Below are 56,718 nucleotides of genomic sequence, written 5' to 3'. Positions count from 1 at the left end.
TATCATGTCCGGGGGCAGGCCGATCATATGGGTCTGGTTTTGGATTGCCGAAATCGGCACACCAGCGGCGATGCGGCCCATGACCGGGATGCTGACGACCGTCGACGCGCTTATCTCGTCGGAGGAACGCGCTTGTGGCCGGGCGGGGGTGACATTTCGGCCAAGGCTTCCCTCGATGACACTCGGGGAGAATTTCCGTTGAGCGTTGAGGCCGGGAGCGATGGAGTCGGGCAGGCGCAAAACCTCCAGCGCTCTCGCACGGTTTGCAAGCCGACGAATGAAGCCCCGCTCTTCGAGAGCAGTGATCAGTCGGTGGATGCCGGATTTCGACGCAAGATCCAATGCATCCTTCATTTCGTCGAACGAAGGTGGGATGCCTGTCTCCTTCAAACGCTCGTGGATGAAGAGCAGAAGTTCATGTTGTTTACGCGTGAGCATCGGCGATCCTTTGCGTGGAATCGGAAAAAAACAAAACCAGAACAAACACTATCTGTTCCAGTTGTGTTCCACAAGGATTAATATGTGGTGTATGGAAGCCGAGAAACGCGGATCAGGTGTTACTTAGCCGGAATAACCGGCGGGCCGCTGGATTGGCGTAGAATGAGCTCAACCGGCCAAACTTCGTGGATGGTCTCCGGCGGTTCGCCATCAAGCAAGCGGACAAGCATTTCTGCAATCCGCGTACCGGCCGTTCTTATCGAAGAACGTGTCGTTGTCATCGCCGGAACCATGTTGCTGGCATTGAGGTAAGGAAAGACGTCATCGTGAGCAATGATCGAAACGTCCTTGCCAAGCTGGTAGCCCTTGGCGCGGATTGCCCGGGAAACGCCCAGGGCTGTCATCATCGACCCAGCGAGAATGGCGGTTGGATGAGGCTTCAGGGACAGGAAACGTTGTGTTTCACGGAAACCGATCTCGTCGGAAAAACAGTCGTGCACGATGAAATGCGGGTCGATCGAAATACCGCGTTCGTTAAGCGCATTACGATAGCCTTCCTCACGGTGCTCCGAGAAGGTGAAGCCCTTGAGACCATCGATCATGGCAATGTGCTTGTGGCCAAGATCGAGCAGATGCGACGTCGCTTGATAGAAGGCACCCTTATTGTCGATATCCAACCAGGCGTGCGGTGCATCTATGTTCGTCCGCCCGTGAAGCACAAAAGGAAATTGCGCTTCGGCAAGCATGGCAACGCGTTCATCGACGAGCGAGGGGTGCGAGACAATCATCGCGTCGACGCGCTTGCTGGAAATCAGACGCCTATAGGCCGAAATCTCATCATTGTTGATCAGGGGGGTGATGAGAAAATCGATTTCGTCACGCGAGAGGCGCTCTGCAAGGCCGGATAAGAATTCGCTGGTATGCGGGCCGAAACGCTCGCTGCTGTGAATAGGCACGACAATTCCAATCGCGCCGACACGTCCCATCGCCAGGCGCCGCGCATTGGCGTTGGCGCTATAACCGAACTTGAGGGCGGCCTTGTTGACCCGCTCCCTTGTTGCCTCGTTGACTTCCGGATAGCCATTGAGTGCGCGGCTAACGGTCGTTTGCGAGAGGCCAAGTTGTTCGGCCAGTTCCTTGAGTTTCATATCAGACGATCCAGGCATTTTTTTATCAGATGAGCTCAACTATAGCGCAGTTTCGAAGCGCTTTGGAAATAATTTCAACTCAAGATGGAAGCGGTTAGAAATTACACACCGCATTATTTGCTGGATCACGGCAGACGTTGCATATTCCAACTTGACAGCAGGGCCGGCCTTTGCCACCTTTTGCCCAAAGCGCTTTGGATTTTATTTTTGCGTTGATGCTCAAAGTGTTTGAGGAGGAGTTTTCATAAATTGGAACGGCGCACCGCCAACGCGCGTTGTTCCATCTTGGATCTACGGGAGGAAATCATGAGAGCGAAATTAATCCTTGCGGGCCTCTTGGCCACAACGTTGATCTGTTCGGGCGCGTTCGCCGCCGACCTTTCAATCGTCTCCGGTGATACGGGTAATGGGCGCGAGTTCCTGCGCAAGCAGCTCGATCGTTTCGAAAAGGAAACCGGCAACAAGGTCAAAATTGTCGCCATGCCTGCAAACAGCTCCGACCAGTTTGGCCAGTACAGGCTTTGGCTTGCCGCCGGGAACACGGACATCGATGTCTACCGCACTGATGTGATCTGGGCGCCGCAATTGGCCGACCAGTTTCTTGATCTGACAGAAGCCATGAAAGATGTCGTCGATCAACACTTTCCATCGATGATCCAAAGCCAGACGGTTGACGGCAAACTCGTTGCCATGCCGATGTATACTGACGCGCCCGCCTTCTACTACCGCAAGGATCTTCTGGAGAAATACAAGAAGCCGGTTCCCAAAACCTGGGACGAAATGGCTGCGACCGCCAAGGACATCCAGGAGGGTGAGCGCCAGGCTGGTAACAAGGCGATGTATGGCTTTGTTTTCCAAGGTAACGCTTACGAGGGCCTGACTTGTAACGCACTTGAATGGATCAAGTCTTCTGGCGGCGGCCAGATTATCGAGCCCGACGGTACGATCTCTATCAACAATCCAGAAGCAGTCGCCGCAGTCGACAGGGCAAAGGGGTGGATCGATACGATCTCTCCAAAGGGTGTCCTTGCCTACACCGAAGAGGAGAGCCGCGGTGTCTGGCAGACGGGGAATGCCGTCTTCATGCGCAACTGGCCTTATGCCTATGCATTGGGCAATGGTCCGGACAGCGCCATTAAAGGCAAGTTCGACGTGACGACCCTGCCAAGCTCGAAAGAGGGGCAGAGTTCTGCAGCGACGTTGGGCGGCTGGAACCTCGCCATCTCAAAATATACAAAATCACCCGAGGAAGCGATCAAACTGGTAAAATTCCTGGCCGCGCCTGAACAACAGAAGGAACGGGCGATCGAGATCGCCAACTTGCCGACGCTGAAGGCTCTCTATGACGATAAGGATATTGCTGCGGCTCAACCGGTAATCACGAACTGGAAGCCAGTATTCGAGACAGCCGTGCCTCGTCCATCCGCGCCCACGAAGGTCAAATACAACGAGGTGTCATCGATGTTCTGGAGCGCGGTCCACGACACGTTGTCCGGCAACGGAACTGCTGCAGACAATCTTGAGCTTCTGGAAGCCAAGCTGACGGAACTTCAGGGTGGTAGCTGGTAATCCCTGCCAGTCGACGGTGCGAATGGACTTATCATACATCATTCGCACGATTGTCTGATCAACCTGAATGTAACCTCCGCGGGCAGGAATTTGATGACAGCGTCTCCCACTGTACGTTCGGAACTCTTGCGTCAGCGCTCGCGCTCCGCACGATTGTTTCTTCTTCCAATGATTTTGGCTTTGGCGGTTGTTGCGGGTTGGCCGCTCTTTCGAACGATCTATTTTTCCTTCACTGATGCCTCGCTGACCAACATCGATGCGGCCAAATGGGTAGGCTTCAAGAATTATCTTTCGTGGATACAACTCAAAAGCGGGCGGACGATTTATTCCGGTCTGCTGGTCGATCCGGCATGGTGGAACGCTGTCTGGAACACGGTTCGCTTCAGCGTCATCTCGGTGGCGCTGGAGGCCGTTTTTGGAATGATCATAGCTCTCGTCCTTAATGCCGAATTCAAGGGCAGGGGCCTTGTGCGTGCGGCAATCCTCATCCCTTGGGCGATCCCGACCATCGTATCAGCGCGCATGTGGGGATGGATGCTGAATGATCAGTTCGGCATCCTCAACGATCTCTTCATGCGCGTCGGCCTCATCGACCATCCGATTGCCTGGACTGCAAGTTCCGATACCGCAATGATCGCCGTGCTGATCGTCGATGTGTGGAAGACCACGCCATTCATGGCGCTATTGATCCTCGCGGGTCTGCAGATGATCCCGGGTGACATCTATGAAGCGGCGCGCATCGATGGCGTTCATCCCGTCAAGCAGTTCTTTCGCATCACGTTGCCGCTGGTGAAACCAGCGCTGATAGTTGCGATCATTTTCCGGCTGCTCGATGCAATGCGAATCTTCGATTTGATCTATGTGCTGACGCCCAACAGCGCCCAGACCAAGACTATGTCGGTTCTGGCGCGCGAGAATCTCATTGACTTCGATAAGTTTGCCTACGGCTCGGCACAGTCGACGCTGTTGTTTCTGGTAATAGCGCTGATGACGATGCTGGCGATCTGGATCGGCCGTGTGAAGCTCGACGGAGGAGAGCGCTGATGCCCATTTCGATCGTCAAGAACACCGCATTTTATGCGCTTGTTGCTGTGATCGTTGTTTGCGCGGTTTTCCCGTTTTACTACGCGATCATTACGAGTTTCAGGACCGGCAGTGCGATTTTCACAATCGAATATTGGCCGACTTCGTTCTCTTTAGCGAATTATGTGAACGTTATCGCTTCGGGAAGTTTTGCCCGCAACCTGTTAAATTCCATTATTGTATCGGCATGCGTCGTGACTCTCTCCCTCCTGATGGCAGTTACGGCCGCCTTTGCCTTGTCCAGGGTCCGATTTCGCGGGCGTTCGTTGTTGCTTTTGACGATTCTGTCAGTTTCCATGTTCCCGCAGATAGCTGTCCTGGCCGGGCTGTTCGAAGTTATCCGGCTTCTCGGTCTCTATAACACGCTCGGCGGCCTGGTTTTTTCCTACATGATCTTCACCTTGCCATTTACCGTGTGGGTATTGACGACATTCATGCGTGATCTGCCCGTTGAGATTGAAGAGGCAGCCATCGTCGATGGCGCAACGCCCTGGGTGATCATAACACGGGTGTTCCTGCCCCTCATGTGGCCTGCGCTGGTAACGACCGGATTGCTTGCCTTCATCGCGGCCTGGAACGAATTCCTTTTCGCTTTGACTTTCACGTCCTCGACGGAAACCCGTACGGTGCCGGTCACCATCGCCCTCTTTACCGGCTCAAGCGCGCACGAGGTACCATGGGGGATCGTCATGGCAGCCTCGGTGATCGTCACGGTGCCCTTGGTTGTCCTCGTCCTCATCTTTCAACGCAAGATTATTTCCGGCCTTACAGCCGGCGGTGTCAAAGGCTAAGGGGTTTCAAATGACGACTATTCGTATGCAAGATCTCCGAAAATCCTTCGGCACGTTCGAGGTTATCAAAGGTGTGGACCTCGAAATCGAGCCCGGCGAGTTCATGGTTTTCGTTGGCCCGTCGGGTTGCGGAAAATCGACGCTGCTGCGGCTTGTCGCCGGGCTTGAAGACATCACGTCCGGAACGCTCGCGTTCGATGAGAAGATCGTCAACAGTCTGACGCCGTCCCAGCGCGGTATCGCCATGGTGTTTCAATCCTATGCGCTGTATCCGCATATGACCGTCTATGACAACATGGCATTCGGCCTGAAGCTGGCCAAGGGTAGCGCGGAGGATGTCAAGCGGCGGGTGCACAAGGCAGCGGAAATGTTGCAGATTGCGGATTACCTCGACCGACTGCCCAAGCAGCTTTCTGGCGGCCAGCGACAACGGGTTGCCATCGGCCGAGCAATTGTGCGCGATCCCAAGGTCTTTCTCTTCGATGAGCCGCTGTCCAATCTCGATGCCGCGCTGAGGGTCGCGACCCGTCTTGAAATAGCCAAGCTCCACGCCAAGATGCATGAAACGACAATGATCTATGTAACCCATGATCAGGTGGAGGCCATGACGCTGGCAGACCGGATTTGTGTTCTGCGTGACGGCAATGTCGAGCAAGTTGGCACGCCATTGGAGCTTTATGAAAAGCCGCAATCGATCTTTGTTGCCGGCTTCATTGGCTCACCCAAGATGAATTTCCTCACCGGGGAGTTCGCGGATGCCTACAAGACCGACATTTTGGGGGTACGGCCCGAGCATCTGGAAATCAAGGACAAGGAGGGCCCCTGGAAAGGCAAGCTTCTTTTGGCGGAAAACCTCGGATCGGAGAGTTTCCTTTATATCGATATCGGTGCCAATGAGCCCTTGGTGGTCCGGCAGGACGGCTCGGCACACCAACAGCCGGGGGAACTGCTTTGCGTTGCACCCGTTAACAACAACATCCACCGTTTCGACCAATCGGGCCGCCCGGCGGCAAACTGATAAAATCTCCATACCAAAGATAAGGAAAGACCAATGGCAATTCGCACGCTTATCTGGGGCGAGAACGTCCATGAACAGATCAATAAAACAGTTGCCGAGATCTATCCCGAAGGCATGCACAACCAGATCGCCAAGCTTTTGAAGAGCGATACAAACCTCAGCGTCAAAACCACGACCCTGCAGGAGCCGGAGCATGGCCTGACGGACAAGGTGCTGGACGAGACCGACGTTCTTGTCTGGTGGGGGCACCGCGCTCATGGCGACGTTGCCGATGAAATAGTCGAGCGTGTGGCCCAGCGGGTCTGGGAGGGGATGGGACTGATCGTTCTGCATTCAGGGCATTTTTCGAAGATTTTCAAAAGATTGATGGGCTCGCCATGCGCATTGAACTGGCGCGAGGCGGGCGAACGGGAACGGCTCTGGGTCGTTAACCCCGGACATCCTATCGCCAGAGGGTTGCCGGCATTCTTCGAGCTGGAAAACGAGGAAATGTACGGCGAACCATTCTCCGTGCCGGAACCATTGGAAACAATATTTGTATCGTGGTTCCAGGGCGGCGAAGTCTTTCGCTCGGGGCTCACCTATCGCAAAGGCGCAGGCAATGTTTTCTACTTCCGCCCGGGACATGAAACCTATCCGACGTATCATGACGAAACTGTCGGGCTCGTGCTGCGCAATGCGGTGAACTGGGCTTATAATCCGCTGCGTTTTCCGGATATTACAGAGGCGCCGAATGTGCCGGTCGAGAATGCTTTGGAACCGATCACGGCACGCGGCGGCAGTTTGCACGAGTCTGGTGAGGAAGGCTTTCGTTAATGCGTCTATTAATTCTGGGGACTGGCCACATGGCGAGCGCCCACGCTAGAAATTTTACAGACATTGAAGGCGTCTCGTTTGCCGGTGCGATTGACGTCGACAAGGGCCGGGCGGAAGCGTTCCGTGACAAGTACTCATTCGAACGAGCTTTCACGTCACTTGAGGATGCACTCGCCTGGGGGGAGTTCGATGCTGTCGCCAATGTAACCCCCGACAGCGCGCACCACGCCACGACAATGCAATGTCTGGCCGCCGGCAAACACGTCTTTTGCGAAAAGCCTCTGGCAACAAACTATCACGATGCCATGGAAATGGCCGAGACCGCCGAAAATGCCAATCTGGTCGGCATGGTCAACCTGACCTACCGCAACGTAGCACAGTTACAAACTGCCCGCAGATTGGTGACAAGCGGTCAGATTGGTAAAATCAGGCATGTCGAGGCGTCCTACCTCCAAAGCTGGCTCGTATCAAAAGTCTGGGGCGATTGGCGCATGGAAAGTCAATGGCTGTGGCGATTGTCGAAACAGCATGGATCCAACGGTACCCTCGGCGATGTCGGCGTGCACATTCTCGATTTTGTCGTCTACGCGACCGATACGGAAATCGACGAGGTTTTCTGTCGCCTCAAAGCCTTCGATAAGGCGGATGGCAATCGGATCGGCGAGTATCAACTCGATGCCAATGACAGTTTTACCATGACGGTGAGCTTCACCAACGGAGCGCTTGGCGTGGTACATTCAAGTCGTTGGGCCACTGGGCACGTCAACGAATTGCGTTTGCGCGTCTATGGCGACAAGGGTTCATTTGAAATCCAGCATCGCCACGACGGATCCAAACTCTTCGTTTGCCTTGGCGACGATATCGAAACGGCGACCTGGAAGGAAATCGATGTCGAGCCGGTACCGACCAATTACCAACGCTTTGTCGAAGCCGTGGGACAGGGCCGGACGCTCGAACCATCATTCCGTCACGCCGCCAAATTGCAGAAGGCAATCGACCTTGCGACCGTCACCGAAGTCGACCGCAAGGAGCATCGGCTCGAAGGATCAGCGTAGCATCATCACACTGCATGCCGATCCAGCCTTGATCGCGGGCGCATGCGGTTCGCGGACAATCAGGCCGTTGGCGTCTGCCAGAAATTTCAGCATGGATGAATCCTGCATAACGAAGGGCGTCGCTATCAGGTGTCCGCTGACGTCTTTGGTGATGCGCGCGCGAACATAATCCTGACGCTGGTCATTGGTGCCCATGTCGGTACCAAGAACGGCAGAACGCAGATCAGGCGCATGCGGCAGGTCGAGCATGGCGTGGATGAGCGGGATCAGGAATATATGCGCGCAAATCAGGCTCGAGACCGGATTGCCGGGCAGGCCGAGAATTTTCATGTCCTGCAGGTGGCCAAACATCAACGGCTTGCCTGGGCGCAACGCAATTTTCCAGAAATCGAGTTCCATGCCCTTGGCGGCGAGCGCAGGCTGAACGAGGTCATGATCTCCGACCGAAGCACCTCCAAGCGTGACCAATATATCTGCCTTTGCTGCCACGGCCTGATCAAGCGCATCGCTCAAGGCTTCAAGCCGGTCCTCGGCTATACCAAGATCGATCGGGACTCCGCCAGCCTGGCGCACGATCTCGGCCAATCCATAACTGTTGGAGGCGATGATCTGATCCGGCCGATAATTGTCGCCTGGGGTGACCAATTCATCGCCGGTCGCGAGAATAGCCACGCGAGGCAGCCGAACCACTTCAAGCGTCGGGTGATTGGCTGCGGCGGCGAGCGCAAGCGCGGCCGGATCAAGAACGCGCCCAGCCTGAAGCAGCAGATCGCCTTCATCGAAGTCCAGACCCGCTTTACGGATATTCCTGGCAAATGTGACGGGTTCGGTGATCTTGACCTGGCGATCTCCCGCAACCGTATTTTCCTGGATCACGACACTGTCCGCACCCTCGGGAACCGGCGCTCCGGTGAAAATGCGAACAGCTTCACCTGATTTCATAGTGCCGGAGAACGCATGCCCTGCTGCCGATTGTCCGATCAATTTCAACGTGACTGGAACAGTCGCGACGTCGGCCGCCTGAACCGCGTATCCGTCCATGGCTGAGGCTGCAAAGGGTGGTTGCTGCCGTTTGGCATAAACATCAGTAGCGAGAACACGGCCACCGGCGGCGGCAAGCGGGACAAGTTCTGCTTCGAGTTTCTCCCCGCTGGCGAGAATACGCCTTAATGCCTCGTCGACTGGAAGAAGTCCTGACATTTATCCCTCGTGCGCTGCTGACCATTCACCGGACTTGCCGCCGGTCTTCTGCAGCAGGCGGATATCCTGGATGACCATTGCCTTGTCTGCAGCCTTCGCCATGTCATAAATCGTCAGGCACGCCACAGAAACGGCGGTCAGCGCTTCCATCTCGACGCCGGTCTTGCCTGTCAATTTGACCGTTGCGACGACGTGCAGGCCGGGCAACGCGTCATCGGCCTCGATATCGATGGATATCTTGGTCAACAGGAGCGGGTGACAAAGCGGGATCAGATCATGGGTTTTTTTCGCGGCCATGATTCCGGCGATCCGCGCGGTACCAACGACGTCGCCCTTGGCGGCGTTGCCGGATTTGATAAGCGCCAGCGTTTCCGCCCGCATTTTAACCGAGCCTTCGGCAACCGCCACCCGTTTTGCATCAACCTTGGCGCCGACATCGACCATGTGGGCGGTGCCAGTCTCGTCGAGATGCGTAAGCTTGGGAGCTGTCATGCCGCGTCTGTCTGCTTGTCTGCGGTGCCCTGCAATAATGTTCTCGTGGCCGCCGCCACGTCATCCTGACGCATAAGGCTCTCGCCGACGAGAAATGAGCCGATATTGGACTGGGCCAGCCGCTGGCAGTCGGCATGCGTGAAGACACCGCTCTCGCTGACCAGAAACTTGTTCGACGGTACCATTCTCGCCAAGCGTTCCGATACGGCCAGGTCCACGTTGAACGTGCGCAGGTCACGATTATTGATCCCAAGCAATGGCGAATTGAGTTTCAGCGCACGCTCGAGTTCCGGTTCATCGTGCACCTCGACAAGCACGTCCATATCGAGCGCAACGGCCGTTTCCTCCAGAGCACGCGCCACCTCGTCGGTAACGCTTGCCATAATGATGAGAATGCAGTCGGCACCCCAACTGCGCGCCTCATAGACCTGATAGGTATCGAAAAGGAAATCCTTGCGCAGGGCAGGTAGCTTGGTTGCCGCACGGGCGGCTTGCAGGAACTCCGGAGCACCCTGAAAGGATGGTGCGTCGGTGAGCACGGAGAGGCACGTGGCTCCGCCCGCCTCATAGGCTTGCGCCAATGCTGGCGGATCGAAATCCGGACGGATCAGGCCTTTGGAAGGGCTGGCCTTCTTGATCTCGGCGATAAGTGCGAACTGTCCGGCCGCGCGTTTCTTTTGCAGGGCGCTGAGAAAACCACGCGGCTCGTCCTGGTCTTTTATCTGTACCTTCAGTTCATCGAGTGTGACGCGTGTCTTGGCGGCAGCGATCTCCTCGCGCTTATAGGCTTCGATCTTGCGAAGAATATCAACCATGGTCAAAGTGCCTCGCTATTGGAAACATGGACCAGCTTTTTAAGCACATTTCGGGCAGCACCGCTGTCAATCGAATGTGCCGCCATTTCGATGCCAATCTTGAGATCGGCGGCTGCACCGGCAATTACAAGCCCTGCACCGGCATTGAACAGGGTAATGTCACGATATGCGCCGTGCGCCCCATCGAGCACCGAAAGAAGGGAAACGGCATTCTCATCAGCCGTTCCACCCTTCAAATCCTGGGGATCCACCAGCCGCAAGCCAAAGGATTCCGGATCGATCTCGAAAGTGCGAACTTTGCCGTTTTCCAGCGCCGCCACTTTGGTCACGCCGGCCGTGGTAATCTCGTCCAGACCATCGCCATGCACGACCCAAACGGCTTCGGATCCGAGGTTTTTCAGCACATGCACTATGGGCTCGACCCATTCAGGCGCGAACACGCCGACCAGTTGACGTTTGACGCCTGCCGGATTCGTCAAAGGACCAAGCAGGTTGAAGATTGTGCGTGTGCCCAGCTCGACGCGTGCCGGGCCAACATGCTTCATGGCTGGGTGGTGCATCGGCGCGAACATGAAGCCGATCCCGGCCTGTTCGATGCAGGTGGCAATCAGTTCTGGGCCAATTTCAATGTTGATTCCAAGAGCCGCAAGCGTATCAGCCGCACCGGAACGCGATGACAAGGCGCGATTGCCGTGTTTGGCGACGGGAACACCGGCACCCGCGGCAACGAATGCGGCACATGTGGACACGTTGTAGGAGCCCGACTGATCGCCACCTGTTCCGACAATATCGATCGCATTCGAAGAGGTATTCACCCTCAGCATCTTGGAACGCATGGCGGAGACAGCGCCGCTGATTTCGTCGATATTCTCGCCACGCACCCGCAGCGCCATCAACAGCGCACCGATCTGCGCCGGCGTTGCCTGTCCCGACATCATGATGTCGAAGGCCTCGACGGCTTCCTCCTGCGAGAGCGCCTTGCCTGTAGCCGCTATACCGATGAAGCGCTTTAATTCAGCCATTTTCTGTCTGACCTAACGTGCAAGTGCCTGATTGATTACGGTCTGGTTGATGGAAACTGGATACACGGTCTGCAATTGCGCGACGAGCTGGTCGAGCAGGTCGTCGGCAATACGAGAACCGAATGCATCGCGTTCCACGGTCGTCAGGGTTTCCGGTCCGGCATTCGCCGGTTCAATCGACTCTGCAACCTTGAAGATGAGTTTCGAGCCGTCGGAGGCCGACTCGGTCACACCAACAAGTCCTTCCGGACCATCGAAGACCGATGCAACGCCGCCTTCGCCGAGATCCGTATCCTTGCTCTGGCGCGTAATGCCGCGTTTCGTATCCTTGGTGAATTTGAATTCTGCCGCGATATCGTCGAGCGATGTGCCGCCGGCGACGCGCTTGCGCACCTCCTCGGCTTTCTCGTTGAGACGCTTTTCCGCTTCAGCCGCCTTCCACGCCGCAACAACTCGGGGCTTTACTTCATCAAGCGGGCGCTCGCGGGCCGGCGTTACGCTGTCGACGTCATACCAGAGATAGCTGTTCGTGCCGAGGTTGAACGGTTCATTGTCGAAACCGACGTCCGCCTGAAAGACTGCTGCCAACTGGTTCTCATCGAAGGGCAGATTGGGAATTTCCTTCTCATCGGTGCCGCGGCCACTGGAATCGACAGCATCAATCGTTACGATCTTCAGGTTCTGCTTTGCTGCCGCCTCTGCCATGCTCGCGCCGTCAGCCCGCGCATTCTCATAGGCATCATGGACGTCGGCAATCGCGGACGCTGCCTGTGTCAAAGCAATGGTCTCACGAATATCCTTCTCGACTTCGGTGAGAGGCTTGGTGACCGCAGGATTGATGGCCGATACGCGTACGAGAACTGGCCCAAACGCACCCTTCAACACGTCGCTGACGCCGTTTGCCTGAAGCGCGAAGATCGGATCCGCAATCGATTGATCGGGGAGACCGGTTTTCGGGAACGTGCCAAGACGAACGTCATCCATCGTCTTGCCTTCCGACTTGACGATATCGTCGAAGCTGGTTCCTGCCGCGATCTTGTCATGTGCAGCCTTTGCTGCATCTTCATTTGCAAAGGTCAACTGTTCGATGGTGCGCGTTTCCGGTGTGGAATAGCGCGCGATGTTCTTGTCGTATTCGGTCTTGATCTCTTCGGATGTCACCAAAGCGGGATTGGCGATATCCTTCGGCTCAAGCTTGACATAACTAACCTTGCGGTACTGCGGCGCGCCGTAGACTTCCTTGTTTGCATCGAAATATGTCTTCAGATCCGCATCGCTGGGATCGGCAATATCGCTCACGAAGCTCTTGGGCATGGCGACGTAATCGATCGTGCGTGACTCGCCCTTATAAAGAGCAACAGCTTTAAGGAGAGTGTCGGGCGCCTTGACGCCATCGGCAACAGCTTCGACGATCTGCTGACGGCGTGCGACCTGTGCACGGTTGTCGAGATAGCTTTGCGGGCTCATACCGGCGTTGCGAAGCACCATATCAAACTGTGCCGGATTGAAGCGGCCATCGGCGCCCTGGAATGCCGGATCTTCAGCGGCGAGCTGTGCCAGACGATCCTTTGACAGGCCGAGCGACATTGTGCGCGCCTGTTCGTCGAGAACCACGCCGGCAACCAACTGTCCCTGCACCTGATGACCAATTCCGATGGCGTCGGCCTGCTCGCGCGTGAGGCGCTGACCGAATCGCTGCGATAGTGCAGCCAGTTGGCGGTCGTAGGCCAAGCGGTAATCAACTGGCGATACTTCGGAATGGCCGGCGCGGATGGCCGCACTGCCACCAATGGCGCCAAGGATCGTGTTGGAAACACCCCATCCGGCAAAGCTGATCACGAGAAGGCCCATGAGCACCTTGACCACCCAGGTCTGTGCAACATTGCGGAGAGAGTCGAGCATTAAAAGTCACCGTATCAGTCAAGAGGCTTAATTGAATCCAAAAGGGGAATAGCGTCATGGAAGGCTTGTGTCGATTGCTTTATCGAGTGAATTTGCTAGTCAGACGATCAAATGCCTGAGAAATTGCCAAAACAATCGCATAAGGAACGCCCAATGACCCCAGATGTTCGTCCGCTGGTTGCCGGTAACTGGAAAATGAATGGTACCGGAGAGTCGCTCGAGGAACTGCGTATCATCGTCAACAGGCCCAATTCTGCGATCGGCGAAAAGATCGACGCGTTGATCTGTGTGCCTGCAACGCTTGTCTTCCGTGCTGCTCAATCCGTCGAGGGTGAAGCGTTGAGTATCGGCGGCGAGGATTGCCATACAAAGAAGTCAGGTGCGTATACCGGTTGTATCTCGGCGGACATGCTGAAAGATGCCGGCGCATCCCATGTGATTGTCGGACATTCCGAACGCCGGGCGGACAATGGCGAGACGGACGAAATGATCAACGCAAAGGCGAGGGCAGCGTGGGATGCGGGGCTTGTGGCGATCATCTGTATTGGCGAGACAGAAGCGCAGCGCCAGGCAGGCGCTACACTCGGCGTGGTTGCTACACAGCTTTCGGGTTCGGTTCCTGATGGTGCCAACGCCGACAACAGCATTATAGCCTATGAACCCGTATGGGCCATTGGAACAGGTCTGACACCGACCGCCAAGGATGTACAGGAAGTGCATACCTTTATCCGTTCGGCGTTAAGCACGCGTTTCGGCGGTGAAGGGGCCAAGATGCGCATCCTCTATGGCGGATCGGTAAAGCCGGCCAACGCGGTGGAGCTTCTGGGGGTCGAAAATGTCGACGGCGCGCTTGTTGGTGGGGCAAGCTTGAAAGCAGCGGACTTCCTAGCCATCTGTGAGGCGTATCATTCGCTTTGAGCAACGGAAAAACCGCGAAAAGCGCAAGAAAACTGTCACCTGACGGGCTTGGTTTATTGGCCGATACGGTGTAAAGAGCCGCGTCCGACCCCTAGAAAGCAGAAAATACCCCATGCAAACCGTCGTCATCGTGATTCACCTTCTGATTGTACTTGCTCTTGTCGGGGTCGTGCTCATGCAGCGCTCCGAGGGCGGCGGTCTTGGAATTGGTGGCGGCTCCGGGTTCATGACGGCCCGAGGCGCTGCAAACGTTCTGACACGGGCGACGGCGATCCTTGCAACGGGTTTCTTCATTACGTCCTTGGCGCTCGGCATCATGGCCCGGTACGGTGAAAATCCGACTGATATTCTCAACCGTATCCCGACGACTACTGGCACTCAGCCCGCAGGCCAGCAGCCTCCGACGAGTGGTGGCATTCTCAACCAGCTGGGCGGCCCTTCGTCCAATAATGCGACGCCGCCTGCCTCCGATGCGCCGGCAGCCGGTTCGGCAGCGCCAGGTTCCACTGCTCCGGCGCCCGAATCGACGCTACCTGCGCCGACAGCTCCGGTTACGCCCGCGCAACCGGCAAATCCGGTCCCGAATTCGCAGTAATTCGGACGGTTAAATCGTTTGATTGAAGGAAGTGCGTAAAATGTGTTGCGCTTCCGCAACCCTTTGATGCGAACAATGATTCTGTGGTATTCTTCACAGTGATTTGCATTGAGAAGAAACCGGTCTTCGGATATCGCGATATCAGATTGGCCTTGGGGGCCTCGCAAACGCTGCTGATGGCGTTTTGCAATCTACGCGGGAACTTTAAAACTATGCTGTCACGTCGCTCTCTGCTTATAGGAATGTCGCTCCTGGCCTTGTCGGGCCCGGCATCCGCAGAACCAATTATCAAAAAAATTCTGAATCCATTCGGGCTTGGCGGCAATGACAAGGCCGACGCTGATGCCCAAGCTGCAGCGCAGCCGATCGAGGTTGCAGAAGTGCGCAAGCCGGTGCAGCCTGCCAAAGCCAAGAACAAATATGGGATCGACCCGAAATACATGCCCCAGGACGTTGAGTTCACGGGCTACAAGCCGGGCACGATCGTGATTGATCCGAAGGCAAAGTTCCTCTACCTCGTCGAAAGCTCGTACACGGCTCGCCGCTACGGAATTGCAGTCGGCAAGGAGGGTCTTGAATTCAAGGGAACGGCCGTGGTGCAGACGAAACGTGAATGGCCGCGCTGGATTCCGACCAAAGAGATGATCGAACGAGAACCTGCCCACTACGCCAAATATGAAAACGGCATGGATGGCGGCCCAGGCAATCCGCTCGGTGCGCGCGCACTTTACTTGTCGCAGGGCAACAAGGACACGCACATCCGCATTCATGGAACGATTGTGCCTTCAAGCATTGGAAGTTCCGCATCGAACGGCTGCTTCCGTATGGTCAATGACCATGTGATCGATCTTTATAACCGCGTCAGCATTGGCACGGAAGTTATTGTTCTGTAAGAACTATCGTTGAATTTGTTGGAACGGCCAGACCTCGCGTCTGGCCGTTTCGTTTGGAATGGAAAATAATTGGGACGGGGAAAACGGCTTTCGGGCCGAATTTTTTTGTGGCCAAATCAGTTGCAAAGGACTAACGAGATAAGCCCATGGCCCGATATGTTTTCATCACTGGCGGCGTGGTTTCTTCCCTCGGAAAAGGCATCGCTGCTGCCGCTTTGGCGGCACTCCTCCAGGCTCGTGGATACCGTGTACGGATTCGCAAGCTCGATCCTTATCTGAACGTCGACCCCGGCACGATGTCGCCATACCAGCATGGCGAGGTCTTCGTGACCGACGATGGTGCTGAAACTGACCTCGACCTTGGTCACTACGAGCGCTTCACTGGGCGTCCTGCCAACAAACAGGACAATATCACCACTGGGCGGATCTACCGAAACATCATCGAGAAGGAACGCCGCGGAGACTACCTCGGCGCGACTGTTCAGGTCATCCCGCACGTTACCGACGAGATCAAGAATTTCATTGTCGAAGGCAATGAGGATTATGACTTCGTCTTGTGTGAAATTGGCGGTACGGTCGGCGATATTGAAGCGATGCCGTTCCTTGAGGCTATCCGCCAGCTTGGCAATGATTTGCCGCGAGGCACCGCTGTTTATATTCACCTGACGTTGATGCCGTATATTCCGGCAGCAGGGGAACTCAAGACCAAGCCGACGCAGCACTCCGTCAAGGAACTGCGGTCAATTGGCATCGCGCCGGACATCCTTTTGATTCGGGCTGATCGCGAGATTCCGGAATCCGAGCGTCGAAAGCTGTCATTGTTTTGCAACGTGCGCGCATCCGCAGTTATCCAGGCGCTCGATGTGGACACGATCTACGACGTTCCGATGGCCTACCACAAGGAGGGCCTAGATTCTGAAGTCCTTGCCGCGTTCGGCATCGATCCCGCCCCAAAGCCCCGCATGGAGCGTTGGGATGAGGTCAGCCAGCGTATTCACAATCCCGAAGGCGAAGTGACGATTGCCATCGTCGGCAAATATACGGGCCTCAAGGACGCCTACAAGTCGTTGATCGAAGCGCTGCACCATGGCGGCATGGCCAACAAGGTGAAGGTCAATCTCGACTGGATTGAATCGGAAATTTTTGAGCAGGAAGACCCGGCGCCCTATCTGCAGAAGGTACATGGCATTCTGGTGCCCGGCGGCTTCGGCGAGCGCGGCTCAGAAGGCAAGATTCTAGCGGCGAAATTTGCACGGGAGAAGAAGGTGCCGTACTTCGGTATTTGCTTCGGCATGCAGATGGCGGTGATCGAAGCGGCGAGATCACTGGCAGGGGTCGAGAAAGCATCTTCAAGTGAGTTCGGCCCGACCAGCGAACCTGTTGTCGGTCTGATGACGGAGTGGCTCAAAGGGAACATGCTGGAGAAGCGTGCGCAGTCCGGCGATCTCGGCGGAACGATGCGGCTTGGTGCCTACGAAGCTTTGCTTAAATCCGGTACGCGCATCGCTGATATTTACGGGTCGACCGATATTTCGGAACGTCACCGTCATCGCTACGAAGTAAACATTGACTATAAGGATCGCCTGGAAGAGTGCGGCCTCGTGTTCTCTGGCATGTCGCCGGATGGCGTATTGCCCGAAACGATCGAGTATCCCGACCATCCCTGGTTTATCGGCGTTCAGTACCACCCGGAATTGAAGTCTCGCCCGTTCGAACCGCATCCACTTTTTGCGTCGTTCATCAATGCGGCAATGGCACAGAACCGGCTGGTGTGACAAAAATCGTTGGGGCGATCTGACATGACCATTTCATCGCCCCGCACCCCGCGTCCTGTCGATCATCTGGTTCTGCCGACCGCTGATCTTGAAGTCGCGCGCGAGCGTCTAGAACAGCTGGGCTTCATCGTAGCGCCCGTCGGGAAGCATCCATTTGGCACCGAAAATGTCTGCGTCTTCTTCGGTGATGACTGCTTTCTCGAATTTCTGGCAGTCGGCCAGCGTGAGACGTGCGAGGAAGAGGCGCGGAGCGGCAATGTCTTTGTCGCCCGCGATCAGGCCTGGCGGTTCCGCAATGGCAATGAAGGCTTCTCCGCTCTGGTCATGGGCACGCATGACGCGCTTGGCGATCACGAGGCTTTCGTCAAAGCGGGCATTTCCGCCGGCGATATCCTCAATTTCTCGCGTCCGTTCGTAACGCCCGACGGGAAATCGGATGTGGCGGGATTCCGCTTGGCTTTTGCGGCTGATTTGCGCGCACCAGACGTTTTCTTCTTCACATGCGAGCGGGTGAACACGCCCAAGGTTGATCGCACTTCGCTGCAGATGCACCAGAATGGCGCGGTCGCACTACGCGAAGTCATCCTGTCCGAAATCAATCCGACGGATTTCCAATATCCACTGCAGGAGATCATCAGCCAACGCGACGTCAACGCGCACTCGTTCGGTATGGATCTGCGTGCCGCGAATGCCAACGTGACAGTGTTCACACCACAGGGCTTGCGATCGTTCCTTGGAATCGAGGTTTCCGAAACCGAGCGTGGTTGCCGGCTTCTAGCGTTCGTGCTGGGCGTGCGTGATCTCGCTGCGGTTGAAACTCTGCTGACCAACAACAATATACCTTTCGAAAAGCGTGGCTCCCGCCTGATTGTGCACAAGGCACCAGGTCAGGGTGCTGCCATCGCATTTGAGGCTTTCTGATGTCCCTGAATTCTACGGTTTCCGCCGGCAATGTTGTATTTTCCAACACTGGCCAGTTGTCTCTCATCGCTGGACCTTGCCAGATGGAAAGTCGTCAGCATGCATTCGATATGGCCGGAGCGCTGAAGGAACTGACGGGAAAACTCGGGATTGGCCTCGTCTACAAGTCGAGCTTCGACAAGGCCAACCGCACCTCGTTGACCGGAAAGCGTGGATTCGGACTGGAGAATTCCCTGCCGGTATTCGCCGATATCCGTAGTGAGCTGGGTTTGCCGACGCTGACCGACGTCCATACGGAAGAGCAATGTATCATCCTTGGCCAAGTGGTCGATGTCTTGCAAATCCCGGCTTTCCTTTGCCGGCAGACCGATCTTCTGGTCGCGGCTGCCAACACCGGCAAGATCGTCAACATCAAGAAGGGCCAGTTCCTTGCGCCATGGGATATGAAGAATGTCATTGCCAAGGTTACGGAAAGCGGCAATCCCAACGTGATGGTCACTGAGCGCGGTGCTTCCTTTGGCTACAATACGCTTGTCTCCGATATGCGGTCCCTGCCTATCATGGCGGGTTTTGGGCCCCCGGTCATTTTCGATGCGACCCATTCGGTGCAGCAGCCGGGCGGGCAGGGTGGCTCGACAGGCGGTCAGCGCGAGTTTGTCGAAACGCTGGCGCGCGCGGCTGTGGCTGTCGGTGTTGCAGGTGTATTCATCGAGACGCATCAGGACCCCGACAATGCGCCGTCCGATGGCCCGAACATGGTCCCGCTCGATCAGATGCCGCGGCTTCTCGAAAAGCTTCTGGAATTCGACCGGATTGCCAAGGCGAATTGACCTAAAGGTTCCTTCGCAGAAAATTACGTTTTGATGCAACCGTGATGCGGCCTTGCTCATTATCCTCATAGGCAACGAAAGAGGAGAAAAGCAATGCCAACCAGCTCAGGACATACGAAAGCTATTCGCGCGTCGCGCGTCATCGGTACCAATGTGTACAACAACAGCGGCGACAAGATTGGTGAAATCGAAGATGTCATGCTCGACAAGACCACGGACGGCATCATGTTTGCGGTCGTCGGCTTTGGCGGCTTCCTAGGAATTGGCGAAAAATATCATGCCGTGCCCTGGAAGCTCCTCGACTTCGATGAGGCAACGGGCGGCTATGTTGTGCCCTTCACCAAGGAACAGCTGGAACAAGCCCCAGCTCATGGCATAACCGAACTGACCGAAGATGATGGTCGTCAGGTCCGTGAGCGGTCGTTCACTTATTACAACGATGTTGCAGCCTAACGGGCCCTATCCTATGAATTGAGGCCGTCACTGACGGCCTTTTTTCTGTTTTGATCCACAATTCGTCTTTGTGGGGATTTTCCTTGTCATGTTCATTCGCTATTCAGTGGCCAGCCCAAGGCTCAATGCTCATTGAAAGGGAATACTCCATGACTGCTATTGTCGATATTATTGGCCGCGAGATTCTGGACAGCCGCGGGAACCCGACTGTTGAAGTCGATGTCGTTCTCGAAGACGGTTCCATGGGCCGCGCGGCCGTACCCTCCGGTGCCTCGACCGGTGCGCACGAAGCAGTCGAATTACGCGATGGTGGCACACGCTATCTCGGCAAGGGTGTTGAAAAGGCTGTCGACGCGGTCAATGGTGAGTTGTTCGATGCTATCGGCGGCATGGAAGCGGAGAACCAAATCCACATCGATCAGACGATGATCGACCTCGATGGTACGCCGAACAAGAGCCGTCTCGGGGCCAACGCGATTCTGGGCGTCTCCCTTGCCGTTGCCAAAGCCGCCGCTGAAGCATCTGGCCTGCCGCTCTATCGGTATCTCGGCGGCCCGAGCGCTCATGTATTGCCTGTGCCGATGATGAACATCATCAACGGCGGTGCGCATGCCGACAACCCCATCGACTTTCAGGAATTCATGATCTTGCCGGTCGGCGCGTCTACTTTTGCTGAGGCAGTTCGTTATGGCTCGGAAGTGTTCCACACATTGAAGAAGCGCTTGAAAGATGCAGGCCACAACACCAATGTCGGTGATGAGGGTGGTTTCGCACCAAACCTGAAGACGGCGCAGCACGCCCTGGATTTCATTATGGAGTCGATCGAAAAGGCGGGTTTCAAGCCAGGCGAAGAAATCGCGCTTGGTCTCGATTGCGCCTCGACCGAATTCTTCAAGGACGATAATTACGTCTATGAGGGCGAGAAGAAATCACGCGATCCGAAGACCCAGGCGAAATACCTCGCCAAGCTTGTCGGCGATTATCCGATCATTACTATTGAAGACGGGATGGCTGAAGACGATTGGGATGGCTGGAAATATCTGACGGAGCTCGTTGGTAACAGGTGCCAGCTGGTTGGCGATGATTTGTTCGTCACCAATTCGGCCCGCCTGCGCGATGGCATCAAGATGGGCGTCGCGAACTCGATCCTCGTCAAGGTCAACCAGATCGGCACACTTTCCGAAACGTTCGATGCTGTCGATACTGCGCATCGCGCTGCCTACACTGCGGTCATGTCGCATCGCTCGGGAGAAACTGAAGACACGACCATCGCCGATCTCGCCGTTGCAACCAATTGCGGACAGATCAAGACCGGCTCGCTCGCCCGTTCAGACCGGGTCGCGAAATACAACCAGCTTATCCGCATCGAGGAAGAGCTGGGACCGCAGGCAAGTTATGCAGGGCGCAGTATCTTCCGCAGCGCCTGACAATTACATCCGAAATGGCGGGCGTAATGCCCGCCATTTCGTTTTGCCCCGCGCCGTTGGTAATCGCCTGTTAAGCAAAACATTGTCTTATGGACCGGTGAAAAATCGGGCGATTGAGTCTGATTCCTTGGGTTTGCGGGTCTATGGAAATGTGGACAAAACAGCGAAAAAAAACCAAACGGGGGCGGTTGATCGTTCCGTTGCTCTCCACTCTGTTTTTCGCCTATTTTGGTTTTCACGCCTACCATGGCGAATACGGACTCTATTCTACAATCAAGCTGCAAGAGCAAACCCAGTTGCTGCAAGCGCAACTCGACGCAGTCAAGGCGACGCGTTCCGAGCTTGAACGCCAGGTTCAACTTATGCATGATGGTACGATCGAGAAGGATATGCTAGACGAACAGGCCCGCAAGGGGCTGAATGTATCTCGGCCGGACGAAGTCACTATAATGCGTGGCTCGGGTGATTTAGCTATTAACTGAATTCCGGTTAATCACTGTTTTTCTCTGTATTTTGAACAACTTATTTGCATAGCACTTATTCGATTCTGCATATTGTAAGTTCCGCCCCGGCTGCTATTCTCGTGCGACCAATTCACAGGGAGTGAGATATGGCCACGAGGGCGAAAAAAAGCCCTGCGCGTTCTGCGCAGACCTCCGCTATTAAAGCACCGAAACCGATCCAGTTTACCAAGGAACAAGAATTAGAAGCCTACCGGCACATGCTGCTGATCCGCCGATTTGAAGAAAAGGCCGGTCAGCTTTACGGTATGGGTTTCATTGGTGGTTTCTGCCATCTCTACATCGGTCAAGAAGCCGTCGTCACCGGCATGCAGATGTCGCTGAAGGAAGGTGATCAGGTTATCACCGGCTATCGCGACCATGGTCACATGCTGGCTTGCGGCATGAGCCCGCGTGGTGTCATGGCGGAGTTGACAGGACGGCGCGGCGGCCTTTCCAAGGGGAAGGGCGGTTCGATGCACATGTTCTCCAAGGAGAAGCATTTTTATGGCGGTCACGGCATCGTGGGTGCTCAGGTCTCGCTTGGAACAGGCTTGGCATTCGCCAATCGGTATCGCGATAACGGCAATGTTTCGCTGGCTTACTTTGGCGATGGTGCTGCCAACCAAGGCCAGGTTTACGAGAGCTTCAATATGGCTTCGCTGTGGAAGCTGCCGGTTATCTACATCATCGAGAACAACCGTTACGCGATGGGCACATCGGTTTCGCGCGCTTCGGCCGAGACGGATTTTTCCAAGCGCGGCATCTCCTTCAACATTCCCGGAATTCAAGTCGACGGGATGGACGTGCGTGCGGTCAATGCCGCAGGTGAAGAGGCCGCAGCCTGGGCACGCTCCGGCAAGGGGCCGATGATTCTTGAAATGCAGACTTACCGGTATCGCGGCCATTCCATGTCGGATCCGGCCAAATACCGTTCCAAGGACGAAGTGCAGAAAATGCGCTCCGACCATGATCCCATTGAGCAGGTGAAGCACCGGTTGATCGAAAACGGATGGTCCACTGAGGACGACCTGAAGAAGATCGACAAGGACGTTCGCGATATCGTGGCCGATGCTGCCGATTTCGCCCAGTCAGATCCTGAGCCGGATCCATCCGAGCTTTACACCGACATTCTGCTTTAAGGGGGGGCGCTATCATGCCTGTAGAAATTCTGATGCCCGCGCTCTCGCCGACTATGGAAGAGGGCAAACTGTCGAAATGGCTGAAAAAGGAAGGCGACAAGGTTACTTCCGGTGATGTGCTCGCTGAGATCGAGACCGACAAGGCAACGATGGAAGTCGAGGCGGTCGATGAAGGGACGCTGGGCAAGATCCTCGTTCCGGAAGGCACCGACAACGTAAAAGTCAATGCGGTAATTGCCGTTCTGCTGGGTGAAGGCGAAAGCGCCGATGCCGCTAGCGCCCCGAAGGCTGCCAATGCTGAGGCGCCTGCGGAAGAAGCTCCGAAACAGGAAGCTGTGGCGGAAACACCTGCTGCGTCCGTTCCAGCAGCGCCTAAGGCCGAAGTCGCGGCAGATCCGGATATTCCCGAGGGAACCGAGATGGTTTCGACCACTGTCCGCGAAGCGCTGCGCGACGCGATGGCGGAAGAAATGCGCCGCGATCCCAACGTCTTCATCATGGGTGAGGAAGTCGCCGAATATCAGGGCGCTTACAAAATCACGCAAGGTCTGCTTGACGAGTTCGGTCCGCGCCGCGTTGTTGATACGCCGATCACAGAGCACGGCTTTGCCGGCGTCGGTGTTGGTGCCGCGATGACCGGTCTGCGTCCGATCGTCGAGTTTATGACTTTCAACTTTGCCATGCAGGCGATTGACCAGATCATCAATTCCGCGGCCAAGACACTCTATATGTCCGGCGGTCAGATGGGTGCACCGATGGTGTTCCGCGGTCCAAGCGGCGCTGCTGCCCGGGTTGCTGCCCAGCACTCGCAATGTTACGCCGCTTGGTACAGCCATATTCCGGGTCTGAAGGTCGTGATGCCTTATACGGCTGCCGATGCGAAGGGGTTGCTCAAGGCTGCCATCCGCGATCCCAATCCGGTGATCTTCCTCGAAAATGAAATACTTTACGGTCACTCGTTCGATGTCCCGAAGCTTGACGATTTCGTTCTGCCGATCGGCAAGGCCCGCATTCACAAGAAGGGCAAGGACGTAACGCTCGTTTCTTTCGGCATCGGCATGAATTACACGGTGAAGGCGGAAGCCGAGCTTGCGAAGATGGGCATCGACGCCGAAATCATCGATTTGCGGACGATCCGGCCGATGGACATCCCAACCGTCATTGAATCGGTAAAGAAGACGGGACGTTGCGTCACGATTGAAGAAGGTTACCCGCAGTCCTCGGTTGGAACCGAAATCGCAACCCGCGTCATGCAGCAGGCCTTCGATTATCTCGATGCACCGATCCTGACCATCGCCGGCAAAGATGTACCGATGCCCTATGCGGCAAACCTTGAAAAGCTGGCTTTGCCTAATGTTCAGGAAATCATCGACGCCGTCAAAGCCGTGACCTACACCGCCTAAGGGGAGGAACCCGATATGCCGATAAATATCACCATGCCGGCGCTTTCTCCTACGATGGAAGAAGGCAATCTTGCCAAGTGGCTGGTCAAGGAAGGCGACAAGGTCACGTCCGGTGATGTCATCGCCGAAATCGAGACTGACAAGGCGACGATGGAAGTCGAAGCGGTCGACGAAGGTACTGTAGCCAAGATCGTTGTTCCTGCCGGCACAGAAGGCGTCAAGGTCAACGCACTCATCGCTATTCTGGCGGGCGAGGGCGAGGACGTCGCGGCTGCCGCCAAAGGTGGCGGCGGCGATGCAGCGGCGCCAGCCCAGGCGGAAGCACCGAAAGAAGAGAAAAAGGCCGAAGCCGCGCCTAAAGCCCCGAAGGCTGAAGCGCCACAGACGGCGGCTGCTCCAGCACCGGCAGCAACGTCCGCGCCTGCCAAAACCGGCGATCGTCCGTTTTCGTCACCGCTTGCGCGGCGGATCGCCAAGGATGCAGGTATTGATCTCGGCGCTGTGACAGGATCGGGCCCACATGGCCGAGTGATCAAGAAGGACGTCGAGGCGGCGATTTCCGGTGGTGGAGCCAAAGCTGCTCCCGTTGCGGGAGCCGCGCCAACCGCCGCGGCGCCGGCGGCACCGAAGCCAATGTCTGACGATGCGGTGCTCAAACTGTTCGAGCAAGGCTCTTACGAGCTCGTACCGCATGACGGCATGCGCAAGACCATCGCCAAGCGGCTGCTCGAAGCCAAGTCGACGGTTCCGCATTTCTACCTGACGGTGGATTGTGAGCTTGATGCGCTTTTGGCTCTTCGCGCGCAGATCAACGCCGCTTCGCCAATGCACAAAACGGAGAAGGGCGATGTTCCGGCCTACAAGCTCTCCGTCAACGACATGATCATCAAGGCGATGGCGCTGGCGCTGCGCGACGTTCCCGAGGCGAATGTCTCCTGGACCGAAGCCAACATGGTCAAGCACAAGCATTCGGATGTCGGCGTCGCTGTTTCCATTCCCGGAGGCTTGATCACGCCGATCATTCGCAAGGCTGAAGAAAAGACGCTTTCCACTATCTCAAATGAGATGAAGGATCTTGCCAAGCGCGCTCGCGACCGCAAGTTGAAGCCCGAGGAATATCAGGGCGGAACGACCGCCGTCTCCAATCTCGGCATGTTTGGTGTCAGGGATTTCGCGGCCATCATCAACCCGCCGCACGCAACCATTCTTGCGATCGGCGCGGGCGAAGAGCGGGCGGTCGTCAAGAAAGGTGAGATCAAGGTTGCAACCGTCATGTCCGTGACGCTTTCGACTGATCACCGTGCCGTTGACGGCGCCTTGGGTGCAGAACTTGCCCAGGCCTTCAAACGTCATATCGAAAACCCGATGGGCATGCTGGTCTGAGGGGCACATGAAAACGGTACTTTGCTATGGCGACTCGCTGACCTGGGGATACATTCCCGATGGATCGGGTCGCCATGCGCTAAAGGATCGCTGGCCGGAGGTCCTTCGAACTGAGCTCGGTGACGGGGTTCATGTCGTTACTGATGGGTTGAACGGCCGGACGACGGCTTTTGACGACCATTTGTCCGGGTTTGAACGCAACGGCGCGAAGACGCTGACCACAGTCCTTGGCACGCATTTTCCGCTCGATCTCGTGATCATCATGCTCGGCAGCAATGATATGAAGACTTTCATTTGCGGCAATGCACAAGGTACCAAGCGCGGCATGCAGCGCTTGATCGAGATCGTTCGTACGGCGCCCTATCAAATGAATGCGAAGCCGCCGAAAATCCTGATCATGTCGCCTCCCGCCCTTACGGCGATTGACGAACTGGACTTCCAACGGACTTTCGAACAGGGCATCGAACAGTCACGCCTGCTCGCGGTCTTTTACAAAAATGCCGCTGAACTTGCCGATTGTGCATTTTTCGATGCGGGATCGGTCGCCAGAACATCGCCATTGGATGGCGTACATCTTGATGCAGAGAATACACGGGCAATCGGTAAAGCCATTGCACCCATCGTTCGAGATATACTCGAGCTTTAAGCAGGAGGACCAAGGTCTTGGCCAATAATTACGACGTGATCATCATTGGTTCGGGCCCGGGCGGCTACGTTACCGCCATCCGCTCCGCACAGCTTGGTTTCAAGACCGCAATCGTCGAGCGTGAACATCTTGGCGGCATCTGCCTGAACTGGGGTTGTATACCGACCAAAGCCTTGTTGCGCTCGGCAGAGATTTTTCACTATGGCCAGCATGCCAAGGATTATGGCTTGACCATCGAGGGAAAGATTTCCGCGGACGTCAAAGCGGTCGTTCAGCGTTCACGCGGTGTTTCGGGTCGGCTCAATGCCGGCGTCGGATTCCTGATGAAGAAGAACAAGGTCGACGTGATCTGGGGAGAGGCCAAGCTGACCAAGCCCGGCGAGATCGTTGTCTCCAAGACATCGAAAAAGCCGATGGAGCCACAACCGCCACTGCCGAAGAATACTCTCAGTGAAGGTAGTTATTCGGCTAAACATATCATTCTCGCTACTGGCGCACGCCCGCGCGCGCTACCGGGCATCGAGCCGGACGGCAAGCTGATCTGGACCTATTTCGAAGCAATGGTGCCGCCGGAAATGCCTAAATCACTCGTGGTCATGGGATCTGGTGCGATCGGGATCGAATTTGCGTCGTTCTACCGTTCCATGGGCGCAGAGGTGACTGTCGTCGAACTGCTGTCAAACGTCATGCCTGTGGAGGATGCCGAAATCTCCGGGATCGCTCGCAAGCAGTTCGAAAAGCAGGGTATGAAAATCATTACCGACGCCAAGGTGACGAAGGTCGACAAGGCCGCGAATTCGATCACCGCGCATGTCGAGACCAAAGACGGCAAGATAGAGAAGATCACCGCTGACCGCCTGATCTCGGCGGTTGGTGTTCAGGGAAATATCGAAAATCTCGGGCTCGAGGCTTTGGGCGTAAAGACCGATCGTGGTTGCGTCGTCGTCGACGGTTACGGCAACACCAACGTGCCCGGCGTTTACGCTATTGGTGATGTAGCCGGACCACCGATGCTGGCGCATAAGGCTGAGCACGAAGGTGTGATTTGTATCGAGAAGATCGCAAACTTCCCGGGCGTCCACCCGATCGAGAAGGATAAGATCCCAGGCTGTACCTATTGCCAGCCCCAGGTTGCGTCCGTTGGTCTTACTGAAGCGAAGGCCAAGGAAAATGGCCGCGAGGTTCGCGTGGGGCGTTTCCCCTTTGCCGCAAACGGCAAGGCGATTGCGCTTGGCGAAGATCAAGGCCTGGTCAAGACCATTTTCGACAAAAAGACCGGCCAGCTGATCGGCGCCCACATGGTCGGTGCGGAAGTCACAGAGCTTATCCAGGGCTTCGTCGTCGCCATGAACCTCGAAACGACCGAAGAAGAATTGATGCATACTGTCTTCCCGCATCCGACCTTGTCGGAAATGATGAAGGAAAGCGTGCTGGATGCTTATGGCCGTGTGTTAAACGCGTAAGTGAAAGGAAATTGGCTCTGGTTACGATCAAGGATAGCGGACCCTGGATCAACCTTTCATGGGCGATCCTCAAATGGTCGACCTTGATCGGCATTGGGCTCGGGTTTGTGCCGTCCGCCTTGAGTCTGGTTTCAGGCAACACCATATCCATTAACGGAACCGCAATCGGCGGTTGGTTTGGTGTCTGGATTGTTACCTTGGCTTGCGGGTTGGGTGGTTTTCTTTTCGGTGCTATATGGGCTTTGGTGTTGCGCGCAATCGCCATGGCATCAGGACGCTAAAACAATTGCAGCAAAAGTGTGAGGCGGTTGTGCGTCCGCAATTGCGGCAAACAAGGGTTAGGGGGAGACAAGCGTATGGATCAACCAGTTGGTATTATGGGCATGCCGGGTGTCGGATTCTTTGGCATGCTGCTTATAGGATTCCTCGCGGGGTATATCGCAGAAAAGGCAACGAACCGTAATCATGGCCTGTTGACCAATATCCTTGTCGGCATTGCCGGTTCTTTCGTTGGCGGCACGCTGGCTGGTCTGCTGGATTTCAACTTCTATGGTTTCTTTGGAAATCTGATCGTTGCGACAGTTGGCGCAATTCTCATCCTGTGGGTTTTCGGCAAAGCCAGGCCCGCAAGCTAGGACATTAGAATGGTAACGGTACTCGACACGATCGATCAAAAGCGGCGTCTTCGGCATCCGGAAAAGGCGCATCGGCCGGATTCGGAGATATTGAAGAAGCCCGACTGGATCAGAGTCAAGGCTCCCGTGTCCAAAGGCTATTCGGAAACGCGTGATATTGTGCGCTCGCATAATCTCGTCACGGTGTGCGAAGAGGCCGGCTGCCCTAATATCGGCGAGTGCTGGGACAAGAAACACGCGACTTTCATGATCATGGGTGAGATTTGCACTCGTGCCTGTGCGTTCTGCAACGTCGCAACCGGTCTGCCAACCGCACTTGATCCCCATGAGCCCGAGAATGTGGGCAAGGCCGTTTTGAAGATGGGCTTGCAGCATGTGGTTATCACCTCGGTCGATCGCGACGATCTTGCCGATGGTGGCGCTCAGCATTTTGCCGATGTGATCCATGCCATCCGCCGTATTTCGCCCGGCACGACCATCGAGATTCTGACTCCGGATTTCCTGCGTAAGGAAGGCGCTTTGGAAATTGTCGTGGCAGCCCGTCCAGATGTCTTCAACCACAATCTTGAGACTGTTCCGTCCAATTATCTCAAAGTTCGTCCGGGCGCGCGGTACTTCCACTCAATCCGCCTGTTGCAGCGGGTGAAGGAACTTGATCCGACGATCTTTACAAAATCCGGCATCATGGTGGGTCTTGGCGAGGAGCGTAACGAAGTTCTGCAGCTGATGGATGATCTGCGCTCGGCCGATGTGGATTTCATGACGATCGGCCAGTATCTACAGCCAACACGCAAACATCACGCGGTGCTGAACTATGTAACGCCGGACGAATTCAAATCCTATGCAACGATAGCCAAAACCAAAGGCTTCCTGGTGGTTGCGTCGAGCCCGCTAACACGCTCATCGCATCATGCCGGTGAAGATTTCGCAAGGCTGAAGGCTGCACGCGAGGCGCTGCACGCAAACCGCGCCTGACCGATGCCGAAATTTGAAACGACCCGCCATGTGAAGCATCGCGCCGAACAGATGTTTGATCTGGTCGCCGATATTGAGACTTATCCGCAATTCCTGCCGATGTGCGAGAGCCTGAAAGTGCGTTCACGCAAGGAAAGTCATGGCAAGACGTTGCTTATTGCCGACATGACTGTCGGCTACAAGCTGATCCGTGAGACCTTCACCAGCCAGGTTCTTTTGAAGCCCCAAGAGAAGGTCATCATCACCAAATACATAGATGGGCCATTCCGCTATCTCGATAACCGCTGGCAATTCGTCCCGGATGAAAATCCAGAACATTCAGCGGTGAAATTCTATATCGATTATGAATTCAAGAGCCGCACGCTCGGTTTTCTCATGGGGTCGATGTTCGACATCGCCTTCAGGAAATTTACCGAAGCTTTTGAAAAACGAGCGGACTCAATCTACGGCGGCTGATCCGCCGCGCTGTCCGGTCCGCACCGCAGGAACGAAACCGCAGGCTATCCGTTACGTTATTCGCAAGGAGGTTGTCATGTTAACAACCAAACTGATCGGTGCGCTATTCGTTTTTTGCGGACTTCTATATATGGCCGGAATTGCGGTTTATCGCGGCAAGATGAGTGAACCCCATTCGCGCAATGGGGAGTCTGCCGGCCTTGAACCGCCGCATCGGGGTATGCGGTTTCTCGGGTTGAAAGCGAATTGGCCGGGCCTCGTCGTTGCTGCAATAGGCGCGTTGATGCTGTTATTGCCATCCGGTGCGTAACCGGTAGTCCTAGCGTAACGCCTGCAGAAGCATATCAAGGGCAGTATTGACGGCGGCATTGCGGATTGCTGCGCGGCCGTGATCAACAAACAAGTGGCGGGCTGCGACCGGCGGCTTGTCTTTCAAAGCCAGCGAAAACCAGACCAGTCCTACCGGTTTCAGGTCCGAACCGCCGCCGGGTCCGGCGATACCTGTCACTGAAACCGCAACGCCTGCGTGCGAATGTGCAAGGGCGCCTGTGGCCATAGCCACCGCGACTTCCTCAGATACCGCACCGTGTTTGGCGATCAATTCGCCCGGGACGCCAATCATTTCTTGCTTGGCTTCGTTAGAATAGGTGACGAACCCCCGATCGACGACATCGGAGGAACCACCGATATCGGTCAGCGACGCTGCGATCAAACCGCCGGTGCAGGATTCAGCCGTGGCCAGCAGAATGCCGTGGCGTCGGCAGGCTTCAAGGACCGCAATTGCCTTGGCTTCTGCGATTAGCCCGCTCATTCCGGCAGCCCTCCCGGGTAGATCACAGATGCCGTCGCAATGGCTGCAATGCCTTCCTTGCGGCCGATAAAACCAAGTTTCTCGTTGGTCGTGGCTTTGATGGAAATGCGATCCGCGGAAATTCCCAGCATTTTCGACAATGCTGCAGTCATAGCCTCACGGTGCGGGCCTACTTTCGGCGCTTCGCAGATCAGTGTGACATCGGCATTGGCAATCCTGCCGCCGGCTTCCTTGACGATTTTCACCGCGTGTTCCACGAAGATATGCGAGGCGGCGCCCCTCCATTGCGGCTCGGACGGCGGAAAATGTGTTCCGATATCGCCAGCGCCGCGTGTTGCGAGCAGGGCGTCGGTCAAAGCATGGAGGGCAACGTCGGCGTCCGAGTGCCCGGACAGCTTTTGATCATGTGCGATGAATACGCCGGCAAGCATCACACCATTGCCTGGTTCGAAAGCATGGACATCATAGCCGTTCCCGGTGCGCACGTCCGGAAATGCGGAATACTTTTGCGACAGGCGATCGTCGGCCATTTCGATATCCTTTGCCCAGGTCAATTTCGTGTTGTCGACCGATCCTTCAACGATTCGCACCGGCAGGCCATGCCATTCGGCGATGGCTGAATCGTCGGTGAAGTCGGATCGGCCGGCTGTAAATGCTGCGTTATGCGCATCGAGGATCGGCAAATAGGGAAATGCTTGCGGAGTCTGCGCCGCATACAGGCCCGCGCGCGGTACCGTTGCGCTGACCATCGCGTCCGATCCGGCAGCTTTCAACGTATCCGACACGGCAAGGACCGGCAGGACCCCGATATGCGGGGTCAGATTGAAAATGACCCGCTCGAGTAGATCTGCGGAAATAAAGGGGCGAACACCGTCGTGGATCAACACGTGATCCGGCGTTTTTTCCTTTAGAGCCAGAAGCCCGAGACGTGTCGATTCCTGTCGGGTTGGTCCTCCTACCACAGCAGTAACGCGCTCGGCATGATCTCCAAGAGCCAGGGCGAACAGTGCATTGTCTTCCTTGTGGATGACGACAACGACGTGGTCGATCAACGGGCAATCAAGAAATGCGCGCATCGTGTGCGCCAGTACGGCTTCCCCGCCGATCTTGCGATATTGCTTTGGTCCTTCAACGCTTTGGCCTGCGCGTTCACCGCGTCCGGCCGCCACAATGACCGCAGCTACCCGCATTTCCTTATTGTCAGACTTCCCCGGCACGCTTCTCTCCGTTCGATGCAGACTGCGTTACCCTTTGCCAAACGGAAAGACCAGAACTTTAGCAACGACTGGGTCGAAATCCGGCCATTCACGGCGCGCAATGCCTTGCGAAGAGGCAATGATCTGTCTAAAGGATAGGCTATTACGAAATTGCATACGAAACAGGCAGAATCGCGTGATCGAATTGGATCAACCACTGGACGTCGGCGGGGTACATTTGCGAAACCGCGTGTTTCTGGCGCCCATGTCTGGCGTTTCTGACCTGCCGTTCCGCCAGTTGGCGTGGCAGGCGGGAGCCGGCATGGTCGTATCGGAAATGGTTGCGAGTGCAGAGCTTTGCACGCGCGAACGCGGCAACCTGTTGCGCCTCAGAGGTGATGGATTGGGCACGCACGTTGTGCAGATCGCAGGCCGTGAAACCCGATGGATGGCTGAAGCCGCGAGGATCGCCGAAGGCGAGGGCGCTCATATCGTCGATATCAATATGGGCTGCCCCGCCAAAAAGGTAACAGGTGGCTTGTCGGGCTCGGCACTCATGCGCGATCTCGATCACGCTTTGACACTGATTGAAGCAACGATCGGCGCTGTGCGGGTTCCGGTTACGCTGAAAATGCGGCTCGGCTGGGATGACGCCAGTATCAATGCGCCGGAGCTAGCCGCGCGTGCAGAGCAGGCCGGTGTCCAGATGATCACCGTGCACGGCCGCACGCGCTGCCAGTTCTACGAAGGCAGAGCCGATTGGCACGCTATCCATGCGGTCAAGGATGCGATCTCGATCCCGCTTGTCGCCAATGGAGACGTCCAGAACCGCGCCGATGCAAAGGCGATCCTAGAGGCCTCCGGAGCGGATGCGGTCATGGTAGGGCGCGGGTCCTACGGTCAACCCTGGCTGCCAGGGAGGATCGTTCATGGAAGCGGACCAGATGCCAGCCACATGATCGCCGATTATGCAGTCGCGCATTACGAAGCGATGCTCTCACATTATGGCGAAGCCACCGGCATTCGCCACGCGCGCAAACATCTTGGCTGGTATCTCGACATGCATGTCGGGGACGTCGGCGCTGTGACCCGCAGTTCGATCATGACCGAAACCAATCCGCAACAGGTTGCGCGGCGTCTCCACGGCGCGCTGACGAATACAGAAGAAATGAAGAAGGTGGCCTGATGACGGCATCGGACAAATCTATGCTGGGAGACCGGTTGGCGGGCGTCGTCCTGAATTCGATCCGGCACCCGGTGATCATGCTCGATGATGCAGGTTATATTTCCTATGCTAACGCCGACGCTGAAGCGTTCTTCCGCTCAAGCGCCAACATTTTGAGCCGCAACACGCTCGATATGTTGCTGCCGTTCGGAAGCCCGTTGCTGGCGCTGGTCAAGCAGGTCCGCGAGAGCCCGTCACCGGTCAACGAATATCGTGTTGACGTCTCGTCACCAAGGCTCGGCCAAGACCGGATCGTCGATCTCTACGTCACTCCCGTGAGTGAATCGCCGGGTTCGATCGTCATTCTTTTCAAGGAACGCTCGATGGCGGAGAAACTCGATCGCCAGATGACGCATCGCGGTGCGGCTCGTTCCGTTACCGGCCTTGCATCCATGCTTGCCCATGAGATCAAGAACCCGCTCTCCGGGATCAGGGGAGCCGCGCAATTGCTTGAAACCGGCCTTTCCGACGATGACCGGGCGCTGACGCGCTTGATTACCGATGAGACCGACCGGATCGTTTCACTCGTCGATCGCATGGAAGTTTTTTCCGACGAACGCCCGATAGAACGCGAAGCGGTGAACATTCACGTGGTGCTGGATCACGTCAAAGCCATCGCCAAGAATGGTTTTGCCAGCCATATCAAGTTTCACGAAGACTACGATCCGTCGTTGCCTTACGTGTTCGCAAATCGCGATCAGCTGGTTCAGGTGTTCCTCAATCTCGTAAAAAATGCAGCTGAATCCATTGGCGCCAACGAGCCAGGTGAAATCACGCTCACAACCGCGTTCCGTCCCGGTATTCGCCTGTCGGTCCCAGGTATGCGCACCCGAGTGTCGCTGCCGCTCGAATTTTGCGTTTCGGACACGGGGGCGGGTGTGACGCCCGATATCATGCCGCATCTGTTCGACCCCTTCATAACGACAAAGCCGAATGGTTCCGGGCTCGGCCTCGCTCTGGTCGCCAAGATCGTCGGGGACCATGGCGGTGTTATCGAATGCGATTCCGTGCCGCGCAAGACGACGTTCAGAATTCTCATGCCCGCATGGCAGAGCGGTCCGCTCGATGACGACCATGCAGACGATAGTCCATATACGAAGAAAGCAGGATCCTGATTATGAGTTTGGGCAGTATTCTCGTCGCAGATGACGACGCAGCAATCAGAACGGTCCTCAATCAGGCGCTCTCCCGTGCAGGCTATGACGTCCGCATAACGTCGAATGCAGCTACCTTGTGGCGCTGGATATCGGCGGGCGATGGCGATCTCGTCATCACCGATGTCGTGATGCCCGACGAAAACGCTTTCGATCTTCTGCCACGCATAAAAAAATCGCGGCCTGATCTGCCTGTCATCGTCATGAGTGCGCAAAACACCTTCATGACTGCCATTCGCGCCTCTGAGGCGGGAGCCTACGAATATTTGCCCAAACCGTTCGATCTGACGGAACTGGTCAGCATCGTTGGCCGCGCGCTTTCGGAACCGAAGAAAAAGCCGGAGAAGTGGGCTGCCGATGAGCAGCCCGATACAATGCCGCTGGTCGGCCGCTCGCCTGCGATGCAGGATATCTATCGGGTGTTGGCCCGCATGATGCAGACCGACCTGACGGTGATGATTTCCGGTGAGTCAGGTACTGGCAAGGAGCTCGTGGCGAAGGCTCTGCATGAATATGGCCGCCGGCGCAAAGGTCCGTTTGTCGCTATCAATATGGCAGCGATTCCGCGTGACCTGATCGAGTCGGAATTGTTCGGCCATGAGCGCGGAGCTTTCACGGGCGCGCAGAACCGGTCGAGCGGACGTTTTGAGCAGGCAGACGGCGGCACGCTGTTCCTCGACGAAATCGGCGATATGCCGATGGAAGCGCAAACGCGGCTTTTGCGCGTGTTGCAGCAGGGTGAATACATGACGGTCGGCGGGCGTACACCGATCAAGACCGACGTCCGGATTGTTGCTGCCACCAACAAGGACTTGCGTACCCTGATCAATCAGGGCCTATTCCGCGAAGATCTCTACTATCGTCTCAATGTCGTGCCATTGCGCCTGCCGCCTTTGCGCGAACGCGGCGAAGATATACCGGATCTCGTACGGCATTTCTTCAAGATGGCAGCGAAAGACGGTCTGCCTGAAAAACGTATCATGGCTGATGGCCTAGATCTTATGCGGCGCTACCCTTGGGCGGGTAACGTGCGCGAATTGGAAAACCTCGTCCGCCGTCTTGCCGCCCTTTACCCGCAAGAAGAGATCAATGCGGACGTCATCGAGGCGGAACTCAAGGCCGACCTGCGACCAACCGAGCCATCGTCGAATTCAATGGCGGACCAAGATATAACTATTCGCCAGGCGGTCGAAATGAATATGCAGCGCTACTTCCTTTCCTATGGGGACGAACTGCCACCCGTCGGTCTTTATCAGCGCGTTCTGGAGGAGATGGAGTATCCACTTATCCTTTCTTGCCTGACGGCAACCCATGGGAACCAGATCAAGGCTGCCGAATTGCTGGGACTCAATCGCAATACATTGCGCAAGAAAATCCGCGAACTGGGTGTCAACATCTACAAGAGCCCCAAGAGTGAACGCTGAATGGGCGGCATTTGCCTTTAAGAAATTATTAAGTATTAGCAAATGATTTACCAGTTCTAACAATTTCGATAGAAGATAAAATTGTAATTACTGCAACATAGCCTTTTTAACGTGAGTATGTGCAGAGTAATCACCAGAAATCTCGTGAATTAAACGCAATCGGTTAGCGCCGAATTGCCATTGGATCATACGGAGGTGCATGGTGTTCAGTTTTGCAGAGCGATTGATGTTGTTCAATCAATACGAAATCTTGAAGAAACTTGATCCTCAAAAATCGAGCCTTTACACGCGGCATCAGGAAGTCGTGGAGAAGGGTTTCGAGAGTCTTTATGAAGATCTCGGAATTTCAAAGACGACGCTGAGCAAGGAAGAAGCCCAGGAAATGGACGATATCCTTGCATTGTTTCGCGCAATCAGGGCTTCGAGTGGAGGGGCGGTCAGCAACATGCCGGGTAAGATGGAGTTTGTTGGCTTTGGCTCCGGCCAACCTGACGAGCGTTTCGCCTATGCCAACTTCCTCAGCAACATCCTGAAGTTCCCGCAGGAAGTCTCGAACAGCCCTGACAACCGGCCGGAATTGCAGCTCGAAAAATATCGCACCATGCTGAAGCGCTGGGACGAAATTGGCAGAAAGCGTGAGCTTTCCGCTGACCAAATCGAACATCTGGTCGCTTGACCTGTACAGATACGAATGAATGTGGCCGGCAATGCCGGCCGCAATCATTCTGGCTTGACGTTCAACCCAATGGACCGATGTAGTCAAGTTTCCCGACAGGCACGCCGTTGTGACGCAAAATGTTTTGAGCTGTCGTCACATGAAAATAGAAATTCGGCAGGACGAATTTCAGAATATAGTCTTCGCCGCTCAACGTTACCCCCAACTTGCCGAACTTCAGGGTAACTTCCTTGTCCGCAGCACCATCAAGCGCTGAAGGATCGACGCTTTCTAAAAAGGCGACGGTCTTGGCGATGCGTTCGCGCAGCTCCGCAAAATCCGCTTCCTCATCGGGGAATTTCGGAACTTCGACTGACGTCAGGCGGGCAATTACGCCCTTCGATGTGTCACTGGCCCGCTGGATTTGGCCCGAGAACGGCAGCATATCGGGGGCCAGACGTGCGTTGACGAGAACGACCGGAGCAATTTTCTTCTCTTCGACGAATGCCTCGGCCTTGTCGATCAGTGATGAAAGAACGGAGAAACCGCGGACAAATGCCGGAACAGAAATCTTGTGCATCGATAGTGACATGGGCGGCCTCCTTTGAAGCATTCAGAACTTGCGGAATCAATATCGAGACGAATTAAGTTAGCGCCAAGCGCAAATACGTAGCAGCCTCTCTTTTTCAAGGCACCTGACCGCTAAATCTTGCGAAGCTTGGGTTCAAAAATTGTGGCGGGACTATCATCGGCATGAACTATACGGTTTCGCCCCTGGTTCTTCGCTGCATAGAGGCACTTGTCAGCAGCAACCAACGCCTCCTCCAGATCCTGTCCGGGCCGGTGGATGGCTATCCCGACGCTTACCGTGACCTCGAGATCGTTTATCCGCAGATATTTTGAGATATCCCGAACACCGGTTAGAATCCGATGCGAGATCCAATCGGCCTTTCCAAGGTCCGCACCAGTCAGAAAAATGGCGAACTCCTCACCACCGAACCGCGCGGCGAAATCCCACTCGCCGATGGTGGACCGGATAAGCATTCCAATTTCCTGGAGCACTCCGTCTCCAACGGCGTGGCCGTACCGATCATTGATCGTCTTGAAATAGTCGGCATCGATATAGAGCACTGCACCGGCACTGTTGTCCCGTTCGCACAAAGCAATCTGTTTCTGCGCCTGCATGTAGAATTCGTTGCGGTTCGACAGGCCCGTGAGATCATCTTTGCGCAGAGCAAGGTCGAGCCTTAGGGCGGTTTGCTTCAGACGATAGTTAAGCCCGACGAGAAAAGCGCCGAGCGGGACGCTCACGATAATAACGATAAGTGTCGTGACGATGAGCGCCGCATCGAGACGATCCAGTCTTACGACCAGAAAGAAGAGAGCCGTGAGCAAATCCGAGGCGGCAATCGCCATGCCGACCATGATCGCGACCTGTTTTAGAGGTGGCAAGTCGCCGAATTTCGTCATCCATAAATCGTAGGTCGTCATTGCCGTCCGCCGAGTGTGTCTTTACTCCATATATCGACAGGACCATAAGGAAAGCTCTTTACGAAGAGTGTAATTTTAACTGTTATTATTTTTATCGGCCTTTCACCTAAGGCAAATTATTTCAGCCGCATGTTTTATAAACGCGCCCGCAGCTGGAATTATCGCCAAAGTGTTCAAAACTATTTCCCATCAAACAAAACCCGTGACGCGATGCGGAATATAAGGTGCTTCCAGCGCAGAAATTTCATCGTCTGATAATTTTATTTGAAGAGATGCAACAGCATCATCTAGATGTGATGCTTTCGTGGCGCCAACTATAGGCGAGGTAACTTTGGTCAGAACCCAGGCAAGTGCTACTTGTGCACGTGGCAGTTTCCGTTGCTCTGCTATTTTTGCGACTGCACTTACAACTTTCTTGTCAGCATCTTCAGTGCCGGCATAAAGCGTTTTGCCGAATTCATCGGTTTCGGAACGGGCGCTCGTTTCGTCCCAGTCACGCGTGAGCCGGCCGCGGGCGAGGGGGCTCCATGGAATGACGGCAATGCCCTCGGCCTTGCACAGCGGTAACATTTCCCGCTCCTCCTCCCGGTAGAGCAGGTTCAGGTAGTCTTGCATGGAAACGAAGCGGGTCCATCCCTTCTGACGAGAGGTCGCAAGCATTTGAGCAAACTGCCAGGCATACATAGATGATGCCCCGATATACCTCGCCTTGCCGGATTTCACGACTTCATGAAGAGCTTCCAATGTTTCTTCGATACGGGTTTCGTAGTCAAAGCGATGGATTTGGTAGAGGTCGACATAGTCGGTGCCCAGCCGGCGCAAGCTCGCATCGATTTCCGCGAAGATGGCTTTGCGTGAAAGGCCGGCGCCATTCGGTCCCTGGCGCATACGGCTGTTCACTTTTGTGGCGATGACAACTTCCTCGCGCGTACTGAAATCGTTCAGCGCACGGCCAACGATCTCTTCGCTGGAGCCGTCTGAATAAACATTCGCCGTATCGAAAAAATTGATACCAAGTTCCAGCGCTTGTTTGATGAATGGCCGGCTTTTTTCTTCTGAAAGCGTCCAAGCATGGTTGCCGCGATCAGGCTCTCCGTAACTCATGCACCCGAGACATATACGCGAGACTTGCAGGCCGGTGTTTCCGAAACGTACATATTCCATCTCAGTTCTCCATATTTGGTCTAAGCACGAACGTCGGAGCCCGTTGCCCCAGCTGGACGATGTCTCCACAGTCGTAAGCCGTTTTGTCAATTTTGAAACGCCGATATGAACCTGTAACAACAAATTGACGCGAGGTTGGCCCCGACACAGATCCGCAATTGTGGGTGAGTGTTGAATATTCCGTGTTGAACCGAGACAAAACGTTGCATTTCCGCCACAATGTGTTGCATGAGTGCCACGTGTTGGGAATCACGACAGCAATGCTCTTATCGAATTCGGTCAACCTACCTGGAAGTTCGGCAGCTGGCGCAACAGGCGGCGGCATACAAAAGTTTTATTCAAGAGCCGGAATTGCCACGGTTGTTCTCGCGCTTCTCACCACGGGCGTCACTTTTCTAATCTTGACCGGAATGACGCCGATCCACCCTGACAGCCAGACTACATTGTTGCTAACAAGTATCAATGCGGCTCTCATTGCGGCGCTCCTGATGCTTATTGGACGCGAAGCCTACCGTATTGCTCGCGCCAGAACACGCGGGAAAGCCGCGTCTCGCCTGCATGTGCGTTTAATCGTGTTGTTTTCGCTCGTCGCCGCCGTGCCAGCAATGATCGTCGCTATTGTCGCGTCCATTACACTCGATCTCGGACTTGACCGCTGGTTCGAGATGCGCAGTACGACCATCGTCAATTCGTCGATCAGTCTCGCCAATTCCTATATTCAGGAAAGTGCGCGGAATTTGCAGGGCACAACGCTGGAAATGGTCAATGACCTCGACGGCCAGCGTACGCTCTATAATCTCGATCGCAGCGGCTTTACCCGTTTGCTCACCCAACAGGCGCTAGGGCGGGGGCTTCTTGCTGCATCACTTGTCAGGCCCAATGGTGAGACAGCTGTACGCGCCGACATCAAGACCGACATCGCCATACCTGCAGTAGCAAGGTCGGTATTGGAGACTGCATCGGACGGCAAACCCGTGCTTATTCCGCCAGAACAAACCAATCTTCTCAGTGCGGTCATCATGATGCGAGAAATACCGGGTCTGTTTCTCTATACCGTCAGGCCCGTCGATGCGGATATCCTCAGTTCGAGCCGATTGATGGAGAAACGAACCGCTGACGAGCAAGCATCCGCCGGCGACGGGGTAACGACGCAGATCCTTTTTGCACTGCTCTATTTCGGCCTGACCCTGACGCTGCTCCTATCGGCGATCTGGACGGGCATAGCGGTTGCGGACAGGCTCGTGCGGCCCATTCGGCTGTTGATTGGTGCAGCCGATGACGTGGCAACCGGTAATCTCGATGTCTCTGTTCCCGTACATCGCAATGACGGGGATATCGGCTCTCTGTCGCAGACGTTCAATACAATGGTTCGGCAGTTGGGCACTCAGCGGAGCGATCTCGTTGCCGCCAAAGATCAGATCGATGAGCGGCGACGGTTCTCCGAAGCGGTGCTTTCAGGTGTGACTGCTGGCGTCATCAGTGTGAATGGTGATGGCGTCATAGGCATTATCAACCGGTCTGCTGAAACGATGCTCTCGCTCGACCCGGCAACCGCGATTGGCAAGAACCTGACTGCGCTCGTTCCGGAGATAGGACTGGTTTTCGAAGTCGCGCATGCGACGGGCCGCTCCGTTTATCGCGAGCAGGTGACCATGTCGCGTCGCGGCAGCGCGCGAACCTTCAACGTCCAGATTACCGTAGAAGATGCTGAATCGATTGATCATTCCTACGTCGTGACCGTGGACGATATCACCGATTTGGTCGAGGCGCAGCGTTCGTCGGCATGGGCTGACGTGGCAAGGCGCATCGCTCACGAGATCAAGAATCCACTGACGCCGATCCAACTTTCTGCCGAACGGTTGCGCCGCCGCTATAGCAAGGTGATTACTGAAGATCGGGAAGTTTTTGACCAATGTACCGATACGATCATTCGGCAGGTCGGTGACATAGGCCGCATGGTCGATGAATTTTCTTCCTTCGCGCGTATGCCGAAGCCGGAGATCAAAACGATGGATTTGCGCGAGGCTCTGCGCGAGGCATCCTTCCTCGTGGAGGTCAGCCGCAGCGATATCCGTTTCGAGCGCGACTTTGGCACTACCCCACTCATCGGCCAATTTGACAGTCGTTTGATGGGACAGGCTTTCGGAAATGTTATCAAGAACGCCGCCGAATCCGTTGAATCCATTGTGAAAGAGACTCATGCGAACGGACATATTCTTGTCAGATCCAGACAGGATGGTGCGGCGATCGTCGTGGATATACTTGACAATGGCAAAGGGCTGCCGCGCGAACATCGTCAGCGGCTGCTGGAGCCATACATGACGACCCGCGAGAAGGGTACTGGACTTGGTCTTGCTATCGTCAAGAAGATTGTCGAGGACCACGCCGGACACCTCGAATTGCATGACGCGCCGGAAGATTTTTATGGGGGCCGGGGCGCCATGATCCGCATGACTTTTCCAACCACACAGACCGTTACGCCGGTCGAAGCAGAGACCGATAAATCGGCAAAACAGGTGAATTAACATGGCATCTGACATTCTTGTGGTCGACGATGAGGTCGACATCCGTGAACTTGTGGCTGGCATTCTCAGCGACGAAGGCTATGAGGCCCGTGTTGCATCGGACGCCGACAGTGCGCTCGCTTCGATAGACGACCGCATACCCCGGCTGATTTTCCTCGACATCTGGATGCAGGGCAGCCGCCTGGATGGCTTGGCGCTCCTGGACGAGATCAAGCTGCGGCATCCGGAGATTCCGGTTGTTATGATTTCTGGCCACGGCAATATCGAAACGGCCGTTTCGGCCATTCGCCGCGGTGCTTATGATTTTATCGAGAAGCCTTTCAAGGCTGACCGTCTGATCCTGATTGCCGAGCGCGCCTTGGAAACATCGAAACTGCGCCGCGAGGTTTCCGATCTGCGCAAGCGCTCAAGCGAGAGCTTCGAACTTCTTGGCAGTTCGCTATCCATGAACCATCTTCGCCAGACCATTGAACGGGTTGCGCCAACCAACAGCCGCATCATGATCACAGGCCCTTCCGGTGCAGGCAAGGAACTGACCGCGCGTGCCATTCACGCCCTCTCGACACGTTCCAAAGGACCGTTCGTCAATCTGAACGCGGCAACGATCACACCGGAACGAATGGAAGTCGAACTCTTTGGCACCGAATCCGATGGTGGTGAGCGCAAGGTCGGCGCCCTCGAAGAAGCGCATGGCGGCATTCTCTACCTGAATGAGATAGCCGACATGCCGCGCGAGACCCAAAACAAGATTCTGCGCGTTTTGGTGGATCAACAGTTCGAGCGGGTAGGGGGTACCAAGCGGATCAAGGTCGATGTTCGTATTATTTCCTCGACTGCACAGAATCTCGAAGCAATGATCGCCGAGGGACGTTTCCGCGAAGATCTGTTTCATCGCCTCGCAGTCGTTCCGGTCATCGTCCCGCCATTGGCTGACCGGCGTGATGATATCCCTGCGCTTGTAGAGTTCTTTATGGGGCAGATCGCCGATCAAGCGGGTATCAAGCCGCGGAAGATTGGCCCCGATGCGATGGCAGTGCTGCAGTCGCATTCATGGCCGGGCAACATTCGTCAGCTGCGCAACAATATCGAGCGCCTGATCATTCTTGCCCGGGGCGACGATCCTGAATCGGTGATTACCGCGGATCTGCTGCCCGCCGAGATCGGTGATACGCTGCCCAAACCACCTACGGAATCGGACCAGCACATCATGGCCCTGCCACTGCGCGAAGCACGCGAGCGGTTCGAGAAGGAATATCTGATTGCCCAGATCAATCGTTTTGGTGGAAACATCTCACGCACAGCTGAATTCGTTGGTATGGAACGGTCAGCACTGCACCGCAAGTTGAAGTCCCTCGGAGTCTGATCCCCAAGAGAGGCAGCCCCATGAAATTGCAACTCCTGCGCAATGCAACGCTGAAACTTGACTACGCCGGCGCGACTATTCTGATCGATCCGGATTTCGGATCGAAACACAGCCGTCCATCTTTCACCGGCCGCTCACCCAATCCAATGGTTGAACTGCCGGTGTCGACGGATGAAATCCTTGCCGGAGTGGAACGCGTCATTGTTTCGCATCTGCATGCGGATCATTTTGACAAGGTCGCACAAGAGCTGGTTCCCAGACATTTGCCTCTCATTTGCCAACCTGGTGACGAGGAAAAGATCCGGTCATTCGGCTTCACCGATGTTACGCCGCTGATGGAGAGATTAACTTATAAAGGTATCCGTTTGACGCGCCGCGACGGCAATCACGGCTCAGGTCCTGTGCTCGAAAAGATGGGAAGCGTCATCGGCCTCACGATCGAGGCAGACGGCGAACCGTCGATCTATTGGGCGGGCGATACGATCCTCTATCCGCCCGTGCGCGAAACAATCGCAACATTTGCTCCGGACATTGTCATCACCCATTCCTGTGGAGCCAAATGGGACGATGTCCTGATTGTCATGGACGCCGAACAGACTGTCGAGATCTGCCGTATTGCTCCCACAGATACAAGGATCATTGCGACGCATATGGAAGCGTTGGATCACGCGACCGTTTCCCGCGACGATCTGCAGGCCTATGCGAACGCCCGCGACATCGCTAAGCATAAGCTGCTTATTCCCAGCGACGGAGAGATTCTCCACCTCTCCGCACCGAACGCATGAGATCAACAATGCCAAAAACCTTTGCTTTTGTCGGTAACCTGAATCGCAATGCCTTGCCCGGTAAGGGGAAGGGAATCAGCGTCTTTCAATTCGATGGGGAGACCGGAGATATGACGCTTGCGAGCGAATATCTGGCGATCGACAATCCAGGGTATCTGGCGATTGATGAGAAGCGCCAGCGCCTCTACGCCGCTGCGGAAGTTCCGGCGTGGAACGAGAATCTCGCCGCTGCCTTCGACATCGATCCCTCGACCGGTGCGCTGTCCTTCATCAACATGCAAACGACGTTGGGTAACACGACCTGTCACCTCGGTTTCGATCAGACCCGTCAGCTGATCTTCGCATCGAACTATACGGTTGCTGAATTGGGCGCGCGGCCGGGCAATGCGATTGCTGCCTTTGCGTTACGGGCAGACGGCGGGTTGGAGCCTGCTTTTGCCGCTGCGATCCATGAGGGCCCGAACGCTATCCTGCCGACTGACAAGCGCCAGCACGGCCATTGTGCCGTTGCAAGCCCCGATAATCGCACCGTCTTTGTCTGCGATCTCGGGCTCGACCGGATTATGGCCTATAGGCTGCCGAAGAAAGGCGAAGACCTGTCCCTCGCTACAACCCCCTTTACGCAAATGCCAGAAGGGGCCGGCCCACGCCACATGGTTTTTCACCCCAACGGCAAGGTTGCCTATGTCATCAATGAGTTGGATAGCACGGTTTCAGTTTTGGATTACAATCCGGAAAACGCGGCGCTCACCGTAAGACAGACATTGCCGGCACTGCCGGAGGGCTTCACTGGAACCAATACCTGCGCGGAAATCGCCGTAAGCCCCGACGGACGGTTCGTTTATGGATCCAACCGAGGCCACAACAGCATTGTCAGCTATTCTATCGCAGCTTCGGGTGAACTCGCATTGATCGACTGGACACCATCGCAAGGCATTGGTCCGCGCAATTTCGCTATTGATCCGTCCGGCAAGTTCATGCTGGTCGCCAATCAGAAAGGCGGCGGTATCGCCATTTTCAAACGCGATATTCATACGGGAGCGCTTGAGGACACCGGCAAACGCATTGCGTTAGAGACGCCCATGCGCATCGTATTCGGTACATTCCACTAGGTCGTGAACTCATAAATCTGATGGAAATGGTATGAGGCCATCTTTTCGGATACAAGGAGCAAGGGCGATGGAAATGTTTATCCATTTTCAAGTCCCTTGCGACGCTATTGCCGGGAAGATGGACCATATCCTGCGGACACTGATCCGGCTGCAAGCTGCAGTGTCGAACCGTTCGGCCGGGAAGACCCCGCCCTTCACGCTTCTCCTCGCATCTTCTTGCCGTTTCAGGCGCCATTTCTACCAGATTTATGAGTTTACGACTTAAAAGGAGCCGCGATGTCGCGCATTGCCTATGTAAACGGTCAATATGTCCAGCATTCCGAAGCTGGTATCCACATCGAGGACCGCGGCTATCAGTTCGCTGATGGCGTCTATGAAGTCTGCGAGATAGCGCGCGGCAATATCATGGACATGACCCGCCATCTCGACAGGTTGAATCGTTCGCTTTCTGAATTGAAAATTTCGTGGCCAATGGCTCGCAAGGCACTCCAAGTCATTATCAAGGAAGTCGTCCGGCGGAACCGGGTTCACGACGGTCTTGTCTATTTGCAGGTCACACGCGGCGTTGCCAGACGCGATCACGTGTTTCCGTCACCAGATACGCCACCTGCCATTGTCGTCACCGCGAAACGTACCAGCCCTGCCGCCTCGGCTGCTCGGGCAGCCAACGGCATCAAGGTGATAACCACGCCAGAAAATCGCTGGGAGCGTGTCGACATCAAGTCCATTGGTTTGTTGCCAAACGTGCTGGCTCGCCAGCGGGCGAAGGACCAAGGCGCTCAGGAAGCGTGGTTCATCGATGGGAATGGTATCGTGAAGGAGGGTGCCGCGACCAATGCCTGGATCGTGACCAAGGATGGCGTTCTGGTCACGCGCCCTGCCGAGAGCGGCATTTTGCGCGGTATCACTCGCACTACCATTTTCGATGTGGCAAAAAAGTTGGGGCTGAAGATCGAAGAGAGGGGCTTTTCGGTCGATGAAGCAAAGAAAGCCAAGGAAGTTTTCATGACCGCTGCGTCAACAGTTGTCATGCCAATCGTTGCGATTGACGGCGAATCGGTAGCAAATGGCCATCCTGGAACAACTACACTTTCCTTGCGGGAAGCGTTTTTTGACATTGCGGAAAAAACGCCATCCTGTTAACCGGAGAGTGAGGGGACTAACAGAGCGCTATTTTTCACCTCCTGCTGGAGCAAAGAAAGTTTGCTTCCGCCGCAGAATTTTGTATGAGACACGTTTGCTGATCGCATAAAAGGACAAAAACAATGGCTGAACGATCGCAGAATCTTCAGGACCTTTTTCTGAATTCAGTCAGAAAACAGAAGATTTCTCTGACAATATTCCTCATTAATGGTGTAAAACTGACTGGAATTGTTACATCTTTCGACAACTTCTGCGTTCTTTTGCGCCGCGACGGCCATTCACAGCTCGTCTACAAACATGCTATATCGACCATCATGCCGAGCCAGCCCGTGCAGATGTTCGAAGTTGAAGAGAGCGACTGAGACCACATTTGACCAAGGACTTTACGCGCAACGCACAGAAAACGGGTGGGATTGCTGATAACGGCGAAACCGCCAGGGAAGCTACGCGTGCGGTTGTCATCGTGCCAATTTTGCCACAACGCTTCAGTAATAGTGGCAATGGCGAGACCAATCGGTCCCAGTTCCAGCATGAGTTCCAGCGCAGCGATGAGGCGAGGCTCGAAGAAGCCGAGGGGCTCGCGCGCGCCATCGACCTCGACATCGTCCATGCCGATATCGTGCAGGTTTCTACGCCGCGCCCGGCCACATTGCTCGGGACCGGCAAGGTAGACGCAATTGGCGAGATCGTTGAGGCTTCCCACGCGGAACTGGTTATAGTCGACCATTCCTTGACTCCGGTACAGCAGCGCAATCTCGAAAAAGAATGGAATGCCAAGGTCCTTGACCGGACCGGGCTCATCCTCGAAATCTTCGGCCGCCGTGCGCAAACAAAGGAGGGCGCGCTGCAGGTCGAACTGGCGCATCTGACGTATCAAAAGGGCCGCCTGGTTCGCAGCTGGACACACTTGGAGCGTCAGCGCGGCGGTGGCGGTTTCCTTGGTGGTCCCGGTGAAACGCAGATCGAGGCCGACAGGCGGGCCCTGCAGGAAAAGATCCTGCGCATCAAGCGGGAGCTTGAGACGGTCGTTCGCACGCGCACGCTGCATCGCGCCAAGCGCAAGAAGGTGCCGCATCCGGTCGTGGCACTTGTCGGTTATACCAACGCCGGCAAATCCACGCTGTTCAACCGGCTGACCGGGGCAGGCGTCGTTGCCGAAGACATGCTCTTCGCGACGCTTGACCCGACACTGCGGCGCATCAAGCTCGAACATGGCGAAACGATCATTCTCTCGGATACTGTTGGTTTCATTTCCAACCTGCCGACCCATCTGGTCGCGGCCTTCCGTGCGACATTGGAAGAAGTGGTCGAGGCGGATCTTATCCTGCATGTGCGCGATATTTCCGATCCGGATACCGCAGCACAGGCGGAGGATGTGCACGCCATCATGGAAAGCCTCGGCATCGAGCGCGGCGATACGAAGCGTATCATCGAAGTCTGGAACAAGATCGATCTCCTGGATGATGCCGGCCGCGAGGCGGCGCAGCGTTTGAGCGCCGCGGCCACTGGCAATGAGCATCCGATCCCGGTCTCGGCGATCACGGGTGAGGGCGTGGGCGCGCTGCTCAAGGAAATCGAGGACCGGATCGCCGGCAAGCTCACCAAGGTCAAGGTTACTCTACAACACAACCAGATGCGGCTCATGGACTGGATTTATCAGCACTCCAGCAATGTGAAGCGCAAGGATCTGGACGACGGCTCAATCGCCCTGACGATGGATATGACGGTTAATTCGCAAGCAATGCTCGACGAGAAGATGCTGAGCGGGAATAACAGGTAGATACGCATTATTTCGCCGTCTTGGCTTCCTGCCACAGCGCTTCCATCTCCTCCAACGTCGCCGCATCCAGAGATTGTTGCTGTTCGGCCAGTTTGCGTTCGATGTAATGGAAGCGTTTGCGGAACTTCTCATTCGTTCCGCGCAGCGCGCTTTCGGGCTCCAGTCTCAGGTGACGGCCGAGATTGACCATGGCAAAGAGCAGGTCGCCATATTCTTCTTCCGTATCCTGTCGATCGCCGCTGGCGATCGCCTCCTTCAATTCGCTAATTTCCTCCTCGATCTTGTTGAGGATAGGCGCAGCTTCAGACCAGTCGAAGCCGACTTTCGCGGCCTTCTGCTGCAGTTTCAAAGCCCGCATCAGCGCGGGAAAACCATGGGGAATATCGTCGAGAAAGCCATCCGCCTCGGCCAGACCTGGATTGAGCGCCGCGCGGCGTTCACGGCGCTCGGCTTTTTCCTCGGCCTTGATCTTGTCCCACATGCCTTTGGCCATGCCGGCGCCGCGTGCAGCTTCTTCGCCGAAAACGTGTGGATGGCGGCGGATCATCTTGTGGGTGATGGCCTGAACCACATCACCGAAATCGAACGCTTTGAGCTCTTCGGCCATGCGAGCGTGGAAAACAACTTGCAGCAGCAGATCGCCAAGTTCCTCGCGCAGATCGTCGATGTCGTTGCGCTCGATGGCGTCGATGACTTCAAACGCTTCCTCAAGCGTGTAGGGCGCGATGGATTTGAAATCCTGCTCCAGATCCCAGGGGCAGCCCGTTACCGGCGTCCGCAAGGCAGCCATAATCTCGAGCAGGCGGGTTATATCGCGTGATGGTTTCATGCGCGCAGAATAGGCCAAGTCAGTAGCGACGAACATGACGAAGCGCCCCCGTTAAATGCTTGTCCACAACGTGCACACCAATGATAGGCTCTACAATGATCTCGGCGGAACATAGAGGCAGATCGATCGCCTTCCCTTGGGGTCGGCGCCGACAGTACAGCGATGAAAAAACTGATCCCTTGACGGTTTGATCCGGCTGTCACCGTAGGCGATCAGTTCCCCGGTAACGATAACGCGGTAGCCCGTCGGCGTTTCCAGTATGGCGCCGCCCTTCTCCTGCCAACAGTCGGTCATGCTGCAACATTCAGCACCATAGGCCCAGCCAAGCGGCGCGTCGTGAGCGAACGCGGGAGCTGCGAAGAGCAGGGTAATGAGTAGCACCTTGCGTATGGCTGACATCCTCCCGTTCTCGTAGCTTAACGGATACACGCCGCCCGTAGCGATGACGCATACTACATCAAACCGGTTTAACCGCGGCTGATCGACTGCGGCGTCACGAACCGTTCGAGCTGGCCGGTGCTTTCGGCTATGACATTCCACTTGCTGACACGGAAATCGATCACGACTAGCGCCGCTGTCGGGTATTTTTGTTGCAAACGGGACAAATTCTGCCGGCTGCCCGTTCTGATCAATTTGAGAGCCAGTTCATGGAGTCCGGGATTATGTCCGACGACCAGCAATGCCTTAACATCGGGTGGTATTTCGTGGATGACGTCAAGGATCGCCTTGGCGGAAGCATCGTAGAGGCGCGCCTCGTCGATCTGCACAATATGCTTCGGGAAAATGTCCCGCATGAGTTCCCATGTTTCCATGGTGCGCCGGGCGGTTGATATCATGGCAAGGTCGGGTAGAAGACCTTGCTCTACCATGTAAGCGCCCATCAGCGGGCACGCCCGACGGCCGCGTTCCGCAAGCGGGCGCGCATGGTCGTCAACGTTGTCGGGCCTGTCCGACTTGGCATGGCGAAGAAGCATTAGCCTGCGCATCACAGTCCTACCGTACCCGTTGAGATAGCGAACTGTCGGCCAAAACAGGAAAGACTGGACGCATCTACCAATTTGGGTCCTACGGGATAATATAGGATTGAGTTGGGAAAGAAATAACAAAGACGTTTTTACAAGGATAGTGGCGGTGGATCGTTGCAAGGCGAAGCGAGCGAGCATCAAGGATGTCGATGTTGTTCCTCCACCGCCTCCGCTCGAAGTCGAACTGAAACTGCGTGCCTCTTCAGGTTCTCTCGACCGGATTCGGACTTCCCCTGTCATTCTGCAAGATTCCCGAAACAAAGGTACCATCCGCCGGTTGGAAACGACGTATTACGATACGGCTGACCACAAGTTGTTTGGCGCCGGCATTTCCTTGCGGGTTCGGCGCAGCGGCAAGTACCTGGTGCAAACCATCAAGCGAGCGTCCGTCGATGATCCACTGACACGCCAGGAATGGGAAGCGCCAGTCCAGACCCTGGCCCCTGATCCCGGAGCGTTGCCAGTGTCGGAAATCGATGGGATTTTCGATAAAATCGCTGTCGATCAACTCGTGCCGATCTTTGTAACCAAGGTTCGCCGGCATCGGGTTACAGTCGATGTATCTGAGGGGCAGATCGAGGTTGCGTTCGACGATGGCGTGATAGAGGCCGGTTCGCGACAGGAACCACTATGCGAGATCGAACTTGAACTAAAACAGGGCAGGGCAGCTGCGCTCTACCAACTCGGCCTCGGCTTGATGGATATTTTGCCGCTGTGCCTTGAAACCCAGAGCAAGTCAGCGCGTGGCTATGCACTTGCGCTTGGTATTGATCCAGTGGCCGTGAAGGCGTCGGCGTCTGGTCTGAATGATCAGGACACCGTGGATGAAGGTATCGCCAAAATCCTGGTGAGCTGCCAACAACAGATATTGGCAAACCTGTCACCGGCAGAAAACGGCGGCGCACCCGAAGGCGTCCACCAACTGCGTGTGGCATTGCGACGTCTGCGTACGGCCTTGTATTTCTTACGGCGCGAGTTGGAAACGCCATCGCTGCAGGCGCTCGACACCGAGGCGAGGCGATTTGCACGAACGCTGGGCGAAGCACGCAACTGGGACGTTTTTATCAACTCGACGCTCTCCGATATCGAGAAGGGCAATCTGCCGGGAATCGAATTCTCCAGTTTGCGCAACGCAAGCGCGCCTTTCCGGGATCAGGGCTATGGCATGGTACGCGATAATATTGCCGCCTCGCAAACCAACCGTTTTCTTTTGTCACTGGGACTTGTTATTCAGCGGAAAAGCTGGCGAAACGAGGTAGCCAGCGAGGATCTGCGGAGGCTGGCCGAGCCACTGACGAAATTTGCGTCCAGCGTCCTTACCCGTATCGAGCGAAAGGCTCTCAAGCGCGGGCGGCATTTTCGCCATCTTCGGCCCGAGGCGCGGCACAAGCTGCGACTGACCTTGAAGAAACTGCGCTACGCCACGGAGTTCTTCTTGCCACTTTATGCAAATCGGGGATCGACCGGAAAATATCTCAAGCAGCTGTCTCGACTGCAGGATGTTCTCGGCGAGGCCAATGACATCAGAACTTCGCGGGCCCTTCTGTCGAATATCGTGGAACGTGCGGAAAGTCCCGACCTGCATCGTGCCATTGGCGCGGTGATCGGCTGGCAAGCGCATCGGGAAACGATCAGCGCCAGCCGCATGAACAACAGGTGGGACAAGTTCAAACGAACCGCACAATTCTGGTAAGCTCCGGCAAAATAAAGATTGATATCGAATTATTCGTATGCTAATTATTTCTATATGAACGAAATCGATAATCTTCGCAGAGCCTTTACGGCGACCCTGCTTCAGACGGGGCGGCAATGGCGGCGTATTACAGATCAGGCGCTGATGGCTTCGGACATCTCTGAGGCCACGGCGGCGCCACTGATCTGGATTGGAAGGCTAGGCGGTGGCGTGCGGCAGATTACCCTTGCATCCTATATTGGAATTGAGGGGCCGTCATTGGTCCGTCTGCTCGATCAGCTTGAAGCGGCGGAACTTGTTATCCGGAAGGAAGATAGCAGCGATCGCCGCGCCAAGACGCTTTGGCTTACCGAAAAGGGTGAGAAATTCACGGCAGAACTTGAGGATATCCTTGTCGGTTTGCGCGCGCAGATCCTTGCTGATGTCAGCAAGGAAGATCTTGAAGCCGCGTTGCGCGTACTTGATGCATTTGATCGCGCCGGCAATTCAACCACTATAGGGCCTCCGGCTAGCGAGGCGGAGCTGACGCCGTGACTTTTCCATCTTGGCGGGAGTGGGTTTTTTCGGCCAAAGCTTTTCTCGCATCGATGATGGCCCTCTATATCGCGCTGTGGTTCGATCTGCCGCGACCATATTGGGCCATGGCTGCCGTGTACGTGGTCGCAAATCCGCTTGCAGGCGCGACGAGTTCCAAAGGGCTTTATCGCGCACTTGGTACGATTATCGGAGCGAGCGCCGCCGTGTTTTTTGTGCCGCTTTTCGTTAATGCTCCGGAACTGTTGTTGCTCGCCGTCGCCCTGTGGACGGGTTGTCTACTATACATTTCCATGCTCGACCGTACGCCACGCAGTTATGTTTTCATGCTGGCAGGCTATTCGCTACCGCTCATTGCGCTTCCGACAGTAATGACGCCGGAGTTGATCTTCGATACAGCGCTTGCGCGGACCGAAGAGATCATCATCGGCATCACCTGCGCGACTGTCGTGGGCTTGCTCGTATTTCCCAGCAGCGTCGGTACGCTTCTCGGCGCCAGAATTTCGGCATGGCTCGATGATGCCGCCGACTGGGCGGACGAGATATTGCGCGGGGAGGGTGCTATTCCAGCCACGCCAGCACCACGTCAGAAGTTGGCATCGGATATAGCCGGACTTGATCTCGTTATTAGCCAACTGACCTATGATGCAGGCACCCGCGACGTTGCCCGGCATGCGAAAGAGCTGCGTGGACGCCTCATGATGCTGCTGCCTCTGCTTTCGTCGTTGGCGGACCGGCTCCATGCACTTAAGGCCGATGGCCGGCAATTGAATCCGGAACTCGGCGCGCTTCTTTGCGAGGTCGCCAGTTGGTTGAAGTCCCGAACATCAGCGTCAGAGAAAAGTCCGGATCATTTTGCGGCACAGATCAAACGGCTGGAATCGGCCGATGAGTCTGCGGAGTGGGAAAAGCTGATATTTTCGAGTGCGCTTGCCCGATTATTGGAGATTGTCAACTTATGGCACGACTGCCTGACCCTTCGTGAGCAAATTGCCAAGGGCCAATATTCCGGACGGTGGCGCCCAGTCTTCCGCCACCGCCAGGTCGTTGGCCGCAATCGCTACCACGACTATGCCATGATGTTCTTTTCGTCGGGCTCAGTCGTTGTCGCAACTCTCGTTGCTGGCCTGATCTGGGTACAGATCGGATGGCAGAGTGGAGCAAGCTTCGTGATGATGACGGCTGTTGCCTGTTCATTCTTTGCTGCCATGGACAGGCCGGCACCTTTCATATCAGCGATGTTCATATGGTGCGGTGTCAGTCTCGTGGCATCTTTCGTCTATCTGTTTGCGATACTTCCGGCGATCAGCGGCTATGAAATGCTGGTGCTGGTCTTTGCACCAGCATTCCTATTCATCGGGACGCTGATCCCGCGACCGCATTTCAATATGCTCGCAATGCTCCTCACGGTGAACACGGCCTCCTTCGTGGCCATGCAGAACCGCCTCAGCGCTGATTTCACCACATTTGCCAATGAAGGAATTGCTGCAATGGCCGGCATCGGTTTCGCTCTGGTCTGGACGCAACTTGCAAGGCCGTTTGGTGCCGAGATTGCAGCCCGTCGCCTTGTGCGTGCCGGCTGGTCTGATCTCGCTGAAACGGCTGCCGGATTGAAGCGAAGCGATTACGAAAAGCTCGCGGGACGGATGCTGGACCGGATGGGACAACTCATACCGAGGCTGGCATCCCTGGACGATCGATACTTATCGGATATCGATGGCTTTGCAGAAGTGCGCATGGGCTTCAACATCCTCGCAATCCAGCGGGAGCGTAAACATTTGACCGTGGAGGAACAATCCCGAGTGAATGCAGTCCTTTCAGGGATCGCCGAGTTGTTCCGGCAGCGCGTGGCACGACGTGAGGCAGTGAGGCCAAGCGCAAAGTTGCAGGAGCAACTGGACAGCCTTCTGGTGTCCTCCAGCTTTCGAGAGAATGTTCGTGGACGCAAGGTTTTGGACGCGCTCGTCGGCCTGCGACGCGCGCTATTTCCTTATGCGGCTGCGCCGTCCGCACCTCCAGGCGTCGATGTGAGACCATCCGCATCAGAAATGCTGATGGCCGCGGAGTAAAACAGAATGTTGGGTGAGCTTGATATTTATGGCGTTTACGTACCCGGACTGCTCGGGCTGATGCTTGTTACGCTTCTGTTCAGCGTGGTGCTGCGCCGGGCGCTTTCATGGATCGGCCTTTATGCAATCGTCTGGCATCGGGGGTTGTTCGACGTTGCACTTTACGTCGTCACGCTTGGCGCCATCACTTTCCTGACCCAATGGGTATTGTCATGAATCGAAATTTGAAAACTGCAGGGCGCGTGCTTGTGACCCTGTCCTTGGTTGTTTGCGCCCTGTTCGTCGGCCGCGAGCTTTGGAACCATTATATGAATGACCCTTGGACGCGTGACGCACGTGTCCGTGCCGATATTGTTGCGGTTGCACCGGACGTATCAGGCCTGGTGAGCGAAGTTCTCGTTAAAGACAATGATGTCGTCAAGAAAGGCGACGTGCTGTTCAAGGTAGACGAGAAGCGTTTCCAGATTGCCGAGGAGCAGGCCGAAGCTGCAGTTGCAGGGGCCAAGGCGACGTTGGAGCAGGCGACGCGCGACCGCAAGCGTCGCGAACAACTCGGCGGGGTGATATCGCAGCAGCAGAAGGAAGAGGCCCAGGCCGCTGAAGCACAAGCACAGGCGAGCTTTCTTCAGGCGTCAGCTAATCTCGATCTTGCCCGTCTCAACAGGGAAAGGTCGCAGGTGAGGGCGCCCGTCAACGGCACCATCACCAATCTTTCCCTTCGCCCGGGCAATTATGTGACGACGGGAAGTGCCGAAATGGCGCTCGTCGACACGGATTCACTCCGCGTGGAGGGTTACTTCGAAGAAACGAAGCTCTCGCGCATTCACATTGGAGATCCGGTGAGGATCAAACTGATGGGACGGGCTGGCACCATCGAAGGCCATGTCGACAGCATCGCGGCAGGGATCGAAGATCGCGAACGAACGGCAGGTTCCGGTCTTCTTGCCAACATCAATCCAACTTTCACATGGGTTCGTCTTGCTCAGCGTATTCCGGTGAGGATAGCGCTCAACGACGTACCAGAAAACACTCAATTGGTGGCAGGGATGACTGCCACCGTTGCGGTAACACCTTGACCTGGACTTGGAGAGGAAATGACGATGGAAAAACGCTCACGACCTGTGCTCTGGCTTCTGATTATTCCGTACATCGGTTTGCTTTGGGTGCCATTTTACAACTTCCACGACCCGGAACTTTTCGGATTTCCGTTTTTCTATTGGTATCAGCTTGCCTGGGTGCCGATCACCGCATTTTTGACCTGGATTGCGTATCGGAGCACGCACTATGACGACTAATGTTGATCCTGTCGCGCTATCCGTATTCATTTTCTTCTTCGCCCTCGTCACAGTCCTCGGTTTTGTTGCGTCGCGATGGCGCGCTCCGAAAAACATGGGGCACCTGGACGAATGGGGGCTAGGGGGCCGCAACTTCGGCACCTGGATTACCTGGTTCCTCGTCGGCGGTGACTTCTACACGGCATACACCGTTATCGCAGTTCCGGCGCTTGTCTACGCAGTCGGTGCCTACGGCTTTTTTGCGTTACCCTACACAATCATCGTCTATCCATTCGTGTTCATGGTGATGCCCATCCTCTGGAAGCGTGCCAAGGCCAACGGTTATGTCACTGCCGGTGATGTGGTTTACGGGCAATACGGATCTCGCGCCCTGGAACTGGCCGTCGCACTTACCGGTGTCATAGCCACGATGCCTTATATCGCCTTGCAACTTGTCGGCATGGCGGCGGTTCTGCAGGCGCTGGGTCTGACGGGTGAACTGCCTTTGGCCGTCGCCTTCATCATTCTTGCTCTTTACACCTATTCGGCAGGACTGCGCGCGCCTGCGCTGATCGCTTTCGTCAAGGACATCATGATCTATATTGCGGTGTTCGCCGCGGTTGCGCTGATACCGTCCAAGCTTGGAGGCTATGCCAATGTATTCGCTTCGGCGGATGCGGCCTTCAAGGCCAAAGGTTCGGGAAGTCTGCTTCTGGATGGAAGCCAATATGTGGCGTACGCAACCTTGGCGCTCGGCTCGGCGCTTGCGGCGTTCATGTATCCGCATACTCTGACAGGCATCTTCGCATCGAACAGCAGCAACACGATCCGCAAGAATGCTGCGCTCTTGCCAGCATACACATTACTGCTCGGACTACTTGCTCTGCTTGGCTATATGGGGCACGCAGCACATCTGAACGTATCAAGCCCAAACCAGGTTGTGCCGGCACTGTTCCAGACATTGTTCCCAAGCTGGTTTGCGGGATTCGCTTTCGCCGCAATCGCGATCGGTGCTCTCGTTCCGGCAGCGGTGATGAGCATTGGCGCTTCCAATCTATTTACCCGGAACTTCTGGAAAGCCTACGTCAATCCGGCAGTCACACACGAAGGTGAGGCGAAGGTCGCCAAGGTAACATCGCTGATCGTCAAGATCGGCGCGTTGATGGTCATCGCTTTCCTTCCGACACAGTTCGCCCTCGATCTCCAGCTTCTTGGCGGAATATGGATACTCCAGACCCTTCCGGCGCTGGTTTTTGGCCTCTATTCGAATTGGTTCCGGGCACCTGGACTGCTCGCTGGCTGGTTCGTGGGCTTCTTCGGTGGCACGTACCTTGTCTGGATCGACGGCCTAAAGCCGCTGCACGCGATCAGCCTCGGGGGCGCGCCGTTCACGGTCTATATCGGGCTCTTGGCTCTTATCGCCAACATTGCGGTTGCTGCGGTGCTCAGTAGCTTCAAGACGAAGGTGGAGGTTGCGGCATAAAGCAAGCCTGAGCTTGCGCTACCGGAAACTCGAACGGTGTCGTTCGAGTTTCTCCGCCGAACAGTGCGGCGAGGAGACGAGGCCACCACTTGGTGACGCGCTCCAAAATGGAGCACATTCATTTTTGTGGGTTCTACTTCAAATGCAACGGCGGGCGAGGGTAGGCTATAGTGGTGGCGATATGATTTCAACAAGCTGGTCTCTGAACACTTCGGTTGG

General features: G+C 55.7%; 58 protein-coding genes (1 of these 58 only partly in view). 43 read left to right on the top strand and 15 right to left on the bottom strand.

The genetic code is table 11. From position 1 onward, the window contains the following. Together lexA and J2X72_RS23210 are read right to left on the bottom strand one after the other, a co-directional pair. On the bottom strand, positions 1-438 hold the 5' portion of the coding sequence (gene lexA, locus J2X72_RS23215; protein ID WP_310075818.1) for a transcriptional repressor LexA. Its footprint begins 282 nt before the window's first position; only the first 438 of its 720 coding nucleotides appear in the window; its start codon is at positions 436-438; its stop codon lies beyond the left edge, outside the window. Positions 439-557: 119 nt separating this feature from the next. Beyond that, positions 558-1,586 carry a substrate-binding domain-containing protein gene (locus J2X72_RS23210; protein ID WP_210003674.1) on the bottom strand — a complete coding sequence of 343 codons (1,029 nt, stop codon included), beginning with the start codon at positions 1,584-1,586 and terminating at the stop codon, positions 558-560. A 306-nt stretch (positions 1,587-1,892) separates the two neighbouring features. Here J2X72_RS23210 and J2X72_RS23205 point away from each other — a divergent pair, with 306 nt between their 5' ends. From J2X72_RS23205 to J2X72_RS23180, 6 genes are all read left to right on the top strand, one after another. After that, a complete protein-coding gene (locus tag J2X72_RS23205) occupies positions 1,893-3,155 on the top strand; it encodes an ABC transporter substrate-binding protein (protein ID WP_310075814.1) in 1,263 nt (420 codons plus the stop codon). A 93-nt stretch (positions 3,156-3,248) separates the two neighbouring features. After that, positions 3,249-4,199 carry a sugar ABC transporter permease gene (locus J2X72_RS23200; protein WP_310075813.1) on the top strand — a complete coding sequence of 317 codons (951 nt, stop codon included), beginning with the start codon at positions 3,249-3,251 and terminating at the stop codon, positions 4,197-4,199. After that, positions 4,199-5,029, top strand: coding sequence for a carbohydrate ABC transporter permease (locus tag J2X72_RS23195; RefSeq protein ID WP_310075812.1), 831 nt, complete (start codon positions 4,199-4,201; stop codon positions 5,027-5,029). Before J2X72_RS23200 ends, J2X72_RS23195 begins: the two co-directional genes overlap by 1 nt. Positions 5,030-5,039: 10 nt before the next feature. Beyond that, complete coding sequence (locus J2X72_RS23190; protein WP_310075811.1) at positions 5,040-6,047, top strand: ATP-binding cassette domain-containing protein; 1,008 nt, start codon at positions 5,040-5,042, stop codon at positions 6,045-6,047. A 33-nt stretch (positions 6,048-6,080) separates the two neighbouring features. Further along, complete coding sequence (locus J2X72_RS23185; RefSeq protein ID WP_210003679.1) at positions 6,081-6,863, top strand: ThuA domain-containing protein; 783 nt, start codon at positions 6,081-6,083, stop codon at positions 6,861-6,863. Then, on the top strand, positions 6,863-7,918 hold the full coding sequence (locus J2X72_RS23180; RefSeq protein WP_310075810.1) for a Gfo/Idh/MocA family oxidoreductase: 1,056 nt from the start codon (positions 6,863-6,865) through the stop codon (positions 7,916-7,918). The genes J2X72_RS23185 and J2X72_RS23180 overlap by 1 nt, the downstream gene beginning before the upstream one ends. On the opposite strand, the gene glp is transcribed toward J2X72_RS23180, so the two are convergent. From glp to J2X72_RS23155, 5 genes are read right to left on the bottom strand one after another with little or no spacing between them, the layout of a single operon-like run. Beyond that, the gene (gene glp / locus J2X72_RS23175; RefSeq protein ID WP_310075807.1) at positions 7,910-9,118 is read right to left on the bottom strand and encodes a gephyrin-like molybdotransferase Glp; all 1,209 of its coding nucleotides are present in this window, start codon (positions 9,116-9,118) and stop codon (positions 7,910-7,912) included. The genes J2X72_RS23180 and glp overlap by 9 nt on opposite strands. Next, positions 9,119-9,610: a cyclic pyranopterin monophosphate synthase MoaC gene (gene moaC, locus J2X72_RS23170; protein WP_310075805.1), complete on the bottom strand. Its 492-nt coding sequence runs from the start codon at positions 9,608-9,610 to the stop codon at positions 9,119-9,121. After that, positions 9,607-10,425, bottom strand: coding sequence for an indole-3-glycerol phosphate synthase TrpC (gene trpC / locus J2X72_RS23165; protein WP_310075803.1), 819 nt, complete (start codon positions 10,423-10,425; stop codon positions 9,607-9,609). The genes moaC and trpC overlap by 4 nt, the downstream gene beginning before the upstream one ends. Before the next feature lie 2 nt (positions 10,426-10,427). Then, positions 10,428-11,447 (bottom strand): anthranilate phosphoribosyltransferase, encoded by a 1,020-nt coding sequence (gene trpD / locus J2X72_RS23160; protein WP_310075801.1) that lies wholly within the window; start codon positions 11,445-11,447, stop codon positions 10,428-10,430. Between the two features lie 12 nt (positions 11,448-11,459). Continuing rightward, positions 11,460-13,349: a SurA N-terminal domain-containing protein gene (locus J2X72_RS23155; RefSeq protein ID WP_310075799.1), complete on the bottom strand. Its 1,890-nt coding sequence runs from the start codon at positions 13,347-13,349 to the stop codon at positions 11,460-11,462. 153 nt (positions 13,350-13,502) lie between these two features. On the opposite strand from J2X72_RS23155, the gene tpiA reads away from it, so the two are divergent. The 19 genes from tpiA (at position 13,503) to J2X72_RS23060 (ending at position 30,074) form a co-directional block, all read left to right on the top strand. Beyond that, positions 13,503-14,267: a triose-phosphate isomerase gene (gene tpiA / locus J2X72_RS23150; RefSeq protein ID WP_310075797.1), complete on the top strand. Its 765-nt coding sequence runs from the start codon at positions 13,503-13,505 to the stop codon at positions 14,265-14,267. A gap of 112 nt (positions 14,268-14,379) precedes the next feature. Further along, complete coding sequence (gene secG, locus J2X72_RS23145) at positions 14,380-14,862, top strand: preprotein translocase subunit SecG (RefSeq protein ID WP_310075795.1); 483 nt, start codon at positions 14,380-14,382, stop codon at positions 14,860-14,862. 212 nt (positions 14,863-15,074) lie between these two features. After that, positions 15,075-15,755 carry a L,D-transpeptidase gene (locus tag J2X72_RS23140; protein WP_210003688.1) on the top strand — a complete coding sequence of 227 codons (681 nt, stop codon included), beginning with the start codon at positions 15,075-15,077 and terminating at the stop codon, positions 15,753-15,755. 146 nt (positions 15,756-15,901) lie between these two features. Further along, a complete protein-coding gene (locus J2X72_RS23135; RefSeq protein WP_310075792.1) occupies positions 15,902-17,530 on the top strand; it encodes a CTP synthase in 1,629 nt (542 codons plus the stop codon). Between the two features lie 24 nt (positions 17,531-17,554). Then, positions 17,555-18,451 carry a VOC family protein gene (locus J2X72_RS23130; RefSeq protein ID WP_310075789.1) on the top strand — a complete coding sequence of 299 codons (897 nt, stop codon included), beginning with the start codon at positions 17,555-17,557 and terminating at the stop codon, positions 18,449-18,451. Beyond that, a complete protein-coding gene (kdsA, locus tag J2X72_RS23125) occupies positions 18,448-19,281 on the top strand; it encodes a 3-deoxy-8-phosphooctulonate synthase (protein ID WP_310075984.1) in 834 nt (277 codons plus the stop codon). Before J2X72_RS23130 ends, kdsA begins: the two co-directional genes overlap by 4 nt. Positions 19,282-19,374: 93 nt before the next feature. After that, a complete protein-coding gene (locus J2X72_RS23120) occupies positions 19,375-19,734 on the top strand; it encodes a PRC-barrel domain-containing protein (RefSeq protein WP_210003691.1) in 360 nt (119 codons plus the stop codon). 149 nt (positions 19,735-19,883) lie between these two features. Beyond that, positions 19,884-21,161, top strand: coding sequence for a phosphopyruvate hydratase (gene eno / locus J2X72_RS23115; protein WP_210003692.1), 1,278 nt, complete (start codon positions 19,884-19,886; stop codon positions 21,159-21,161). A gap of 149 nt (positions 21,162-21,310) precedes the next feature. Beyond that, positions 21,311-21,643 carry a septum formation initiator family protein gene (locus J2X72_RS23110; RefSeq protein ID WP_114430194.1) on the top strand — a complete coding sequence of 111 codons (333 nt, stop codon included), beginning with the start codon at positions 21,311-21,313 and terminating at the stop codon, positions 21,641-21,643. A gap of 128 nt (positions 21,644-21,771) precedes the next feature. Continuing rightward, a complete protein-coding gene (gene pdhA / locus J2X72_RS23105; RefSeq protein WP_224506686.1) occupies positions 21,772-22,803 on the top strand; it encodes a pyruvate dehydrogenase (acetyl-transferring) E1 component subunit alpha in 1,032 nt (343 codons plus the stop codon). A 14-nt stretch (positions 22,804-22,817) separates the two neighbouring features. Continuing rightward, positions 22,818-24,206 (top strand): pyruvate dehydrogenase complex E1 component subunit beta, encoded by a 1,389-nt coding sequence (locus J2X72_RS23100; RefSeq protein WP_310075785.1) that lies wholly within the window; start codon positions 22,818-22,820, stop codon positions 24,204-24,206. A gap of 15 nt (positions 24,207-24,221) precedes the next feature. Then, positions 24,222-25,589, top strand: coding sequence for a pyruvate dehydrogenase complex dihydrolipoamide acetyltransferase (locus J2X72_RS23095; RefSeq protein ID WP_310075783.1), 1,368 nt, complete (start codon positions 24,222-24,224; stop codon positions 25,587-25,589). A 7-nt stretch (positions 25,590-25,596) separates the two neighbouring features. Then, the gene (locus tag J2X72_RS23090) at positions 25,597-26,235 is read left to right on the top strand and encodes an SGNH/GDSL hydrolase family protein (protein ID WP_310075781.1); all 639 of its coding nucleotides are present in this window, start codon (positions 25,597-25,599) and stop codon (positions 26,233-26,235) included. 17 nt (positions 26,236-26,252) lie between these two features. Continuing rightward, positions 26,253-27,698 carry a dihydrolipoyl dehydrogenase gene (lpdA, locus tag J2X72_RS23085; RefSeq protein ID WP_310075779.1) on the top strand — a complete coding sequence of 482 codons (1,446 nt, stop codon included), beginning with the start codon at positions 26,253-26,255 and terminating at the stop codon, positions 27,696-27,698. Positions 27,699-27,709: 11 nt separating this feature from the next. Next, entirely contained in the window at positions 27,710-27,979 is a 270-nt protein-coding gene (locus J2X72_RS23080; RefSeq protein WP_405044769.1) for a hypothetical protein, read from the top strand. 75 nt (positions 27,980-28,054) lie between these two features. After that, the gene (locus J2X72_RS23075) at positions 28,055-28,333 is read left to right on the top strand and encodes a GlsB/YeaQ/YmgE family stress response membrane protein (RefSeq protein ID WP_112529219.1); all 279 of its coding nucleotides are present in this window, start codon (positions 28,055-28,057) and stop codon (positions 28,331-28,333) included. A 9-nt stretch (positions 28,334-28,342) separates the two neighbouring features. Continuing rightward, the gene (gene lipA / locus J2X72_RS23070; RefSeq protein WP_310075776.1) at positions 28,343-29,308 is read left to right on the top strand and encodes a lipoyl synthase; all 966 of its coding nucleotides are present in this window, start codon (positions 28,343-28,345) and stop codon (positions 29,306-29,308) included. Positions 29,309-29,311: 3 nt separating this feature from the next. Continuing rightward, positions 29,312-29,764: a type II toxin-antitoxin system RatA family toxin gene (locus J2X72_RS23065; RefSeq protein WP_310075774.1), complete on the top strand. Its 453-nt coding sequence runs from the start codon at positions 29,312-29,314 to the stop codon at positions 29,762-29,764. Between the two features lie 76 nt (positions 29,765-29,840). Continuing rightward, a complete protein-coding gene (locus J2X72_RS23060; protein ID WP_210003700.1) occupies positions 29,841-30,074 on the top strand; it encodes a hypothetical protein in 234 nt (77 codons plus the stop codon). A 9-nt stretch (positions 30,075-30,083) separates the two neighbouring features. On the opposite strand, the gene J2X72_RS23055 is transcribed toward J2X72_RS23060, so the two are convergent. Further along, a complete protein-coding gene (locus tag J2X72_RS23055) occupies positions 30,084-30,575 on the bottom strand; it encodes a CinA family protein (protein WP_310075771.1) in 492 nt (163 codons plus the stop codon). Next, positions 30,572-31,765 (bottom strand): bifunctional 2-C-methyl-D-erythritol 4-phosphate cytidylyltransferase/2-C-methyl-D-erythritol 2,4-cyclodiphosphate synthase, encoded by a 1,194-nt coding sequence (locus J2X72_RS23050; protein WP_310075981.1) that lies wholly within the window; start codon positions 31,763-31,765, stop codon positions 30,572-30,574. Before J2X72_RS23050 ends, J2X72_RS23055 begins: the two co-directional genes overlap by 4 nt. Positions 31,766-31,967: 202 nt before the next feature. Between J2X72_RS23050 and dusB the strand changes: the two genes are divergently transcribed. The 4 genes from dusB (at position 31,968) to J2X72_RS23030 (ending at position 36,250) form a co-directional block, all read left to right on the top strand. Further along, entirely contained in the window at positions 31,968-32,957 is a 990-nt protein-coding gene (gene dusB, locus J2X72_RS23045; protein ID WP_310075769.1) for a tRNA dihydrouridine synthase DusB, read from the top strand. Then, positions 32,957-34,111, top strand: coding sequence for a nitrogen regulation protein NR(II) (locus J2X72_RS23040; protein WP_210003703.1), 1,155 nt, complete (start codon positions 32,957-32,959; stop codon positions 34,109-34,111). Before dusB ends, J2X72_RS23040 begins: the two co-directional genes overlap by 1 nt. 2 nt (positions 34,112-34,113) lie before the next feature. Further along, entirely contained in the window at positions 34,114-35,574 is a 1,461-nt protein-coding gene (gene ntrC, locus J2X72_RS23035; protein WP_210003704.1) for a nitrogen regulation protein NR(I), read from the top strand. A gap of 199 nt (positions 35,575-35,773) precedes the next feature. Continuing rightward, a complete protein-coding gene (locus tag J2X72_RS23030) occupies positions 35,774-36,250 on the top strand; it encodes a YfbU family protein (RefSeq protein WP_310075765.1) in 477 nt (158 codons plus the stop codon). A gap of 61 nt (positions 36,251-36,311) precedes the next feature. On the opposite strand, the gene J2X72_RS23025 is transcribed toward J2X72_RS23030, so the two are convergent. The 3 genes from J2X72_RS23025 to J2X72_RS23015 all read right to left on the bottom strand — a co-directional run bounded on the left by J2X72_RS23025 (position 36,312) and on the right by J2X72_RS23015 (position 38,884). Continuing rightward, the gene (locus J2X72_RS23025; RefSeq protein WP_310075763.1) at positions 36,312-36,821 is read right to left on the bottom strand and encodes a DUF1993 domain-containing protein; all 510 of its coding nucleotides are present in this window, start codon (positions 36,819-36,821) and stop codon (positions 36,312-36,314) included. Positions 36,822-36,931: 110 nt separating this feature from the next. Next, positions 36,932-37,720, bottom strand: a complete 789-nt coding sequence (locus J2X72_RS23020; RefSeq protein ID WP_310075761.1) for a GGDEF domain-containing protein — start codon at positions 37,718-37,720, stop codon at positions 36,932-36,934. Between the two features lie 189 nt (positions 37,721-37,909). Next, entirely contained in the window at positions 37,910-38,884 is a 975-nt protein-coding gene (locus J2X72_RS23015; protein WP_310075759.1) for an aldo/keto reductase, read from the bottom strand. Positions 38,885-39,144: 260 nt separating this feature from the next. On the opposite strand from J2X72_RS23015, the gene J2X72_RS23010 reads away from it, so the two are divergent. The 7 genes from J2X72_RS23010 (at position 39,145) to hflX (ending at position 47,592) form a co-directional block, all read left to right on the top strand. Then, positions 39,145-41,409, top strand: coding sequence for a PAS domain-containing sensor histidine kinase (locus J2X72_RS23010; RefSeq protein ID WP_310075758.1), 2,265 nt, complete (start codon positions 39,145-39,147; stop codon positions 41,407-41,409). Between the two features lies 1 nt (position 41,410). Continuing rightward, the gene (locus J2X72_RS23005) at positions 41,411-42,772 is read left to right on the top strand and encodes a sigma-54 dependent transcriptional regulator (protein ID WP_112529193.1); all 1,362 of its coding nucleotides are present in this window, start codon (positions 41,411-41,413) and stop codon (positions 42,770-42,772) included. 20 nt (positions 42,773-42,792) lie between these two features. Further along, positions 42,793-43,557 carry an MBL fold metallo-hydrolase gene (locus tag J2X72_RS23000; RefSeq protein WP_310075754.1) on the top strand — a complete coding sequence of 255 codons (765 nt, stop codon included), beginning with the start codon at positions 42,793-42,795 and terminating at the stop codon, positions 43,555-43,557. 8 nt (positions 43,558-43,565) lie between these two features. Further along, positions 43,566-44,669: a lactonase family protein gene (locus J2X72_RS22995; RefSeq protein WP_310075752.1), complete on the top strand. Its 1,104-nt coding sequence runs from the start codon at positions 43,566-43,568 to the stop codon at positions 44,667-44,669. A gap of 276 nt (positions 44,670-44,945) precedes the next feature. Then, the gene (locus J2X72_RS22990; RefSeq protein WP_310075750.1) at positions 44,946-45,812 is read left to right on the top strand and encodes a D-amino-acid transaminase; all 867 of its coding nucleotides are present in this window, start codon (positions 44,946-44,948) and stop codon (positions 45,810-45,812) included. Between the two features lie 122 nt (positions 45,813-45,934). Beyond that, positions 45,935-46,174 carry an RNA chaperone Hfq gene (hfq, locus tag J2X72_RS22985; protein WP_008129219.1) on the top strand — a complete coding sequence of 80 codons (240 nt, stop codon included), beginning with the start codon at positions 45,935-45,937 and terminating at the stop codon, positions 46,172-46,174. Between the two features lie 8 nt (positions 46,175-46,182). Next, entirely contained in the window at positions 46,183-47,592 is a 1,410-nt protein-coding gene (hflX, locus tag J2X72_RS22980) for a GTPase HflX (RefSeq protein WP_405044768.1), read from the top strand. Between the two features lie 7 nt (positions 47,593-47,599). On the opposite strand, the gene mazG is transcribed toward hflX, so the two are convergent. The 3 genes from mazG to J2X72_RS22965 form a co-directional block, all read right to left on the bottom strand. Beyond that, the gene (gene mazG / locus J2X72_RS22975; protein WP_310075974.1) at positions 47,600-48,421 is read right to left on the bottom strand and encodes a nucleoside triphosphate pyrophosphohydrolase; all 822 of its coding nucleotides are present in this window, start codon (positions 48,419-48,421) and stop codon (positions 47,600-47,602) included. Between the two features lie 90 nt (positions 48,422-48,511). Then, complete coding sequence (locus J2X72_RS22970; protein WP_310075744.1) at positions 48,512-48,820, bottom strand: hypothetical protein; 309 nt, start codon at positions 48,818-48,820, stop codon at positions 48,512-48,514. Positions 48,821-48,888: 68 nt separating this feature from the next. Continuing rightward, positions 48,889-49,407: a histidine phosphatase family protein gene (locus J2X72_RS22965; RefSeq protein ID WP_310075743.1), complete on the bottom strand. Its 519-nt coding sequence runs from the start codon at positions 49,405-49,407 to the stop codon at positions 48,889-48,891. Positions 49,408-49,552: 145 nt separating this feature from the next. Here J2X72_RS22965 and J2X72_RS22960 point away from each other — a divergent pair, with 145 nt between their 5' ends. Genes J2X72_RS22960 through mctP form a run of 7 tightly spaced genes read left to right on the top strand, consistent with a single transcriptional unit; the run spans position 49,553 to position 56,499 of the window. Continuing rightward, on the top strand, positions 49,553-51,139 hold the full coding sequence (locus J2X72_RS22960; protein ID WP_310075741.1) for a CHAD domain-containing protein: 1,587 nt from the start codon (positions 49,553-49,555) through the stop codon (positions 51,137-51,139). A 54-nt stretch (positions 51,140-51,193) separates the two neighbouring features. Then, positions 51,194-51,673 carry a MarR family transcriptional regulator gene (locus J2X72_RS22955; RefSeq protein ID WP_310075739.1) on the top strand — a complete coding sequence of 160 codons (480 nt, stop codon included), beginning with the start codon at positions 51,194-51,196 and terminating at the stop codon, positions 51,671-51,673. Next, complete coding sequence (locus J2X72_RS22950; RefSeq protein WP_310075736.1) at positions 51,670-53,742, top strand: FUSC family protein; 2,073 nt, start codon at positions 51,670-51,672, stop codon at positions 53,740-53,742. The genes J2X72_RS22955 and J2X72_RS22950 overlap by 4 nt, the downstream gene beginning before the upstream one ends. Before the next feature lie 6 nt (positions 53,743-53,748). After that, a complete protein-coding gene (locus tag J2X72_RS22945) occupies positions 53,749-53,958 on the top strand; it encodes a DUF1656 domain-containing protein (RefSeq protein WP_310075733.1) in 210 nt (69 codons plus the stop codon). Next, on the top strand, positions 53,955-54,818 hold the full coding sequence (locus tag J2X72_RS22940; RefSeq protein WP_310075731.1) for an HlyD family secretion protein: 864 nt from the start codon (positions 53,955-53,957) through the stop codon (positions 54,816-54,818). Before J2X72_RS22945 ends, J2X72_RS22940 begins: the two co-directional genes overlap by 4 nt. Before the next feature lie 24 nt (positions 54,819-54,842). Further along, positions 54,843-55,037: a DUF3311 domain-containing protein gene (locus J2X72_RS22935; RefSeq protein WP_310075729.1), complete on the top strand. Its 195-nt coding sequence runs from the start codon at positions 54,843-54,845 to the stop codon at positions 55,035-55,037. Then, the gene (gene mctP / locus J2X72_RS22930; protein WP_210003723.1) at positions 55,027-56,499 is read left to right on the top strand and encodes a monocarboxylate uptake permease MctP; all 1,473 of its coding nucleotides are present in this window, start codon (positions 55,027-55,029) and stop codon (positions 56,497-56,499) included. The genes J2X72_RS22935 and mctP overlap by 11 nt, the downstream gene beginning before the upstream one ends. Positions 56,500-56,718 lie beyond the last annotated feature (219 nt).

It is taken from the genome of Phyllobacterium sp. 1468 (assembly GCF_031455525.1).
Lineage (GTDB): Bacteria > Pseudomonadota > Alphaproteobacteria > Rhizobiales > Rhizobiaceae > Phyllobacterium.
The sequence above is the reverse complement of the archived record's forward strand: the minus strand, read 5'-3'. Positions and strand labels throughout refer to the sequence as shown.

What these genes read in the sequence shown, in the direction of transcription:
- J2X72_RS23210 (WP_210003674.1), bottom strand. Translation starts at nt 1,586, where the DNA reads ATGAAACTCAAGGAACTGGCCGAACAACTTGGCCTCTCGCAAACGACC.
- J2X72_RS23205 (WP_310075814.1), top strand. Translation starts at nt 1,893, where the DNA reads ATGAGAGCGAAATTAATCCTTGCGGGCCTCTTGGCCACAACGTTGATC.
- J2X72_RS23200 (WP_310075813.1), top strand. Translation starts at nt 3,249, where the DNA reads ATGACAGCGTCTCCCACTGTACGTTCGGAACTCTTGCGTCAGCGCTCG.
- J2X72_RS23195 (WP_310075812.1), top strand. Translation starts at nt 4,199, where the DNA reads ATGCCCATTTCGATCGTCAAGAACACCGCATTTTATGCGCTTGTTGCT.
- J2X72_RS23190 (WP_310075811.1), top strand. Translation starts at nt 5,040, where the DNA reads ATGACGACTATTCGTATGCAAGATCTCCGAAAATCCTTCGGCACGTTC.
- J2X72_RS23185 (WP_210003679.1), top strand. Translation starts at nt 6,081, where the DNA reads ATGGCAATTCGCACGCTTATCTGGGGCGAGAACGTCCATGAACAGATC.
- J2X72_RS23180 (WP_310075810.1), top strand. Translation starts at nt 6,863, where the DNA reads ATGCGTCTATTAATTCTGGGGACTGGCCACATGGCGAGCGCCCACGCT.
- glp (WP_310075807.1), bottom strand. Translation starts at nt 9,118, where the DNA reads ATGTCAGGACTTCTTCCAGTCGACGAGGCATTAAGGCGTATTCTCGCC.
- moaC (WP_310075805.1), bottom strand. Translation starts at nt 9,610, where the DNA reads ATGACAGCTCCCAAGCTTACGCATCTCGACGAGACTGGCACCGCCCAC.
- trpC (WP_310075803.1), bottom strand. Translation starts at nt 10,425, where the DNA reads ATGGTTGATATTCTTCGCAAGATCGAAGCCTATAAGCGCGAGGAGATC.
- trpD (WP_310075801.1), bottom strand. Translation starts at nt 11,447, where the DNA reads ATGGCTGAATTAAAGCGCTTCATCGGTATAGCGGCTACAGGCAAGGCG.
- J2X72_RS23155 (WP_310075799.1), bottom strand. Translation starts at nt 13,349, where the DNA reads ATGCTCGACTCTCTCCGCAATGTTGCACAGACCTGGGTGGTCAAGGTG.
- tpiA (WP_310075797.1), top strand. Translation starts at nt 13,503, where the DNA reads ATGACCCCAGATGTTCGTCCGCTGGTTGCCGGTAACTGGAAAATGAAT.
- secG (WP_310075795.1), top strand. Translation starts at nt 14,380, where the DNA reads ATGCAAACCGTCGTCATCGTGATTCACCTTCTGATTGTACTTGCTCTT.
- J2X72_RS23140 (WP_210003688.1), top strand. Translation starts at nt 15,075, where the DNA reads ATGCTGTCACGTCGCTCTCTGCTTATAGGAATGTCGCTCCTGGCCTTG.
- J2X72_RS23135 (WP_310075792.1), top strand. Translation starts at nt 15,902, where the DNA reads ATGGCCCGATATGTTTTCATCACTGGCGGCGTGGTTTCTTCCCTCGGA.
- J2X72_RS23130 (WP_310075789.1), top strand. Translation starts at nt 17,555, where the DNA reads ATGACCATTTCATCGCCCCGCACCCCGCGTCCTGTCGATCATCTGGTT.
- J2X72_RS23120 (WP_210003691.1), top strand. Translation starts at nt 19,375, where the DNA reads ATGCCAACCAGCTCAGGACATACGAAAGCTATTCGCGCGTCGCGCGTC.
- eno (WP_210003692.1), top strand. Translation starts at nt 19,884, where the DNA reads ATGACTGCTATTGTCGATATTATTGGCCGCGAGATTCTGGACAGCCGC.
- J2X72_RS23110 (WP_114430194.1), top strand. Translation starts at nt 21,311, where the DNA reads ATGTGGACAAAACAGCGAAAAAAAACCAAACGGGGGCGGTTGATCGTT.
- pdhA (WP_224506686.1), top strand. Translation starts at nt 21,772, where the DNA reads ATGGCCACGAGGGCGAAAAAAAGCCCTGCGCGTTCTGCGCAGACCTCC.
- J2X72_RS23100 (WP_310075785.1), top strand. Translation starts at nt 22,818, where the DNA reads ATGCCTGTAGAAATTCTGATGCCCGCGCTCTCGCCGACTATGGAAGAG.
- J2X72_RS23095 (WP_310075783.1), top strand. Translation starts at nt 24,222, where the DNA reads ATGCCGATAAATATCACCATGCCGGCGCTTTCTCCTACGATGGAAGAA.
- J2X72_RS23090 (WP_310075781.1), top strand. Translation starts at nt 25,597, where the DNA reads ATGAAAACGGTACTTTGCTATGGCGACTCGCTGACCTGGGGATACATT.
- J2X72_RS23075 (WP_112529219.1), top strand. Translation starts at nt 28,055, where the DNA reads ATGGATCAACCAGTTGGTATTATGGGCATGCCGGGTGTCGGATTCTTT.
- lipA (WP_310075776.1), top strand. Translation starts at nt 28,343, where the DNA reads ATGGTAACGGTACTCGACACGATCGATCAAAAGCGGCGTCTTCGGCAT.
- J2X72_RS23065 (WP_310075774.1), top strand. Translation starts at nt 29,312, where the DNA reads ATGCCGAAATTTGAAACGACCCGCCATGTGAAGCATCGCGCCGAACAG.
- J2X72_RS23060 (WP_210003700.1), top strand. Translation starts at nt 29,841, where the DNA reads ATGTTAACAACCAAACTGATCGGTGCGCTATTCGTTTTTTGCGGACTT.
- J2X72_RS23055 (WP_310075771.1), bottom strand. Translation starts at nt 30,575, where the DNA reads ATGAGCGGGCTAATCGCAGAAGCCAAGGCAATTGCGGTCCTTGAAGCC.
- J2X72_RS23050 (WP_310075981.1), bottom strand. Translation starts at nt 31,765, where the DNA reads ATGCGGGTAGCTGCGGTCATTGTGGCGGCCGGACGCGGTGAACGCGCA.
- J2X72_RS23040 (WP_210003703.1), top strand. Translation starts at nt 32,957, where the DNA reads ATGACGGCATCGGACAAATCTATGCTGGGAGACCGGTTGGCGGGCGTC.
- ntrC (WP_210003704.1), top strand. Translation starts at nt 34,114, where the DNA reads ATGAGTTTGGGCAGTATTCTCGTCGCAGATGACGACGCAGCAATCAGA.
- J2X72_RS23030 (WP_310075765.1), top strand. Translation starts at nt 35,774, where the DNA reads ATGGTGTTCAGTTTTGCAGAGCGATTGATGTTGTTCAATCAATACGAA.
- J2X72_RS23025 (WP_310075763.1), bottom strand. Translation starts at nt 36,821, where the DNA reads ATGTCACTATCGATGCACAAGATTTCTGTTCCGGCATTTGTCCGCGGT.
- J2X72_RS23020 (WP_310075761.1), bottom strand. Translation starts at nt 37,720, where the DNA reads ATGACGACCTACGATTTATGGATGACGAAATTCGGCGACTTGCCACCT.
- J2X72_RS23015 (WP_310075759.1), bottom strand. Translation starts at nt 38,884, where the DNA reads ATGGAATATGTACGTTTCGGAAACACCGGCCTGCAAGTCTCGCGTATA.
- J2X72_RS23010 (WP_310075758.1), top strand. Translation starts at nt 39,145, where the DNA reads ATGCTCTTATCGAATTCGGTCAACCTACCTGGAAGTTCGGCAGCTGGC.
- J2X72_RS23005 (WP_112529193.1), top strand. Translation starts at nt 41,411, where the DNA reads ATGGCATCTGACATTCTTGTGGTCGACGATGAGGTCGACATCCGTGAA.
- J2X72_RS23000 (WP_310075754.1), top strand. Translation starts at nt 42,793, where the DNA reads ATGAAATTGCAACTCCTGCGCAATGCAACGCTGAAACTTGACTACGCC.
- J2X72_RS22995 (WP_310075752.1), top strand. Translation starts at nt 43,566, where the DNA reads ATGCCAAAAACCTTTGCTTTTGTCGGTAACCTGAATCGCAATGCCTTG.
- J2X72_RS22990 (WP_310075750.1), top strand. Translation starts at nt 44,946, where the DNA reads ATGTCGCGCATTGCCTATGTAAACGGTCAATATGTCCAGCATTCCGAA.
- hfq (WP_008129219.1), top strand. Translation starts at nt 45,935, where the DNA reads ATGGCTGAACGATCGCAGAATCTTCAGGACCTTTTTCTGAATTCAGTC.
- mazG (WP_310075974.1), bottom strand. Translation starts at nt 48,421, where the DNA reads ATGAAACCATCACGCGATATAACCCGCCTGCTCGAGATTATGGCTGCC.
- J2X72_RS22970 (WP_310075744.1), bottom strand. Translation starts at nt 48,820, where the DNA reads ATGTCAGCCATACGCAAGGTGCTACTCATTACCCTGCTCTTCGCAGCT.
- J2X72_RS22965 (WP_310075743.1), bottom strand. Translation starts at nt 49,407, where the DNA reads ATGCGCAGGCTAATGCTTCTTCGCCATGCCAAGTCGGACAGGCCCGAC.
- J2X72_RS22955 (WP_310075739.1), top strand. Translation starts at nt 51,194, where the DNA reads ATGAACGAAATCGATAATCTTCGCAGAGCCTTTACGGCGACCCTGCTT.
- J2X72_RS22945 (WP_310075733.1), top strand. Translation starts at nt 53,749, where the DNA reads ATGTTGGGTGAGCTTGATATTTATGGCGTTTACGTACCCGGACTGCTC.
- J2X72_RS22940 (WP_310075731.1), top strand. Translation starts at nt 53,955, where the DNA reads ATGAATCGAAATTTGAAAACTGCAGGGCGCGTGCTTGTGACCCTGTCC.
- J2X72_RS22935 (WP_310075729.1), top strand. Translation starts at nt 54,843, where the DNA reads ATGGAAAAACGCTCACGACCTGTGCTCTGGCTTCTGATTATTCCGTAC.
- mctP (WP_210003723.1), top strand. Translation starts at nt 55,027, where the DNA reads ATGACGACTAATGTTGATCCTGTCGCGCTATCCGTATTCATTTTCTTC.